Raw genomic sequence first — 57,671 nt, 5'->3', positions numbered from 1 at the left:
CAAGATCCAACACAACAAAGAGCTTATTAATCATTGCTTTTTTAACAAGTAACAAAGAAAGGTATTAAGAAATGAATAATTTTGAGAATAAAGTTGTACTTGTAACAGGTGCAAGTACGGGTGTTGGCGAAGGCATCGCTCAATTATTGTACCAGCGTGGTGCAATGGTATTTATTTCAGGGCGGAATTTAGCGCAGATAGAACATTGTGCTCGTGCTATTGATGCTACTTCTAATCGAGTTATTGCTATCAAAGCGGATATGTGTGATCCGTTACAAGTGGAAGAAATGTTTGATATTGTAATGCAACGGACAGGAGCATTGCATGGTTTAGTCAATAATGCAGGTATAACAGGGCCGCATAATACCTCTATTGTTGATTACCCAATAAATGATTGGAAAGCGGTGATGGACACCGATATTAATGGTGTTTTCTATGGATTGAAATACGGTATTCCAGCAATATTAAAAAGTGGAGGAGGGAGCATTGTGAATCTTTCATCTTCTAACGGTATTGTTGGTATTGCAGGAATATCAGCTTATACCGCTGCCAAACATGCTGTTTTAGGTATGACTCGCTCCGCTGCTTTAGAATTTGCCGATAAAGGAATTAGAATCAACGCGATTGGCCCAGGTTATGTTGATACACCGCGTATGCAGATGCTACCTAATGATGTACGAGAATGGATGGCAAGCACACATCCAATGAAAAGAATGGCAACCAGAGAAGAAGTTGCGAAAACAGCCGCATTTCTACTTTCAGATGAAAGCAGTTTTTCAACTGGGGCTTTTTACGCTATTGATGGTGGTTATACTGCACAATAATAAATCACAGAAGATAATGGAAAAGAAAAACCCCGAAGATTTCTCTTCAGGGTTTTTAAATTTTGGTGGAGCTAAACGGGATCGAACCGTTGACCTCTTGCATGCCATGCAAGCGCTCTCCCAACTGAGCTATAACCCCACATAAGTGGTATGTTCTGCAAGTATATTGGTGGAGCTAAACGGGATCGAACCGTTGACCTCTTGCATGCCATGCAAGCGCTCTCCCAACTGAGCTATAGCCCCAACATACTGGAACGGGCTTGATAATAGGCAACAAGCACAATACTGTCAATCAGTTAATCTCACATTATTTATTGATTGCTGAAAAAGAGTACAAAAAAAAGATACATCCCTAAAATAAGGAATGTATCTTCATTAATAAGTGAGATAAATGTAAAAATTACGCTTGGTTTTCTCGTTCAGAAATAAAGTCTAATGCTTTATTAATGCGCGCAATGCTTCGTGTTTTACCAATAGCGTGAACAGTGACATCTAAGCCAGGAGATTGACCCGCACCAGTTACAGCAACACGTAGTGGCATTCCGACTTTACCCATCCCGATTTCTAATTCATCAGCGGTATTTTGAATTGCTTGATGCACATTCTCGGCTGTCCAATCTGTGATTTTAGCTAACTTATCACGAACAACTTCTAATGGCTGACGGGCAACAGGACGTAAGTGTTTTTTAGCGGCCGCTTCCTCAAAAGCATCAAAATCTACATAAAAGTAGTGACAGCTTTCAGCCATCTCTTTTAATGTTTTACAGCGTTCGCCAAGTAATTTAATCAATTCAACTAATGATGGGCCATTACTCGTATCAATATTTTGCTGTTTGATATGCCAATCTAAATAAACAGCTACTTTTTCAGCAGGTAATGTATTGATATAGTGATGGTTTAGCCACAGCAATTTATCTGTATTAAAGGCACTTGCTGATTTACTGATAGCTTCTAAAGTGAAGTGCTCAACCATTTCATCAATAGTAAAGATCTCTTGGTCACCATGAGACCAACCTAAACGCACTAAGTAGTTTAATAATGCTTCTGGTAAGTAACCATCATCACGGTATTGCATAACACTAACTGCATTATAACGTTTAGATAGCTTTTTACCGTCATCACCAAGGATCATAGACACGTGAGCATATTCAGGTACAGGTGCACCTAATGCTTTTAATATATTGATTTGGCGAGGTGTATTATTGATATGGTCTTCGCCACGGATAACGTGGGTAATTTCCATATCCCAGTCATCAATAACAACACAGAAGTTATAAGTTGGTGCACCGTCGGTACGGCGAATAATCAGATCATCAAGTTCTTGGTTGCTAAATTCAATTGGGCCACGAATTTTATCATCAAAAATAACAGAGCCTTCTTGTGGATTTAAGAACCGGACAACATGAGGCTCACCTTCAGTGTGAACATGTTCACCATGACGGCAACGGCCGTCGTAGCGGGGTTTTTCACCTTTAGCCATTTGGTCTTCACGAAGTTGTTCTAAACGTTCTTTAGAACAATAACAACGATAAGCCGTACCCGCTTCTAACATCTGATCGATAACTTGATTGTAGCGATCAAAGCGTTTGGTTTGATAGTAAGGGCCTTCATCCCAATTTAGGTTCAACCAATTCATACCGTCCATGATTGCATCAATGGCTGGCTGAGTAGAACGCTCTAAATCGGTGTCTTCAATACGCAGTACAAACTCGCCCTTATTGTGACGGCTATATAACCAGGAATAAAGTGCGGTACGCGCACCACCAACGTGTAGATAGCCAGTAGGACTTGGTGCAAAACGGGTTTTTATTTTACTCATTGGGATTGCCTTAGTACGTCTTACTTATATAGATAAGTAATCGTGATTATCAAAAAAACGAAGTTGTTGGCTTATTTTATCACTGGATGCTAATTCCTCAATGACATTAAGCTTTTAACAAGAATAAAAATTTAATATTGTCGATTTTTTGTTTGACGAGAGCCGGTAAGCGGATTACTTTGGTCAATTGATGTGTAGGTAATGGTGCTAAAAAACACATCTTGACTAAAAATAAAACGAACGAACGTTTTTACGATAAAAATCCGATAAAAATCGTTGACTCATAGAGAAGTATCCCTATAATGCACCCCATCACGACGGGCGGTTAGCTCAGTTGGTAGAGCATCTCCCTTACAAGGAGGAGGTCGTTGGTTCGAGCCCAATACCGCCCACCATTCATTTCGGCGTGATAAAAAAGCAATAAAATTTAGTGTGATTGGGCGGTTAGCTCAGTTGGTAGAGCATCTCCCTTACAAGGAGGAGGTCGTTGGTTCGAGCCCAATACCGCCCACCAATTACATTAAAGCGTGGTAGTGAGAATTTAGTCATCATGAAGTGGGCGGTTAGCTCAGTTGGTAGAGCATCTCCCTTACAAGGAGGAGGTCGTTGGTTCGAGCCCAATACCGCCCACCACTTCATCCGGTTATTTCGAGCAATATCACACATAAGTAAAAATCAGAGATGGGTCGTTAGCTCAGTCGGTAGAGCAGTTGACTTTTAATCAATTGGTCGGGCGTTCGAATCGCCCACGACCCACCATTTCTGAAAATAAAGTAAAAACATTGTGACGGGTCGTTAGCTCAGTCGGTAGAGCAGTTGACTTTTAATCAATTGGTCGGGCGTTCGAATCGCCCACGACCCACCATTCACAAAGTTACTTAAAGATTTACGCAAAAATTATTAAATGGGTCGTTAGCTCAGTCGGTAGAGCAGTTGACTTTTAATCAATTGGTCGGGCGTTCGAATCGCCCACGACCCACCATTTAATAATCAAAGCGGGCGGTTAGCTCAGTTGGTAGAGCATCTCCCTTACAAGGAGGAGGTCGTTGGTTCGAGCCCAATACCGCCCACCATATATTTACTTATGCAGTTCATCTTACTTCCCCATCAAAATATCCACTTAATACTCTATTGTAATATTTTATTGTTTTGCAATTGACCAAATCTAAAGATTTATGATTTTAAAATCATCCTTTCACTATACCTTTATAACCTTCTTATTTTTGTATTAAAGCTATTATTAAGTATTGTCACCATTACTCACTAAATGGCGTGTATCGTCGGCTGTGCGAGTTAAATATTGGAGTAGGTTAATGCTGATTGTTTCGTTAGAACATCAAAGTATGGCGTGATAAAGGCATTGATTACGAGCTACATTATTGCCTATTTACTAGAAATAAATTTCTTTGCTGTAATCAAATATCATTACTACAGAACCCTACTAGTACGCTGTTTTTGTTCGTAATATCTGGTTACAGAAAAGGATTGATTTTTAGCTTTTTCTCTTTTCTATTATAATTTTATTAACGTAAAGTGAGTGATTTGCAGCATTTTACTCTGACGCGCTGATTAAAAAGCTCACTATCCATCACTCGAAAACCCCTAATAATAAAATGAAGAACTTATTGTGTGTTCTAATTGATATTATTCACTTTTTTACTGTTCAACTTTAATAAGATTAAATATAAATGGTTAAATTTAATTGTATCTTTTAATTTTTAGTTTAATCAAATTAGTATGCATTTTGTCGCTAATTTAAATGTAACTAATTGATTTTTATTTTATTTTCCTGGCGATTTGATATTTATCAATCTTAATATGATAATACTCTTCAAAATATGTGATATAAAGCAAAAACATCTTTTTCTATCTATTACTGATTTGTCTTAGAGTGGTAAATTTCATTTTTCACCATAATTAGAGAAATTTGTGCATGCAGCAGGAATATAAATTATATAAAAATATTAATGTTTATTGTGGGGTAAGAATAACTCCCATGCTAAATAGGTGTTATTACGTAGGAATAAGGTAAGTATTATTTCTGGTTTTTTAACAAAATTAGATCATGATAAATAACATAAATATTAGATTAATATTTCATCCATTTCCCTTTAGTTGTGATAAATGCGGACATAAGATTTTTCTTGCTGTTCGCTTATGCGTGAAAAGAAAAGAAGGGCGTTGGTAAGGATTATGATAGAAAGAAATATCAATTTAACTTATAAAAAACAACAATAACTATATGATTAAAGTGGTTATATTATTTTCAATAACAAAGTTTCAGTTTTATCTAATAAAGAGTTTTTTATTTTATACAATGAACAAGATATGAGTAAATTAATATGAATTTAAAATTTAATTAGTGTGATGCTAATTACTAATTATTCAGAAATGATAATTATTATTCATTTTAAAAAACTATTTACTCAAAGATCTAAGGGTTTATGCTTATATAAATTAATTAACAAATGTTTAAAGAGTGATGTTGGTCTTATTTAATTATGAAATCAATGTAATCATTTGTTTTTTATATATATTCATGTTTATTTTTCTATTTTTACTAAATGTATTGAGATTTCTTATATTCTTTTATAAAAGAGAATAAAAACACTCTATTTCTTAGGTTAATTTATTATTTTAAATAAATTCACCTAACATAACTTGACTTATTTTTATTCAAAGTGAATTTTTATTCTGTAAATTAACTATTTTTTAGCTGTTTAATCCAACTTATGAGTAAAGTTTAAGGAAAAAAAAGAGTGTTTTTATAAATTAATTATTTTAACTAATTGAAGTGTAAGATATTAATTGCTTATCCTAGGTGTTTTTAACTATACCGAGTGAATTGACAAGTTTGAATTATCTTTTTTTGACTAGTTGAAAGTGTTTAAATGCGTAGTATATTATTTACATATGATAAGTCATGTTATGAATTGTAATATTTCTTATCTACTAAAAATTATATTTTATTAAAACAAAAAGTGCATTCGATAATATATGATTTTATATTTTATTGTAAAAATGCACATCATTATAAATTTAGATATCAATCAAAGTGAAAAGCGAGAAATATTATGAGTAGCAAGTATCCAGTCGCTTATGCTGTTGGACAAAAAATAAAGTCATTAAGAAAATCTCAAGGTTATACTGTATTCCAGTTAGCAAAAGAGATTGATATTAGTGAACAACAATTATTTCGTTACGAGCGTGGTGTTAATCGTATAGATATTGATTGCCTAGTAAGAGTACTTGAAGTATTAGGCGTTAATATTGGCGGCTTCTTTGAAGAGGTTATGGGTGGCATGGTTCAAGAAACTGAACGTAATGAACAACATATTCCATCTCACTTCGATAGCAAAGCACTTTCTATTTTCTAAGATTATTCTTAACTTAGAAAGTTAAATCATTTAAAAATAGTTAGAGTGAGTAAGAAAACTCTTATATAGAAAGTTGAATCTAATTATTTATTAATGAGAATTATCTTATTAAATACAAATGATAGCCTCTAAATGAAATAAATGCCCTTATAGGGCATTTTACATTTTTATCGAGTCGTATTTTTAAATATTAATAAATTGCAATGTTGTTCTATTAAAATAAACCTGTGTTATTAAACTAAAAATAAATAACCTATCGGTATTAATAACTATGTATAAAAAACAGCTAACATACCTATCATTAGTTATTACTTCCTCTGCATAATTACCTATATTCTATTAGATTGCCTATTTATTGGTAACATTCCAAGCATCGCTACTGATATAAATAACGCGGATTATGGGAGTAATGACAAAAAATGTATTCAGCTTCATTTATTAATGAAAATTAATGCATGTTAGTCAAACTGATGCTAGATCAATTTTTGCCGTCTGATGTAATCTAAGCTGAAAATGAAATTTTGATTTATCACCTAATCTCAGTTGATTAGGTGATAAAAATACCCAAATACGTAGTGCTAATCGTCGATAGGTGTGAGAATAAAACGGAGCTGCTTATCATTCAGTTTTATATTAAAAAAAGTTTGATAAAACTGTTTTGTCTCGTTTTCGATATCAATCTGTCGAGTTTGTTCAGGATAAAGTAACGTTGCTAACCAAACAAATTGTAGTGCTTCCTCTGTTGTTTCACGACACCACCAAAATAATCCTTTAGGGTTTGTGTAAACACGTCCTTCTCGCACTGCGGTTATCGATTGCCAATACGGATCATTTTTTATTGTATCTGCATCTTTTGCATACATAGTGACAATGACATCAGGATCAGCGTGAATAATTTGTTCTAAAGTTACTTCTCCTGCTCGGCTAGGAACAGTATCAAACCAATGCTCTGCGATGTTAACGCCACCAGCAAGGGTTATCCAATCATGATTAAGAGAAGGTGAGCCAGAGGTTCTTAAAGGCGCGCCAAAAGCATGGTAAACTTTCATAGGCGCTTTTTTTGCAATATCACTAACAGCATTACTCACTAACACTTTGTTATGTTCAAAGTAAATAAGATAATCTTGTGCCAGCTGGTGACTTTCATTACCTAAAATGTCTCCTGTTATCAGTGTTCTTTTTAATAATGCGTCCATTGATCCTGATTTTAGAGTAACAACTGCAATACCCGCATTTTTTAAAGCAATAGATTGCGGATCCGAAAGCTTGCCTGTTGTAAAAAATATCTCAGGTTGGCTCATAATCAATGCTTCAATATTTAGCGTATCGTTATTGCCTTTACTTGAAATTGATGCGGTTTTAATTGCAGGCACGATTTCGGTAAAAAAAGGGATCGTTTTAACTAGGTCAGTGGTAGATACAATTTTATCTCCAGCCCCTAGCATGGCCAAAATAGCATTATGTGCATTCCAGCTAGTTGCGATTTTTTCTGGTTTGTCAGGAATAGTAGCTGATTGATTTTGATAGAAATTAATCGTTCTCTCAGCTTGTGCTATAAAGGAAATACTAAGAGCTGTGGCGCCGAATAAACATGAGCACAAGATTTTTAATAACCTGTTGTACATGCTAATCCCTCTTAAAGTTCGATACTAACAGACACTGAGATTTGGCGAGGTGTACCTAAAAATGCATTAGCGCCACCAATAGCACCATTTTGGTTACCAGAGAAGATAGATGCCCAATAATGTTCATTGGTAACATTATCTAAATTAAGACGGAATATGGTTCTTTTGTCCCAATATTGAGTTTGGTAACGAGCACCAAAATCAAGAGTGGTATACGCTTTTGCCCACATAGTATTTGTGGTATTAGCGGCGCGTTTGCCAGTGTAATGTAGGTTTGCGCTATAAATAACATTAGGTAATGTTGGATAATGATATTCCGTTAATAAATTTGCTTGGTATTTGGGCACACCAACCACATCTTTATTTTCGGTTTTTGCATTACCGGTATTTGTTAATGTAGGGTCTAACCATGTCATGCTAGTGAAAATAAACAACTCGTCGGTTACTTGGCCATTAGCAATTAACTCTAATCCACGGTTACGCTGTTTACCTTGTTCTTTAAATATTTTATCCTGCCCAACATAAGCAAATGGGCGTTCTAGTTGGAAAATAGCCGCATTTAAATTGAGTGCATCAACTTGTGATTTCACCCCCATTTCCCATTGTTCACTACGATAAGGCTTTAATACTTCATCTTTATTTTTAGCGGTATTCGGCGCTGAATCACCTTCTTCTAATGAGTCTGCATAAGAAACATAAGTCATGACTTCGGGAATAGGTTTAAACATTAAGGCAACCGTTGGGCTTAAGCCTTTTTCGGTATGATGTGATCCATTGTTGCGATAATACGTTTCTTTGATCCAGTTTTGGCTTAACGATCCCATTACTGACCATTGAGGATTAAAAGTAATCGTATCACCAAGGGTTACTGACTGAACTAGTGAGCGACTGCCTTTCGTACGAGCACTTCCAGTATAAAAACCTTCATTTGAAGGATCATCATAACGGTGTGGATTATTGATATCTTGGGTTGGTAACGTAACTTTACGGTCATCACCATTAGCACTATAGATATCCCAGCGATAGCCACTGGTTGCCATCACTAAATCATGCGATACAGCACCTGTTATCACTCGGCCATTTAAATTAATAGCATTACTTAACACAGTAAAACGACCATAAGTAGAAGGGACTGATAAAGTTGGGGTAAATTGTTTACCATCATTACTGAGTTGATTAGATATAGAGCGGAAACCACGATCTGCAGTTTGATAACCTACAGCAGCACTGATTTGCCAATCTTCATTAAAGTCATGTTTTAAACGACTACTAACAGTTCGGGTATGTAAATCAACACCAGCAAAAGCTTGACCATAGCCTGCTTTTGTTGGGTCGGGAGCATCCGGTAATGAGGTGACGTTAGGATCATAAGAAAATGCACCAGGGTAGCCCATTTTTTTAAACCAATAATCACTAAAATTCACTTCTAATACAGTATCAGATGAAATATTCCAATCGAAAGCGGTACTGATTAACTGACGGCGGGTTTTACTACCCGCAACGTAACCTTGACCTTCGTCATGCACTAAATTGATACGATAACCAAAGGTATTGTTATCATCGATAAATCCCCCAAGATCGAGATGCCCTTTAAATTGTCCATCATTAATATAAGCGGCATTAATAGAGGTAAGTGGTTTTAATGTGGGGCGTTTTTGAATAAAGTTAAATTGCCCACTAGGACTTGCAGGACCATAAAGTGAGCCTGTTAATCCACTAATGATATCAATGCGCTCAAGCATTTCGATAGGAAATGCAGTAGTTGAAATAATATTAACGCCATCTAAACGAGAGTTAGCAACGACATTACCTTGCATACCCCGATTTTGAGGGCGACCTACATCCATACCACCACGGGCTTGCATTTGTGATGAAGCATTATATTTTAAAATATCAGCAACACTTGTAATTTTCTGGTTTTCAATCATTGATTGAGTGAACGTATTTGTGGTGTAGGGGGTATCCAACCATTTTTTTTCGCCTAATGGGCCCATATCCACTTCACGCGTAACAAATCCTGCACCGGCTTCGCTATTGTTAATCGGATGTGCGACAACAACGATTTTTTCAGCGTTATCAGCAGCACTCCCTGAGATGGCTAATGCTTGTGAAACAGTACAAGCTATTGTCGAAATGATAAATTTATTCACGATAAACTCCAAATACTCATCTTTTAGTTATATAAACCTATCGATATTTAAAAATTTACATAACGATGCGCACTGCGAGTGCAAGGCAATGTATTTCATTGTATAAAAATATATATAACGAGGTGGGGGCAGACTATACACGCAATAACATGTAAATAAAATGATATATATGCGAATAATAAAATTATGAAATTATTTCTGAACTGAGATCAAAAAATGCCCGCAATAGGCGGGCATTTGGCTAAATCAGAATCAGATTTATAGCAAAGAATTATAAATTACTGCTTTGTTTTCTCACTAATAGCAGCATGATCATCATGCTTTTGGTGGCGGTGATGACCATCAACCATGCTATGGAATGTTTGAGTGAAAGTATCACCTAAAGTACATAGATAGAAGTGAGCACAAATAAACATCAATGCCACAATACCTAATACTAAGTGAGCTTTTAGCATCCAATAACCATAACCGAGTACTTCAGGATAAAGACATAATAATCCTGTGATCAGTAGTAAAGGTACTAACCCAAACATTACGCCTAAATAAGCCAGTTGTTGTAATGGATTAAATTTATCTGTAGTTGTTGCAGCAAAAGGATGTGGTTCTCCTTTCATAATGCCATACAGGTAAAAACGAGCTTGTTTAATACATCTGCCTATTAAGCCACTAAATCTAACTTTATAATGAATACCATTGTTAGTTGTTAGATTAATGATGATAAAGCCAATCCAAAATGCGATCAGAATAAAACCACATATTTTGTGTAGCAGCACCATTGATGTGACATTACCAATAGAGAAATGACCTAAAAATCCGCTGACCAGTAATAGGATAAACAGCAGGGCATTCCCCCAGTGCCAAAATCGAATTGCTTTAGAATAAAGATAAACACGCTCTTCTTCATAATGGCCCGTGTGTTTGGGGGCTAACGCATAACGAAGAAAACCATGAAGGACTAACACGGCTATCATTGCAACAACTAATAGGCCGGCAGCCATCAACCATACAGGCCAATAATCGGGCGTATAATGGAGTTCTGCTCCCCAGATACTTGTCATGCTTTATCTCCCTGATGAATTTCTTTACGACGGAATAAATGTGGTTTTCCGACATTATCTAATTGATATTGATAAACAGATTTTTGTTTGATCCAAGCTTGAATTTCAGGTGAGTCAGCACGACCAAAGGCAAGAGCGTCGGTTGGACATACTGAAACACAAGCGGGTAATTCACCTTCTGCTAATCGGGTATCAGAACAGAAATTACATTTATCAGCGATATGAGTCATTGGGTTGATATAACGAACATGGTAAGGACAAGCGCCAACACAATAATCACAACCAATACAAAGCTCTTTTTTGACTTGTACGATGCCATTCTCATCTATAAAAGAAGCGCCTGTAGGGCAAACAGACACACAAGGTGCATCTTCGCAATGTTGGCAAGAAACGCGGAAAAACTGATAGTGAGGATGTCCTGCCGCGTCATTATTGGGTCCTTGGATCTGAACCTGTAAACGACTAAATCCTTCAGGAATATCATTAATGACTTTACATGCGACAGTACAGGCTTGGCATCCAATACAACGTTTTTCATCATGTAACATAACATATTGTTTATTATTGCTATTCATAGGTATTTTTTTCCTTAAGCCCGACTAATTCTGACACCTGATGTATGAACATCAGTACCTGATACAGGACTAATTTCATGAGGTAATAAATTGCCGCAGTGAACGCCGGTTGTCGTCGCGGCTGTTTTCGCACCCGCTTTTGCGCCTGATCCCATATAAACAAATACAGTGTCAGGGCGTATGCCCTCAGTGATTAAGGCGTGAGCCTTTTCTTTACCTATGTTGTTTTCTAAAATGATTTCATCACCATGATTAATGCCATGATGTTTTGCTGTTTCAGGGTGTAACCACACTGGATTTTCCCACATTAATTCGGCTAATAGCGGAACATATTGTGTCGCGCCATTAGTATGAACAGCGACTTTTCCTTGAATAAAATAGAGTTCATCTTTTTCTTTTAATGGAAAGTTATGAAAACGAGGGATACCGTAATTTTCTAAACGGCTTTCTAGTTCTTCGGAATAGATTTCAATTAAGCCACTTGGTGATTTGAAAGAGAGCGATTTTTCCATCATGTTGTTATTATCAACATGTTTAATGGCATCGGGATAAGTTTCAACAAAGGTTTTTACATAAGAAGGTTCACGTAGTAATAAAGGAATACCGTAGGATAAATACCCTTTTTTATGAATTTCTTTATACAGATTTTCATCACCATTAACCTGATAAAGCTGACGAACGCCCATATTTTCCCAAGGAAAATATTGGGCTAGCCCTAATTTTTTACCTAATTCCATCCAAATTAACCAGCTTGGTTTAGTATCACCAATAGGCTCAACAACTTGCTGACGCAATGCATAAGCTGGGTTTAAACTAGAAACATCAGAAATTTCTTCGTCGCGTTCTAAATAAGTTGTTTCTGGTAATAAATAGTCTGCATAAGCTGCACTTTCACTTAAATAAACATCGCAACTAACAATTAAATCGAGTTTTTGAGCGGTTTTTTCTAATTCAGGGCGGCAACTCACGGTTTGGAATGGATTATGACGCGACATGATCCACGCTCTGGTTTGATATGGCACACCCTTTAAGGTTGAATCAATAATGGCCTGAACAATACCACCACCTTTATTAATATATTTAAATTGTGGTGCAGTGGCATCGATACGTTTTGCCGTAATTTCAGGCATTCCTTTAACGCTTGGTTTGGCTAATTCGGGTGCAACATTAATCCCTGCTAATTTATTATATTTTGCTGCAGCTTTTTTCTGATACATTCCACCTTCACGTTCAATATTGCCAAGTAAGGCATTGAAGGTGAAGATCATTCTGCGCATATTAATTTCTTCTTTATTAAAAGTTGCGCGGTGGCCTGGCATAATTAATGCGTGAGGTGCTTTTGCAGCTATTTCACGAGCAATACGAATAATATCTTGAGCTGGAACATCAGAATGCGCTTGTGCCCATTCTGGCGTGGTGTCTTGTAATACTTCTTCTAATTGAGGAAAACCAACGGTGAACTTTTCAATAAAATCTTTATCGTAGAGATTTTCTTTAACTAATACATGACACATAGCCATAAGAACAGGTAAATCCCCACCTGGGCGAATAGCAAACCATTCATCTGCTTTACTTGAAACCACAGATAAACGAGGATCAAAACTGACTAATTTTGCACCGCGTTCTTGTGCGGTCATTAATTCATGGGTTTCTGCAACTTCAATGCCTTCATAAAGGTTATGACCAAAAGAAAGAATATACTTTGAATTTGCTAAATCCATTGAAAGATCGCCGCCCATCATTACAGATGCGGCAATAGCCTTACCAGCAGGACAGGTTGTTGCATGTGTAAAGGTATTTGGTGAACCAAATGCCGCGGCAAGATGGAAAAGGTGAGAAGAGAGTGAACCTGATTTAGATGAAAAAGAAATAGTCTCTGCGCCATAAGTTTGTTTTATGGTATTCATTTTCTCAGCTATTTCTTGATAAGCTTGTTCCCAACTAATGACTTCCCATTCACCAGCCCCTCTTGGGCCTTTACGTTTCATTGGTTTGACAATACGATTTGGATCGTTGACAAGGCTGACACCACTGCCGCCTCTTGCACATACACGACTACTTTGATGTTCTGCGTTTCGGTTCCCTTGAATAAAGACAGTCTTGTTGTTAACAACTTGTGCTTCTATCGGGCAGCGATAAGAACACATTTCACACAGGCTTGGCGTCAATTTTGTTTGACCCTTAAGAGAATCTATAGGATTAAATGCAAGTGCACCGGGTGGTAAGCTACTAACGGTACAACCAACACATCCTATTCCCATCCCCTTAATGAAAGAACGACGACTAATACTCATATAACCTCCAGTTTCTTCTTATAGCTAAATATTATATACAAGCGGTTAAATAAATATTTGATGGCGTCTCCAATTTATTAATCGATAAGTGATAGGTTAGTTGTAAATAATAAATAGAAGAGAATAAGACGTTAATAAACGTAATGGAAATAATTAACAAAAATAGACAAAATTAAATGATAATTATTTTCTTCTACTGACCTTCTTAATAAGAATTTATTGTATGTATCAGTGAAAGCATCTTGTATAACAATAATTTTTTGTTCTTTATATTTCACTTGCTTATGTTATTAATCTATTTTTCTAAAGTGTATTTTAAATATACTATTTATTATTTTTAAATATTGATGAAAATAATATTCGATATATAATTAATTATATATCGATGTGAGGTGTGATTGTAATTGAGTTGTTATTTTAAATTAAACTTAATTATTTTTTTCTCTCTATTCTAAATTCGTTTCTTCCTTTATTTAATTTTATTAAAAATAGATAACTTGTTATTTTTCGTGTAAATACCGATATAATTTAAGCAATAGAAATACTTATTTTGGATGAAAAATGCTTATAAAAAGCAATAAAATTGATATTTTTAGTAAGACAATTTATAAATTATTATTCATTATGTTTAAATATTAATTAATGATGCTAATGGTTAACTTTGTGTATATTGGTTGTCAAATAAAGACGTTTTTTACTAGACCTTATTTAACAAGTAAGAAACTAATCGAGATTGTGAAGGAAAAGGAGAAAGTGAAATGTTAAAAAATAGGGCTACTTAATGATACTGGCAATATATAAAGTAGCCGTGATTTTGAAATAGAAAGAAAAGAACTAGAGTAACATGACGAGTAATACAAGAATTAATAGTAAAGGGTAGACTCTGGCATGCCAAAGATCAGGAATGCGAGATAAAAACCGTTCTGATATTTTTAAGCCAACCCAAGTACTACAAATCAGAATTAGTGCAGCTTTAAGCCAGATATATCCCACAAAGCCAGCTTCATTATTTAATGGTGCAGTAAAAGAGAGAGCGAGATAGGTTAATGTTGCAGTGAGTGCTAAAGGCAGTGTTAATGTGTTTGCCATGGCGGCTGATTGCGCCATAGGTGTACCCCTACGACGTAATAAAGGAACAGTCATAACACTTCCGCCGACACCTAAAAATGCCGCAACAATACCAATTAAAGTACCTGTAATTGTCTCTTGTGTATTATGTATATTTTTTATTATATAAGTTGGCGCTATAAAGCCAGGGCGTAAATAACAATCTAAAATAGTGATAAAAAGATAGCCGATAAAGATCCATCTGATCCATTCTCCTTCTACTATTAAAGCAAGATATGCACCTAAAATTCCACCAAGAGCAATGCCAATAAATAGAGTAGTAATAGATTTCCACTCTATTCTTTTTGCTTTATGGTGTTTAAGTGTCGTGATAGTTGCCGAGAACAACATAATAAGTGCAGAAGTCGCTACCGCGATTTGCATAGCATGTTCACCGGGCAGGCTATCAATTCCCCATAGAGTGAGAATAAGTGTATAAAGTAGTGGAACGGTGACAAACCCACCTCCAAAGCCAAATAACCAAGTTGTAATACCTGAAATTAAACCAAACGAAATTAGCCAGAGTGTCATTCTAATTCTCCTGTTGAGTCAGGAGATTAACAATATACGATAAATTAGTGGCTGACCCACGTAATAAAGCCAAGCTTATACGAATTTAGGACAATTTAAAGATATGCGTAATATTGATATTAATAGTGTGGATCATCTTCCCAGAGATATATTAGCATTAGGATCCGATTATCCTTACGATACATTACTTGAGGCTCATCATCATCGCAGAGCGCAATTTCTTTATGCGCCAAACGGTGTAATGAAGGTAAAAACAGAAGATGGGCAGTGGATTGTATTACCTTATAGTGGGGTATGGATCCCAGCAGAAAAAGGGCACCAAGTATTAATGTTAGGGAGTAGTACTTATAGTCTTTATATTGAACCGAATAAAGTACCTCGGAATTCAAAATGTTGTGAGGTGTTACAAGTATCGCCGTTATTTCATCAATTATTACTTTCTGCTAATCAACTACCGTTACTTTATGATTTAGAGGGGCGAGATAGTGCGTTATTAACATTGTTATGTCATGAATTAATGTTAGCAAAGCCGCTTCCTTATTTTACTCCATTACCACAGCATCGGTTATTAGATAAACTTTGCACGGCTTTTATGTCTCAACCTAATATTCATACCACGCCAGAAATGTGGGCTGAAAAACTGAATAAAAGCCCTCGTACTTTTACTCGTTTATTTCACAAAGAAACAGGGCTTTCTTTTCGCGTTTGGCGGCAAAAAGCATGTTTAGTGTATGCATTAACGGCGTTAAAAAAAGGGTATTCAGTGACAGAAGTTGCATTAGAACTAGGATATGAAAATCCAAGTGCCTTTAGTGCGATGTTTAATAAAGAGATGGGGTATTCACCAAAGCTATTCTTGAAGCAGTTAAAACAGTTTTAGCTGATGTATTTGAGCATATTTTAACTCAAACGACAGCGTATAAAAAATCGGCAAAGTAAATTTCCTCCAATATCAGTGCGTTAAAACTTGATTAAAATAAGGTGAGGGAGGTAAAATACCCCTCGTACATTATTAGTACTATACCTATCTAAGTAGGTTCCCTTAGTTAAATGGATATAACGAGCCCCTCCTAAGGGCTAGTTACAGGTTCGATTCCTGTAGGGAACGCCAATTACATTTCCTTTTTATTTGCTCACATGATTTACTTCTAATATTTATATCAAATCAAGCTAATCCATTGTTTAGTTTTGTATCTACCTGTTTATTAATAAATTTTCCAGTAAAAATAAACAGTTATGTTTTTATCCAATAGCCAAAAAAAACATAAGAATAATTAATGATAAGTCTGTTTTTATACTAATAGAAAGTAAGCTGAGGTGTTTGATGGTGAAGAAGTTTATTTAATCCATCAATCAACCTATTGAGAATATAAAAAATCACACTATGATTAAGAAGTTTTGCTGAAAATTAGGATGATAGCTGTAATAAAATAAGTAAAAATAACTATTGTATTTTGATAAATCAAATCAACTCAAAGGGTTAAGAATATATGGATATAAAACTAATCAATCATGCTCGGTATTTAAAATTCTTATTATTTACTTATTTCTTTTTATTAATAGGATGCAGTTCTCGTTCTAGCGATGTGCTTGTAGCACCTGAAAATTTTCATCAGGTTTCAGCTCAGGTTTATCGTTCTGGTCAACCAACTCATGGCGAAATGAAGTGGCTCGAATTGCAAGGAATTAAAACGATTATTAATTTACGACAATATCATAGCGATAATGACGATGTAGAAGGAACTCAACTCAAAATTTTTCAAGTAAGAATGAATGCAAATAACATTACAAACTCAGATGTTATTGAGGTGTTGCGTAAGATAAATAGCACATCTGAGCCGGTATTAGTGCATTGCTGGCATGGTAGTGATCGTACAGGAGCAATTATTGCTATGTATCGTCTTGTATTTGAAGATTGGACAAAAGAGCAAGCTATTGCTGAGTTAAGAAAAAAAGAATACGGATACCATGAAACATTTTTTCCTAACATTATTCAGTATATAGAGGAAGTTGATATTTCAGCAATAAAGCAACAAGTATTTAGCCACCATACTGATAAAAAATAGCGCTAAGTCGGTATTAATAATAATTAATTTATCATTTTAAAAAAGAAAATAGAGTTTGCTTATTGAGTTTATATCAAGCTCTATAAATTAAAATACAGTAACTTAAAATTATAAGTTTGATAGATATTATAGAGAGAACGCATCAGATAGAAAAATTATACTAATCTCAGAATGACGGTGCCAAAGTCTAATGATACTCATACAGGAAAATGTTGATAAATACTTATTCGTGATTTTATAAATATCCCCATTGTAATGCATAGTTAAACCATTAAAGGGAGATGGTGACGTTTTTATATCCTTATGCGACAGTTCCTTATCCTGCTGTTTAAAAAACAAAATTAATGGATTATTTATCTTTCTGTTGCCAATATAAATAATAACCTCATCTATAATAATAATGAAAAACAACTGTTTTTTTAAAAGGAAAATATGCTATTGAAATAATATCTAATTTAGAACGTTTTTATAAGAATAGTCTTTGTTTTTATGGCTTAAAAATTATTTATAATAAATTTCTTACTTGTGTGGAAATATTTTATTGCTAGGTTAACTTCAATCTATTTATCAGGTTATTTATCTTATGCCGTATATATCAACCTCTCTGGCTATTATTACCATCACTTAGTGGTAGGGATTGATTATATTTTTAATCTGCCAGATAAGCGGGTTTTTACGACGGTTTATCTGACATAAAATTATAGATAAGTAATAAAATATGTTTTCTAAACTTGAAGTAAATCTACATAGTCTATTATTAACTCAATTAATCACTGATATTGATCGTGCTATTACTGATAATAAATTTAATTTTTTTATTAATTTTTATACTGAGAATGGTACGTTAGTTATAACAGAAAACTTAAATATTTCAGGAAAACCAGAGCTAAAAAGTATTTATGTCAATTGCTGAGTTTTTTAATTACTCTCTTCATGTATATCAAGGTAGGTGAAAATTATTTTAGGTGAAGGTTGTGCGCTTGTTTTCGCTGAAACAGTTTTGAATACTAAAATGTCTAATGGTGCTGATTTTAATACAGTAAGAGAAGCAACTTATGTATTTAAATTAATTGATAATCGATGGCTTTGTGTTACCGATAATCCTTATGGCACTGATTTGTTAAAATCAACTTCAGATATCCGTTCGCATTTTTTGTATAAAAATAGTATCTGAGAAATCAACATTAGCGAACTATATAGAGAAAAGTGAGTTGATTAAAAATGCTTTAGCTGTACATATTGCAAATATTCTTAATGCGGGAAATAGCGTTATAATGGATTTTCCTACAAATACACCAAACCAACGTAGTTGGTTGAAATTATTAGCTGATAATACAAGAATGCCTTACTTATTTCATATACTGAAAATAGATAGTAATAAATGTAAGAAAAAATTATTACAGAGTAATCAACAAAATGGAAATCCATTTCAAGCAACAGAAGCTGAGTTTGATCTTATAACTCAGCATTTTTCTTATCCTGCGCCATCTGAAGGTTTAAACCAGAAAGAATATAGCGAATTTAAATAAACATAGTTTATTTTTCATATTAGCTCGTTAGGATAAACCCAAAAACCGAATTATCTTATAAGATCAACACCTAATAAAAGTACCACTTGTGGCACATTGACAGTATTATGTATAGAGTTAATGGATATGCAAAATAGATGCTATTCATAATAAAATAACGAGCGGAGAACATTATGAAGTATCGCCTGTGCGGTGTTGCTCTTTCAATTGCCTTACTTTCAGGATGTGCAAATACCCCTAATAATGGGGAAGGGCGTTCCGATCCATTGGAAGGATTTAACCGCCAGATGTTTGATTTTAACTATTATGTTTTAGATCCTTATATTTTGCGCCCAGTGGCTGTTGTTTGGCGTGATTATGTGCCGCCACCAGCACGTAATGGTTTATCTAATTTTTTAGGCAACCTTGAAGAACCTGCAAGTATGGTTAACAGCATATTACGTGGCGACTTTGAAAAAGGGGCTAAACACTTTGGCCGTTTCTGGATTAATACTGTTTTTGGCATTGGTGGTTTAATTGATGTCGCAGGTATGTCTAAAGAATCGATGGAAAAAGAAGTTCCAATGCGTTTTGGTAGCACTTTAGGCCATTATGGAATGGATTATGGCCCTTATGTTGTATTACCGGGCTATGGTAGTTTTACCGTTCGTGAAGAGGGGGGTGATTTAGCAGATGTTACTTACCCTATGCTTAGTTATCTTACATTTTGGATGTCTGCAGGAAAGTGGGCATTAGAAGGAATAGAAACTCGAGCCCAATTACTCGATTCAGATGCTATTTTGCAAAATTCATCAGATCCATATTTGATGATGCGCGAAGCTTATTTCCAACGAAATGACTTTATAGCAAATGGTGGAGAGTTAAAACCTAGTGATAATCCTAATGCGAAAGCTATTGAGGATGATCTGGATTCTATCGACTAAAATATTGTGTTTATGTTGATAAATAAAAAAATGGTCTTTTTCAAGACCATTTTTTTCGGGTAAAAATAAAAGAATAATTAGAAGCGATAGTTAAAGTTCATACCGTATAACCATGCTTTACCTGATGATTCAAATTCGTAAGCAGGTAATGGTAAGTCTTCAGATAATTTCTCTTTAATAGTGACTTTTTTGCCGTGCATGTAAGCTAAGCCTACATCAACAGACATATCTTTGTTAAATGCATAAGTTGTACCAGCACTTAGCCAGAAACGATCTTGGTCTGGAATAGAGATAGAACGTTTGTTCGCGGGGACTGGGCTATCATCAAAAGCAATACCAGTACGGAATGTCCAGTTGTCATCGTGATAATAGGTTGTACCTAAAGCCACACGCCATGCATCACGGAAACCTTCTTCTTTCTTAAACAGTTGTTGCCCATCACTTTTACGAGTTGCTTTTAATTCTTCAAAAGCACTCCAACTGGTATAAGCAAAGTTGTAGTGAACAGCCCATTTAGGTGCTACGCGGTGATAAGCGGCAAACTCCCAAACTTCAGGTAAATTAAGGTCTAGTTTACCTGCAACGGTTTGACCATCAGTACCTACAACGCCCATACCTTCAAGTTCAGGAATTGCACGTATATCACTTTGATATTCACCATCTTTAAATTTTACTTTTACTTTTGAACGATAAGTAAAGCTGATGCGGTTGCCTTCATCAAATTCATATAACAAACCCGCGTTCCAACCAAAGCCCCATGCATCGCCTTTTAATTGGGCGAAACGATCACTTGGAGACAAGCCAGATAAATAGCCACCTAGTTGTTCCATTCCTGGTCTTTGAGAAAGAGCACCGCCTAAAACTTTACCTGCTTCACCAACATGGCGAGTGATTTCAGCATCAGCATAAAGAGCGTTTAAGCCTAAACCAACACTGAATTGATTATTTACACGGTAACCAGCACTTAAGTTTAAGTTCATGGTTTTCAGATCTGTTTTACCGCCGATAAGACCTGCTGGATAGTCATTTTTAAAATCAGTCGCTAAACCAAAGTTGGTTGTGCCAGATGCACCAATTGCCCATTTATCATTGATAGGGGCAACAAAGTGAATGTTAGGAACTAGTGCACTTGGTGCAATATCGTCAGCACTTGTGTTTGTGCCAGTGAGGGGTGATTTACCTTTTATATCGACGCTTGGGTTAATATGAATAGCACCCACTGAAAATTCAGGGCGATCAAACATAGTGAGTGCCGCAGGGTTGCGGCTGCCTACACTGGCGTCATCGGCAATAACACCTTCCCCAGAAAACGCACGACCTAGTGCTGATGTAGAATATTCATTTAACTGAAAACCGGCAGCGCCTGCCTGAGAGGAGATTGTTCCTACAATGGCGGCTAGTGCTGTGCGAGTAAACAGGTTTTTACGGTTCATGACCTAAACCCTCATAATTTTTTTAAGTTAGTAACTTCTGATTAGAAGCGCTGGATTTTAGGTGCGGTTGTCGTTATGACAAATCAGACCAGTTGCTTAAGTATAAAGTTGAACACCACAAATGTTGCAAGTATATTTTATTAATATTGCGGTTTTGATTTCAAAATTGAGAAGTGATTAACACATTTTTCACAAGTTATGCCGATAAAGATGTTTTTGATTGTTAAATAAACAAAAGAATCAATTTTTTTTGTAAAAGTGTAAAATAATTTGAGCTAAAGCAGTTTATTTTATTTTTTTACGATTATGATAGATAATTAACACTTCTTTTGTTGGGAGAGTAAAATGGCAAACGCAATTAATCGTTGTAGTGCAGAAGAAACAGCTGCTTGCTGCTGTGTCGATGTGGGTACCATTATCGATAATAAAAACTGTACTGCTTCATACGAGCATATCTTTTCTGATAAAGCACAAGCTGAAGCAATGTTAGAGCAATTGAGTGCAAAAGCACGATCAATCGCTTCAGAACCTTGCCAAATAACGCATAAAATTTCTGAAGTTGATGGTGGCATTCAATTAGTTGCTGACTTCACTTTCTCTTGTGAAGCTGAAAACTTAATTTTCCAGTTGGGATTACGTTAATCCACTGAAAATAAATAAAACTAAGGCTGTTGATAATCAACAGCCTTTTTTATCCCTCGCTTATTACTCCTTATATAGTTCATCGTTATTTATTACTTCCTTTTACTATTACTTGTGGCTTTCAGGCATTTGAAAGAAATAATGCGTGCTAACTCCCAGTTCTCATAAATTGATGTTTCTGATAAGTGAAATTTTTGTTAACACTATTGTCAGGTCAGACCTCTTTGGTGTTGTGGGATCAATTTTTCAGGAGTCATTATGAAGTCATCAAATAACAGTGCTGTAAAAGATCGCATTGCTATTGTAAGTGGTTTACGTTTACCTTTTGCAAAACAAGCGACGGCATACAGAGGGATCCCTGCTGTTGAATTAGGGCGCACCGTTGTACAAGAGCTCGTTATTCGTAATGAAGTTCCACCCGAAATTATTGATCAACTGGTTTTTGGACAAGTTGTACAAATGCCAGAAGCCCCCAATATTGCCAGAGAAATTGTTCTTGGTGCGGGGTTAAGCGTTAAGACGGATGCTTATAGTGTCACCCGAGCCTGTGCTACAAGTTTTCAAGCAATTGCTAATGTTGCTGAAAGTATGTACGCAGGCCACGTTTCTGTTGGAATTGCTGGGGGAGCTGATTCATCTTCTGTTTTACCTATCGGTGTTAGTAAAAAGCTTGCTGATGTCTTGCTCAGTTTAAATAAAGCAAAAACATTAGGCCAAAAACTCAGTTATTTAAGCCAATTAAGGCCTCGTGATTTATTGCCCGTTGCTCCTGGTGTTGCTGAATATTCTACAGGGTTACGTATGGGAGATACTGCAGAGCAAATGGCGAAGACCTATCATATTTCTCGCGTAGCACAAGATGAATTAGCTCATCGTTCTCATCAACTTGCGGCTAAAGCATGGGAAATGGGAAAACTGAATGATGAAGTAATGACGGCATTTTTCCCTCCTTATAAAGAAGGTTTTCATCAAGATAACAATATCCGTAAAAATTCTGTATTAGACTCTTACGCCAAATTAAACCCTGCTTTTGATAGGCGTCATGGCAGTGTGACCGCAGCAAATAGCACACCACTTACTGATGGCGCAGCCGCAGTGTTGATGATGAAAGAATCTGTTGCTAAAAGTTTAGGTTATCAACCTTTAGGTTATCTTCGCAGTTATGCTTTCACGGCAATTGATGTGTGGAAAGATATGCTATTAGGGCCTTCTTATGCCACACCTTTAGCGCTTTCTAGAGCTGGACTTGCACTGAGTGATTTAACCTTAATTGATATGCATGAAGCCTTTGCTGCTCAAACTTTGAGTAACTTAACGCTATTTGGTAGTGAACGATTTGCCAAAGAACAGTTGGGACTATCTAAAGCAATTGGGGAAGTGGATATGGATAAATTCAACGTATTAGGTGGATCCATAGCTTATGGACATCCTTTTGCTGCAACAGGCGCAAGAATGGTTACACAGACACTACACGAGCTTAAACGCCGTGGCGGTGGATTTGGGTTAACGACGGCTTGTGCTGCTGGTGGATTGGGTGCTGCGATGATTTTGGAGGTGGAATAATGGACTTACAACAAACAAAACCAACCACACCAGAAAAACTGCCTGTTTTTCAATTTTCTGTACGCGCTGATAAAGTTGGTGTTATTAGTATTGATGTGGTTGGTGAAAAGGTTAATACCTTAAAAGCGGAATTTGTTGAACAGTTTCAAAACGTTTTAAAACAAGCGCAACAGCATTCAGGAGTAAAAGGATTAATTATTACATCTGGTAAGCCAGACTGTTTTATCGCAGGTGCTGATATATCAATGATTGCTGGGTGTAAAACAAAAGAAGAGGCAAGTGCTTTAGCTAAAGCAGGGCAAGATCTTTTTACTCAACTTGAAAACTATCCATTGCCTGTTGTCGCCGCCATTAATGGGGCATGTCTTGGTGGAGGACTTGAATTAGCCTTAGCATGTCATGGACGTATTTGTTCTGATAACAGTAAAACACGTTTAGGTTTGCCAGAAGTTCAACTTGGCTTATTGCCAGGTTCTGGTGGAACACAGCGATTGCCTCGTCTTATTGGCGTAACTGCTGCATTAGATTTAATTTTAACCGGTAAGCAAATCGATGCTAAACGTGCATTAAAACTAGGTATTGTGGATGATGTGGTATCTCAAGATATTCTATTAGATGTTGCCGCAAAATGGATTTTATCAGGCAAAAAAACACAGAAAAAACATTCAATACTTGAACAATTCTGGGCTAATACGACGTTAGGGCGAAATATTTTATTTGGACAAGCTAAAAAACGTATTTTAGCCAAAACTAAAGGACATTATCCAGCCGCTGAACGTATTTTGAATGTAATAGAGCGAGGGCTTGAAAAAGATATTCAAACAGGTTTTAAAGAAGAGTCAAATGCGTTTGGTGAATTAGCTATGACTCCTGTTTCATCCGCATTACGTCACCTTTTTTTTGCATCTACAGCATTAAAAAATGAAACGGGTTCTAATGAAAAAGCTGATATTTTACAGCATATCGGTATTCTAGGTGGTGGATTAATGGGCGGCGGTATTGCTTTTGTCACCGCGACAAAAGCACATTTACCTGTACGAATTAAAGATATAAGTGATAAAGGTATTGCTCAGGCTCTTAATTATAGTTGGAAAGCCCTTTCTTCAAAAGTGAAGAAAAGAAGATTACAACCTCGTGAACGTCAGCGTCAAATGGGGTTATTATCAGGCACATTAGATTACAGTGGTTTTCATCAATCTAATCTTGTCGTTGAGGCCGTGTTTGAAGATCTTACCTTAAAGCAAAGCATGGTGGCTGAAATTGAAAAAATAGGTGATGGGAAAATTATTTTTGCTTCTAACACATCATCTATACCTATCAGCAAGATTGCAGAAACAGCAAAATATCCAGAAAAAGTGATCGGGCTTCATTACTTTAGCCCTGTTGAAAAAATGCCCTTAGTTGAAGTGATCCCCCATGATCAAACAGATGAAAAGACTATTGCAACGACAGTTGCCTTTGCAAAAAAACAAGGAAAAGTCGCTATTGTTGTAGGCGATAAACCGGGTTTTTACGTTAATCGAATCCTTGCTCCTTATATTAGCGAAGCATTAACTTGTTTAGTTCAAGGTGAACCAATAGAAAATATTGATAAAGCATTAGTTCAGTTTGGTTTTCCTGTGGGGCCAATTCAATTGCTTGATGAAGTGGGCATTGATATAGCAACAAAAATCACTCCCATTTTAATTAATGCATTTGGTGAGCGATTTGCTTCACCATCAGCTGTAGACGCTATCATTGCTGATGATAGAAAAGGGCGTAAGAACGGTCGTGGTTTTTATCTTTATGCGCGTCATGGGTTACCATCGTTATTAAGCAAAACAAAAAAACGTTCTGATCCCACGATTTATCGATTATTGAATATTAAGCCAAAGAGCCAATTATCTGCATCCGAAATTACAGAACGTTGCTTATTACTTATGCTTAATGAATCAGTACGTTGTTTAGAAGAAAACATTATTAAACAACCGAGAGATGGTGATATTGGCGCTGTCTTTGGTATTGGATTTCCTCCTTTCTTTGGTGGCCCTTTCCGTTATATGGATAGTATGGGAACCACTAAAATTGTAGAAAAACTTAATCAGCTAGCAGAAAAACAGGGTGAAAAATATCGCCCTTGTGAACGATTAACTGAAATGGCTAAACGAAATGAGCGTTTTTATGATTAATTTATTTTCTATTTTTTCTCATTTTCTATAATAGTTAGAAAAAAGGCGCTAATGCGCCTTTTTTCTTTTCTCTTTTGAGTCAGATTAAGAATTGATGAATCTTTAATGGAAAAAAAAGCCAAAACTGTTAATTATAGTGAGATATGACAAAATAATTTTAAAAAAATGTATTAAAAACGATATTATTCAAAATAATATCCTGAAAAATAAATTCAATTTTTTAGATTAATGAGTGTCATTCAGCAAATTAAATAGCATGATTTCAAATTATGATATTCAATATCTTTTGCAGAAATATGTTAATTTACGTTGATTGAAAAACATTGTTGGGGCTAATTAAAGCCGTAATTACAAAAATAAAATAGGTTTAATAATTTACTATGCAAATTTTTATTATGCGCCACGGAGAAGCTGCAATTGATGCTGCAAGTGATGCTGTTCGTCCACTAACAGAGCGTGGGCAGCAAGAATCAATAAAAATGTCACAATGGATGACCCAGCAAAATAATCGAATTGATTATGTTCTCGTTAGCCCTTATTTACGTGCTCAACAAACATTTAATGCAGTAAAAAAAGGATTAGCATTACCTGATAAAGTTGAAACTGATGATGGGCTTATCCCTGGCGGTAATCCAGATCATGTTGCTCATTATCTACGTGCATTAGGTGATGCGGGCTATCAAAATATTTTGGTGATTTCACACTTACCTTTGGTGGGATATGTTGTTGCAGAGCTTTGTCCTTCAGTATGTGCGCCTATGTTTTCTACATCGACCATTGCTTGTGTAGATTTCGATCTTACTAAAGGCACTGGTTCACTATTGTGGCAAGTTTCTCCATCAACATTAAATCAGTAAGTTAGCTGTATAAAAGCGAGTATTTAAATCATCATACCTTGGTGTTTTATTGAAGATTAACGGCGTGCGATATCGTCATTTTCAACTAACAATAATAAGGCTGCATCGCCTCCCCATTCTTTAGGGGCTTGATGAAAAGCAATAACATCTGGGTGTTGAGCCAGCCAAAGAGGTGTTTGTTGTTTTAAAATATGTTTACCATGACCATGCATTATGCAAGCACAGTAAACATGTTCTCGTCTACATGCGGCAATTAATGCACCAATTTCTTGCTTAGCGATAAGTTGGGTAAGCCCATGTAAGTCTAAAAAGAACTCTGGTGCATAATCTCCTCTACGTAACTTTTTAAGTTCATAAGCATTTGCACCTTCTCGTAAATAGCGAGTTGGGCCATCAGTTGCTAAATTGGGCTGAAATTCATCAGAAAAATAATATGATGCATCAACTTGCTCTTGTTGTAGTCGTTCTACGGCATAATGCATAACTTTTTTACGTTTAGGTGAATGTATTATTTTATCTTGTTGTAATTTTTTGGTGCCTTTCACCATTTCTTTAAATAGCGCTAAATCAGAGGGTTGTAGTGTCAATTTTTTGTTCATTTTTTTTCGGTTCTTCATAGTGTTATCTATTTTATAAAACAATAGTACATGAAATAGAAGAAGATATAAAAAAGTTATACGCTAAAATTTTGCACAAAAAAAGGCAGGGAATTTACCCTGCCGAAATAGTCACATAGCTAGCAAATATGAGATGTCTGATAAATATATACTAGGTTTATTGAGTTATCTGTACATAAAGCAAATCGATTATTTGATTCTGTTGATTCAAATTATGGCGAAAACACGCTTTTTTGATACTGTAAATCGCATTGATTTTCTTATATTAGTGCTAAATGACAGAATATAAGTGAAACAAAAATAAAAAAGTGTTATTGGCGTATCTTGTTACTATGTAAATAAACGCTATTTAAAGTATGGTTGATATTTTTATATTTTCTAATAAAAGTGGGATTTTTAGCCTATTCATCCAGATTTAATCAAAATTATTTGTTTATTGGTTGCACATCGTCTTTATCTTAACATTTAAATCTATTGGGCTTTTTTAAGTGAGTGATCTGATGAAATGAATGCGATCAAGATGTATTTTTTTCTCATTCACCGCTGATTTATCATCATCTTCATGGCAAACTACATACTTTCCATTTATTCAGAGGACAACGGTTTTGGATATCACAACAAAAGAAGAAGCGATAGCTGATTTAAGCACGATCCTAGATATGTTACGCTGGGCTATGAGTCAATTTAACTCATCTGATATTTATTATGGTCACGGCACAGACAACGCTTGGGATGAAGCATTACAGCTAGTATTGCCTACGCTTTCACTTCCTTTGGATGTACCAGACTCCTTACTATCAACACGCCTAACAACCTCTGAAAAAACAGCGATTATTGAGCTGATTGAAAATCGAATTGAGCAAAAGATCCCTGTTCCTTATTTAACGAATAGTGCATGGTTCTGCGGGCATGAATTTTATGTTGATGAACGCGTACTTATTCCTCGTTCACCTATTGGTGAACTTATCAATAATCATTTTGATGGATTAATTCAAAATGAACCGACACGTATTTTAGATTTATGTACAGGTAGTGGATGTATTGCCATTGCTTGCGCTTATGAATTTGAAGAAGCTGAAGTCGATGCGGTTGATATATCTGAAGATGCTTTAGAAGTAGCTCAATTTAATATCGAAAATCATGGATTAATTCATCGTGTCTATCCAATGCAGTCTGATTTATTTAGTGAAATAGTACCGACACCTTACGATATTATTGTCACTAATCCGCCGTATGTTGATGCTGAAGATATGGGTGATTTACCAGATGAATATCATATCGAGCCAGAATTAGCATTAGCTTCAGGTCTTGATGGTCTTGATATTACGCGTCAAATCTTATTAAACGCACCGAACTATCTTAGTGAAAAAGGTATTTTAGTGTGTGAAGTTGGAAATAGTATGGTGCATCTTATCGAGCAATTCCCAGAAGTTCCTTTTACGTGGCTTGAGTTTGAAAATGGTGGTTTAGGTGTCTTTATGCTGACACGTGAACAGCTAGTAGAATATTCAGACAGTTTTTCAACGGATAAACGTTGATGTAATAGTTTCTAAGCGTTAGATTGTTATTCTTACAATAACATAATGATAACATCACACAGCTCAAGACAGGAATAACGGGATGGCAGGAAACAGTATCGGACAATTGTTTAGAGTGACTACCTTTGGTGAGTCACATGGTATAGCACTCGGATGTATTGTTGATGGTGTACCACCAGGATTACCATTAACAGAAGCTGATTTACAAGGTGATCTGGATAGACGACGTCCGGGCACTTCTCGCTATACGACGCAGCGCCGTGAGCCTGATCAGGTTCGTATTTTATCAGGTGTTTTTAATGGTGTAACAACGGGTACCAGCATTGGTTTATTGATTGAAAACACTGACCAACGCTCCCAAGATTACAGTGAAATTAAAGATGTTTTTCGCCCAGGACATGCCGATTATACTTATGAACAAAAGTATGGTTTACGTGATTACCGAGGTGGTGGACGCTCTTCAGCTCGTGAAACTGCGATGCGTGTTGCCGCAGGTGCGATAGCAAAAAAATATCTTAAAGATAAATTTGGTATTGAAATTCGTGGTTGCTTAACACAATTAGGTCCTATTGAATGCGATATTGTTGATTGGTCTATTGTTGAAACCAATCCCTTCTTCTGTCCTGATCCTGCTCGTTTAGATGCACTTGATGAATATATGAGGGCATTAAAAAAAGAAGGGAATTCTATAGGTGCAAAAGTTACCGTTATTGCTGATGGTGTGCCAGCTGGATTTGGTGAACCGGTGTTTGATCGCTTAGATGCCGATCTCGCTCATGCTTTAATGAGTATTAATGCAGTTAAAGGTATTGAGATTGGTGATGGCTTTGGTGTAGTTACCCTTAAAGGTACCGAAAACCGTGATGAAATTACTAAAGAAGGCTTTAGCAGCAATCATGCTGGAGGTATTTTAGGCGGAATTAGTAGTGGTCAGCCAATTGTTGCACATATCGCATTAAAACCAACATCAAGCATTACCATTGCAGGTAAAACAATTAATCGCGATGGTGAAGAAGTTGAAATGATAACTAAAGGTCGTCACGATCCTTGTGTTGGTATCCGAGCTATTCCGATAGCTGAGGCCATGATGGCTATCGTATTGCTGGATCATGCATTACGTCAGCGTGGTCAATGTGGCGATGTAACGTCACCATTAATGCAGTGGTAATTATAAATAGCTTAATCCACATAGTTATTGGTTGTGTGGATTAACTTTTTAACTAGCAAGTTTATATTTTTATAGGTGTGGGCGCCTAAATTTATTATGCCCAGATCGTGTTGCTATCCTTTTTTCTCATAATGTATGTTGTAGCAACACGTACCCTTCATCTCTGATTAATTCGGATAGATAAATGGATTGGCTATTTTCAGAGGGCATCTACCTTCTTCTGTTTTTTGTTGCTGTTATTGCAGGATTTATTGATTCTATTGCTGGTGGTGGCGGGCTTATTACTATTCCTGCATTACTTTCAGTAGGAATATCGCCAGTACAAGCGCTAGCGACGAATAAATTGCAATCTGTTGGTGGCTCTTTTTCGGCAACACTTTATTTTATACGCCGACGAGTTATTGATTTAAAAGCACAGCGATTTGCCATTTTAATGACCTTTTTAGGTGCTGTTTCGGGTGCAATGCTGGTGCAGTTTATTAACCCTCAGCTTCTCAAACAGTTTCTTCCTATTTTAATCATTGCGATAGGTCTTTATTTTTTATTCACGCCCTCTATTGGTGCTCAAGATAGTAAACAGCGCTTAGGTTATTATGCTTTTGGCGCATTATTAGGCGGTGGAGTTGGTTTTTATGATGGTATTTTTGGCCCCGGTGCAGGCTCTTTTTTCGCATTAGGCTATGTCACATTGCTGGGGTATAACCTGTCAAAAGCCACAGCACATGCGAAACTGCTCAACTTTACTTCTAATTTTGGCTCTTTACTCTTTTTTATTATTGGTGGACAAGTTTTGTGGACGATAGGGCTTGTTATGCTCTGTGGTCAATTTATTGGCGCGCGTATTGGTGCTGGTTTGGTTCTAACAAAAGGACAAAAATTAATAAGACCCATGTTGGTCATTATCTCCTTTTTGATGAGTATCAAACTTATTCATGATAATCATGGCGATACTATTGCACTTTGGTTCTCTGCGCTTTTTAAATAGGAATAAATGGTTTTTAAATGTCAGAACATCATTATCAACAGTTAATTGATATATTTAATCAATGCTTTAGCGATAGCTATCAAACCCGTTTAGTTATAGGGGATGATGAACCTATATATTTGCCAATAAGCGAAGAGTGCCCTTATCATCAAGTTGTTTTTGCTCATGGTTTTTACGCTAGCGCATTACATGAAATATCACATTGGTGTATTGCAGGAGAAAAGCGTCGTCAGCAAGTTGACTATGGTTATTGGTATTGTCCTGATGGGCGAGATGCGAAAACTCAAGGACAATTTGAAGTTGTTGAAATAAAACCACAAGCATTAGATTGGTTATTTTGCCAAGCCGCTGGTTATCCTTTTAATGTCAGTTGTGACAATTTAGAAGGCGATTTTGAGCCTGATCGCTATGAGTTTAGAAACAAAGTAAGAGAGCAGGTTCTTAGTTATTTACGCGAGAAAAACATACCGCCTCGTGCGCAGCTATTTATTAATGCGTTACATTTGTTTTACAATACGCCGGAATTAACTGAAGCGCAGTTCCCTTATCAGGAAAATCCTTTAGTTATTTAAGGGTGTTGAGCCTAATTATTAGCCAATATCCGTTGCGAAGGTTTTGCCCAAATAGGGCGGAGTCTGAAGTAATAAGGTTGCTATGTCATTCTTATAGGCATGAAAAATAGATAAGAAAACGAATATAGCAACATTATATATTGAGGATAAATAATGCTTTCTGAGTATGAAACGTACTTATTAGACCAAATAGATAGTCGTGTTGAACATGCTACTGATGATGAATTATTTGCAGGTGGATACCTACAAGGCCACATTACATTAGCCGTGGCTGAGTTAGAGCAAGAAAACAACATGCAATTAGAAGCGCTGAGAGTGCGTGTAGAAGAGAGTATTGAAAAGGCAATTAAGGCTGGTGAACTTTCTCCTCCTGATCAGGTTTTAGTTATATCAACATGGCGTGATTTAGTTAACTCAATTAATTAATTTAAGCTATCTTTTAAAAGAGCAACCGACATTGTTCGGTTGTTTTTCTTTCTTAAGTACATATTAAAAATATGAGTAATTAAGTCATATTTAGGACATTTGATGTTGAAATGGATGAATTTTTAGACAAAAATTGATCCTAACTATTTATCAATTGTTTTTATTTGATTTTTCAAAGTCTATGTATCTCTAAATGATTGAGCATAATAATGCTATCTTTTGTAACGCCTTGCCATTTCTGTAAAATTACTTTTAAATGTTTTTAGGAATGTTTCTCGGGATGCAAATGATTTGCATAGAATATTTATGATAAGGATAACGATACGATGAAAAATTTCTTTAAAGTAGGCTTACTTACAGGCGCGGTATTTATTTTATCAGCTTGCGACCAACTCGATTTAGATAATAAAAAAAATAAATTTTATTACAGTAATCCTAGCGAAAGCCTGATTAGTTTTAATGTTGATGGTAAAGACTACCAAATAGAACCGGGTAAAAATGGTTATTTAACATTATTACCAGGCGAACACAGTTTGCAAGATAGTGCCGGCAATAAATCCACTTTTATGGTTTATGATAATAATAACGGTGGCATATTAAACCCTGACAACTTTATGTATTATCGTTTATCTGAAGTTTATGCGGTAAAAGGGCAATCAGATAAATTTAAACCTACTGATTATAAAGTCATTATTAATGGCTTCCAGCTAGAAATGCCGTTGCAAAGTACCAATGCGACATTAATCGATGGTAATGTGTTTAAATGTACTTATGCTTTAGGTGAAGCATTTCCAGCTGAAATTCGAAGCAGTAACAAAAATAATGATGGTAATATAAAAAATAAATGTTTTGATAAGCCTGAAATTGTTAATTATTTTCTTACTGATTACGCTGAAAATTTGCAGCCTCTGTCTAAAGAAGATGAATACAGCGATTCAGTAAATATTAATATAGATTATACCTTACCATTACCTGAATTTACTGATCCTGATATTCAGGCCGAGGCTGAAAAATTAACGGCCTTATTAAATCAAATAAACGAAAGTAGCGATCCTAAAATTCATGACAAATTAAAAGAAAAACTCCATGAAAGTATGGTTAATTTATCTAAAGCTTATGGTGAAAGAGTTGTCACATCATCGGTTGAAGATAATAAATACTACAATCGATTTATAGAAGAAAGTGGTGTTTTTCAATCTTATGGTATTTTACCTAGAGAATAATTATTCTCTTAATAAGTTCACTTTCAAAGCCATCCTATTGGGTGGCTTTTTACATGCGCTGAAATATATATTACTGGAAAATAATAATGAAAAATAAACACATCAGATTACGACAAACACAACCTAGCGACGCAATTATATTACCTGAAATTGAGAAATCAGCAGGGCAGCTTTTTGCTACATTAGAAGACTTAAGTTGGATCAGTGAACATGGTGTACAGAATGTTGAAAGCCATTTGAAATTTATTGAAAAACAGTCACATTGGGTTGCTGTTAATGAAAGTAATAAACTGGTTGGTTTTATTATGACGCAAGCATTACCCGAAAGTTTGTTTATTCATGAGCTATCTGTCAGTAAAGAATGGCAAAACCAAGGGATTGGTAAATTATTAATTCAACACGTTATTGATAAAGCTAAAGAAAAACAATTTTCTGCAGTAACTCTGACTACATTTCGTCATGTGCTCTGGAATGCGCCTTTTTATCAGCGATTCGGTTTTGTTATTTTGCCAAATAACGAAATCCCAGCATCATTACAAGAGATTTTAATGCATGAAGTGACTGAGGGTGGTTTTGCACCAGAAACACGCTGTGCGATGAAGTTTGATATTTCAAGGTAAAGATAGCTAAGATTAAACTAGGTTATTTAATCGACTTATTACTCAATCAGCAAAGGTAACGACAATATAGTTACCTTAATTAGGTAATGCGAATAAACAGACTGATGATCCCCAATTTCCATGTTCACAGTTAATCTGTTTTCTCCCATAATTATTCATAAAATTAAGTAAACTATCACCTGAGTTAAAATAAATAATATTAGTATTCGGCTGATCACTTATCGATATATGCGGAATAAACATATCGGCCATAGTGCGTTTTACAAAGCTAACACTTAGGGATGAAGAGACATAACTTTGAGAGGTCAACCAATCAATACCAGTTGAAAGTGAGGTTACTTGTGACGAAACGGCTGCACCTAACACCATTAATATCCATCCATTAGAGTTTTGCATTTCAATTGAAAATGGATAGGCAATCATATTGTAGTGAGCTTGATGTAAATCTTGACGTTTTTGTCGATTAGTTAGTGTTGTGAGTAGCCTTTCTTGTAAATCAAAAGAGAAGTGCAGTGTTGCTACAGTATTTTCTGATAAATCATCATCAAGAAATTGATATAGTCCTTGAATATATAAATTCGACCGATCTGTGCCACATTCATTAAGATTATGGTAAACACGCCAATGGCCAGTTAATGTTTTTACCGCATAAGCGCCATGAGAAAATGTTAAGCCATAATCAGATAAAGATTGCCCTTGGCGAAAAAGGGCTATAACGCGATCACCACTGTTATCAAGCAATTGTCGTAAAACTTTAGCTTGTTCAGTTCGTAATGCGATATCTTGAGGTGTTGATAATGTTCTATCAGCACAATTATGGCTACTAGCATAGGAAAAAGTAGTTATGTTCAAGCTAATAAGCAAAACAATTATTCTGATTTGATTTGATCTCATATCAATTAAGTTTTTCTTGATGAGAAAGTGAGCTATCATCTTGTGTCACAATATGAGAAATAATGGTATCGCCTTTCTTTAAATATGCACCAGCGCCTTTTTCAACGGGTTCAAGTGTCAGTTTATCATCAGGTTTAATTGGATTTTTTTCTAACACATCAGCAGGAACAATTATTTCGACATCTTCCCCTTTTTCTGTTTTTGCTTTAATCATTTTTTCATCAGGTTTATTACTTTTCTCAACAGAAATTTGTACCAATATAACAGGCAACGCAATTGGCGATAACAGGATCCCACTGACAAGGGCTGAACTTCCTACACTACTTGCTACACTCATTACAGAATAAATTTCACCTTCTGAATGATTACCGGCTAAGGCGGGTAATGAGATAAGTGCTATTGATCCAATAAGTAATGATGAAAGTGTGTTTTTCATTGTATATCCCTATTAAGTAGTAAATATGAATGAAATGTATTTTTTAGCACTAGCAATAATAAATATATAACTTAATCAATTGGTTATGGTTTTCACTGGGCGCCATTAATAAAATATTAATCAATAATTCTACTGTTTTGTTTCAATTGGTTTTCCTCGTAATAAAGGTCTTACCCAAAAACGATTAGGGTGTAATGCATGTAAGATTTTATCTTCAACAGGAAAAGGTTCATCAAAAATTTGGCTTGCTAAAATTTCAGCGGATAAAGGCGCTGAACATAAACCTCGTGAACCTAATGCGCTAAAAATATACAGTTGATGAAAAGCAGGGGCGAGTGATGGTGTTATTTTTCGACGTTTAAATCGGTCTAAGTGTTTATATTCTATAACTAACCGCTCAAAGTCAGGCACTTCACCTAAAAGTGGAAGATGATCTCGAATAGTACAACGAATACCTACACGTGCTTGATTTTGGCTAAAATCAACGTCTTGAGTCCATTTGGCTTTTGATAAACAGTGAGTAAGATGCCATTTGTTATCTTCTTGCTCTTGATGAGAAACATCTAAATCTAATTTATCTCGACGAAAACTCGCACCCACACAATGTAAATTATCTTGAGTATCAACAGGTGTAAAGTAGCCGTCATAACATAATACTGTTTTGAGTTTTGATAGATTTTTTGTGGTTGGGATATGACTTACTTGACCACGTACTGCACTAATGGGAAATTTAGCACTTTGGCTAAAATCAGTGATATGTTGCCCATTGGCTAAGATAATGCAGTCATGTTGAGCTATACATTGAGAACAGCCATCACTATTTTGCTGATTAATGATCAAATTCCAACCTGTATCATCTTTTTCTATTTGTGTTACTTGATGCTTGAATAAACAGGTGGCGCCTAATCGTTTAGCAAAAAGCAACGCATTAGTGGTTAATTCAGTCGGTGAAAGCCAACCTGCTTGTGGATAAAATAGTCCATCACTATTAATATCAAGCCCGCATAATGCATTTATTTCTTCTTTTGAAAGATAGCGAGCAAGATGAGTAAAAGGCTGAGAGTAATTAATTATACGTTCCGCTTTTTTACGTACTTTATCGCTATAAATAATTTGAGCAACGCCAGATGATTGATAAGTAAATGCTACGCCAGCTTGGTTTAATTGCTTGTAATAGCGATGAGAAAATAGAAAGGCCTGAGTGAAAAATTGTTCTAACTCATCTGATTTACCATTAAGTAATGGATATAAAACGCCTTGTCTATTACCTGATGCATTGGCTGCTGGTTGTGGATCTTTACAATAAATAGTCACCTTAGCTCCTCTTCTTAAACAACAAAGAGCCATTAAAGCACTAGCAACTCCACCACCAATAATGGCGATATCTTTATGTTCTGTTGCACTTGGCCGCGCATAGTAGGGAATAAATTCAGTAGCGGGAGGATGAGGAAATATGCCGGTAAGCATCTCTCTTTTTTCACCAAATCCTTTTACTTTTTTGATTTCAAAACCGACATTTTGTAATCCGCGTCTTACAAAACCAGCAACAGTAAAGGTGGCGAAAGTTCCGTTTTCTCGCATTGAATCAGCCATCGCTTGAAATAGAGTATCACTCCACATTTGTGGGTTTTTAGAAGGCGCAAAGCCATCAAGAAACCATGCATCAATTTTGTTGTGAAGTGCTTGGCGAGTTTGTGGTAAAAGTGTGTTGATATCACCAAACCATAAATCAAGAGTAATCGTACCTTCAGCAAGAATAATACGATGACAACCCGCAACAGGCTCTGGCCATTGAGAACATAGCTCCTGTGAGTATTTTTCAAGTTCATGCCAGTGATTATGAGCAGAGTTCAAATCGTGTTTAGTTAGCGGAAATTGCTCAAAACTAACATAATGTAAACGTTGTAGTTTTGCGTTGGGTGTTGCTTGACGAAATTGCTCAAATGCTTGCCAAAGAGTAAGAAAGTTTAGCCCAGTACCAAAACCCGTTTCTGCAATAACGCACTCAGAGCGTACATGTGTACCAAAACGTGCTGGAAAATGATTTCCTTGTAAGAACACATGTCGAGCTTCTTCTAAGCCATCTTGATTTGAAAAATAAATATCTCCAAATTGTTCTGAGATGGGGGTTCCTAGCTCATTCCAACTTAGGGATGCGGTATTGATAGGGGTATTTTTCACGGAACTGCCTGTATTTCTCGAAAAAATTATTAGGTATCTTAGCGCTGTTCTATAGGTTGTTCCAGCCGTTAACGGCACCACTATTTTTCTCGTTATCTTTATTTTTGTAAAAAAGCCCCTGATCGGACTTGTTCAGCGTACAAGTGTACGCTAAAGTGCTACTTAGAAATCCCGCAGCTACAACTATTATTGTAAAGAGGTATAAATGAAGCGCGCAGTGATCACGGGTCTGGGTATTGTTTCGAGCATTGGTAATAACCAGAAAGAAGTGCTGGATTCTTTAAAAGAAGGTCGTTCCGGGATAACTTTCTCCGAAGAATTTAAAGAGATGGGGCTTCGTAGCCACATTTGGGGCAACGTTAAGCTTGATACTGAAGGTCTTATTGACCGTAAAATCCGCCGTTTTATGAGCGACGCATCAGTTTATGCCTATTTATCTATGCAAGAAGCGATAGCAGACTCTGGCTTAAGTGAAGACCAAGTTTCTAATATTCGCTCTGGCTTAGTTGTAGGTTCAGGCGGTGGCTCTCCTCGTAACCAAGTTTTAGGTTCAGATGGTATGAGAGCTAAAGGTCTACGTGGTGTAGGTCCTTATATGGTAACTCGTGCTATGGCATCAGGTGTTTCTGCTTGTTTAGCAACTCCTTTTAAAATTAAAGGTGTTAACTATTCAATTAGCTCAGCATGTTCAACATCAGCACACTGTATTGGTCATGCGGTTGAACTTATCCAGTTAGGCAAACAAGATGTTGTTTTTGCTGGTGGTGGCGAAGAGTTAAGTTGGGAAATGACCTGTGAATTTGACGCAATGGGTGCTCTTTCAACAAAATATAACGACACACCCGCTAAAGCTTCACGTACATACGATAAAAACCGTGATGGTTTTGTTATTGCTGGCGGTGGCGGTATCGTTGTGGTTGAAGAATTAGAACATGCATTGGCGCGTGGCGCACATATTTATGCTGAGGTTGTCGGCTATGGCGCGACTTCAGATGGTGCGGATATGGTTGCACCTTCTGGTGAAGGCGCAGTGCGTTGTATGCAAATGGCAATGCAAGATATTGACCATGTTGATTATATTAATACTCATGGTACATCAACACCCGTTGGTGACTTAAAAGAGCTGGAAGCAATTACTGAAGTGTTTGGTTCTAAAACCCCAGCAATTTCTGCCACAAAAGCAATGACAGGTCACTCATTAGGTGCAGCTGGTGTTCATGAAGCTATTTATAGCTTACTGATGTTAGAGCATAGCTTTATTGCACCAAGCATTAATATTGAAGATCTAGATGATAAAGCTAAGGGTATGAATATTATCACTAAACCTACAGAACAGAAACTTGAAACAGTGATGTCAAACAGCTTCGGTTTTGGTGGTACTAATGCTTCGTTAGTAATGAGTAAATATAAGAACTAGTTAATAATACTTATATTAAATATTAAAAAAGCAGACTTTATTTTATAAAATCTGCTTTTTTTATGCAAAAATAATAAAATAATTTAATTCGATAGTCTGAATAAAGATATTTTCAAATAAAAACTATTATAAAACGACCCTTTAACGGAATGATAAAAATAACAAAACAAATAATTGCTTAGTTTATTATTCTAAATTAATAGACTAAATGAACGACATATGTTTATAAAAAAATAAAGAATTTATTTCTATTCAATCGTTTAATTTAATTTTAATGATAATAATTAAATGTATTGTTTTATATGTATTTAGGTTAACAAAGTTATCAATAACTAAAGAATTGAACATGAAAAATTGATCTGGGTTATTTAATATTAATAAAGTAGAAGCTATTTAATATGAAAGTTGATAGTGTCTGTCCCTGGATACTTGTATTACTTTTATATTTTACACTTTGATTCTAATGTTAGTTTAGCACTATCTAAACTAACATTATGAAGTGACCGGCTAATTATTTAGCCGGCATTTTTTTATTATTGTCTTTTTGACATTGACTCACATCTCCTGATGACAATCTGCTTTTTTATTTGCAGACTGACGTCGGAAATTCAGAGGTGTTCGCAGTTGCTGAACTAAAATTACACCAAGTAAAACTATTCCACCCCCGACTAAATGATAGCTATGCATCTCTTCTCCCAAAAAGCTAATTGCGATCATTGCAGTAAATAGTGGCATTAAATTCATAAAGATTGAGGTAGTGTTAGCACCTAATTTCATTACACCTAAAATCCACAAATAAGGTGCAAGAATGGATGCGCCAATACCGGCAAATGCAACTAACCCGATATTATCTTTTGTTAAAGCAACACTCTCGGCCATAAAAAAGTTAGGTAATAATAACAAAACACCAAAGGCAATTTGAACATAAAGCGATTGCCAACTTGGTAATGGAATAGACCAACGTTTTGTTAATACGCCATATAACGCATAAGAGGCAGAAGCAATAAACATCATTAATTCGCCATAACCTAATCCTTGAGAAAGCAAGTGAGAAGGTTCTCCTCGGCTAATTAACCAAACTAAACCACCAATAGAAAGTAATGTACCTAATAAAATTCCGACAGTTGGAATAATACGTAATAAAAAAATACTAATTACAACAGTTAGCAAAGGAATAAGTGAATTTAATATTCCCATAAAAGTTGCACTAACATAATGAGCAGCATAATAAGCAAGGCTTTGGTACATCACCATACCTAATGCGCCCAATATAAATAATTTCCACCAATACTGTTTTACGGCTTTACGATGATGCCAAACAGGCATAATAAGAAAAGGCGTCATTATTAAAAAGGCAAGGAACCAGCGATAAAAAGAAATAGCCGCAGGATCAATCACAGAAGCTGCTGCTTTATTAACAACGGCATTAATAGACCAAATCAGTACCGCTAGAAGCGGAAAAATCGCATTTTTCATTATTCTCACATCTATTTTTAAACCAGATGGCTATTGTATGCTTGTCTGATTAGATATATATAATGAAAACCAGACAACCTATAAGCCAATAAAGACAACATGACAGGAGAACAATATAAAGATGACAATAGAACAACAAATGCAATGGTTGCTCTCTGATCCTGACACAGTTCGATTTCGTGATGAGCAATTATTGGCAGAAACAGAGTTTCATTACCATCAGCATGATTTCGGACAATTATTATATGTTGTTTCTGGTGTGATGGATCTCGAAGCAGGGGGCCAGCGTTTTTTAGCCCCTCCTGAATTTAGTGTTTGGATCCCAGAAAAAGTAGGACATGCAAGTTATAATAAAAAAACTTTGTCGTTTAAAGTGTTAGATGTTTCTCCTGCGTGGTCTAAAGGATTATTGGACAAGCCTTGTCTTATTCAATTAAGCCCCATTTTCTCAACGATCTTTTCTGATTTTTTTCATCGAGGTGTGTGTAAACCTCATACGGAAGAAGATTTTCGCTTAGCTCAGGTACTTATTGATCAATTAAAAGCGGCTCCTATTCATCACACGTATTTACCTTCCTCAAAAGATAAATTATTAGCACCAATATTAGCCGCATTAGAGCAAGAACCGGCTAATAATACCTCATTAGAACAGTGGGCAAAAAAACGCTATACCTCAGAAAGGACGCTTTCACGGCGTTGTCAGCAAGAATTAGGTATGTCATTTAGCGAGTGGCGTAAGCGTTTAAGATTTTTACATGCGATTTCTTTATTAGAGCAGGGAAAAAGTGTCAATGAGGTTGCTTTTGATGTGGGTTATAGTTCGTCTTCTTCATTTATTGCAATGTTTCAACAATTTGCAGGAACAACGCCAGAGCGTTTTCGTCGATTACCAAATTGTTAAGACTTCTTTTCATATATTTACTTAAAATATGGGCAGATCTCATCAGCAATAATAGGCTTTGCTTTCAATAAGTGGCAAAATAGGCCGCTTAAATTTATTTTTTGTATGTGTTGTTTCATATGTATTGTTTAATTCATATTGTTTAATTCATATTGTTTAACACATATCTATTTTCCACAAATTGTTTACACAAATAAATATCAAATCAGTGAGATAAAACCGTGAAAATTCTGGTTGATGAAAACATGCCTTATGCGGAACAACTCTTTCGCCAATTAGGTGAAGTAAAAGCGGTTCCCGGTCGTCCTTTACCAGCCGATGAACTGAATGACACCGATGCGTTAATGGTGAGATCGATTACTAAAGTCAATGAATCTCTATTATCAGGCAAGCCAGTTAAATTTGTTGGAACGGCAACTGCAGGTTTTGATCATGTTGATTTAGCATGGTTAAAGCAACAACAAATCGGTTTTTCATCCGCTCCCGGTTGTAACGCAATTGCTGTTGTTGAATATGTTTTTTCTGCATTAATGGTACTTGCAGAGCAAGACGGTTTTCAATTAACCGATAAAACGGTGGGCATTGTTGGTGTTGGTAATGTAGGGGGGCGATTAGCAAAACGACTGCGCTCACTTGGTGTAAATGTACTGCTTTGTGATCCACCCAGAGCAGATAATGGTGATGATGAAACTTTCTATCCATTAGAAACGTTACTTAATGAGGCGGATATCCTAACTTTCCACACGCCTCTCAATAAATCAGGCCCTTATACTAGTTATCATTTAATTAATGAGAGCAATCTCGAAAAATTACCAGAAGGCTGCATTTTAGTTAATGCAAGTCGTGGTGAAGTTGTTGATAATCAAGCTCTACTTTCTGTACTTGAGCGTGGTAAAGCATTACGTGTGGTGTTAGATGTCTGGGAGCCAGAGCCAGATCTCTCTTTAGCGTTGCTTGATAAAATTGCTATAGCAACCCCTCATATTGCAGGTTACACCTTAGAGGGCAAGGCACGAGGAACGACACAAGTTTATGAAGCTTATTGTGATTTTATTGGTCAACCACAACATGTTGAGTTATCAACATTATTACCGGTACCCATAATTTCAACAATTTCTGTACAAGGTGAGTTAACGCAATCATTACTCAAACAACTTATTCACCTTGTTTATGATGTGCGTCGTGATGATGCACCATTACGTCAAGTTGCAGGTATAAAAGGCGAGTTTGATAAATTGCGTAAGTTTTATCCTGTACGTCGCGAGTGGTCTTCATTACAGGTTATTTGCGATAATGAAACAACGGCTAACACACTTAACGCCATTGGTTTTAATGCAAAATACCAGTAAGCGACATCATTTTTAACATTTTATTGTATTGGAGGAGATCTCATGGGAGACGGTTGGAATATTGCGCTTGTTGGTGCAACTGGCTCGGTTGGTGAAGCTATTATCGAACTTTTACAAGAACGCGAATTTCCGATAGGAGAGTTTACGGCTATTGCGAGTGAAGACAGCATCGGAAAGGTTTTGCGAGTAAATGGTAAAAGTGTTTCTGTGCAAGGGATCCATAATATTGAGTGGGCTGATGTGCAATTGGCATTTTTTGCAGCGCCAGTTGAGATTAGTGCGCAGTATGCACAACAAGCTGCTGACTCAGGTTGTATCGTTATTGATTGTAGTGGCGTATTTGCAATGGATTGGGATGTGCCTCTTGTTGTTCCTGGTGTTAATAACTCGATGCTAGGGGAATATCGCACTCGTAATATTGTCGCTGTCGCCGATAGCATGGTTTGTCAATTATTACGTGCCATTAACCCATTAACTGAATCTGCTGGTTTGACTCGCCTAAATGTCACTAATTTAATGTCTGTTTCTCGTTTTGGAAAACAAGCTGTTGATGAGTTAGCAGGACAAAGTGCTCGTTTATTAAATGGTATTCCAGCTGAATTAAGTCACTTTAGTAAACAGCTAGCATTTAATATTTTACCATTAATGGTTGATAACGAAGGCTCTATCAAAGAAGAGCGTCTAATGGTCGATCAGATACGTAAGGTATTACAAGATGAAGGTTTACCTATATCTGTGACTTCATTACAAGCACCTGTTTTTTACGGTAATGCACAAGCTGTGCAACTAGAAACTACACGCCCTATGGGAAGTGATGAAGCACGTGAAACACTACAAGAAAGTGATGATTTAAACATCAGTGATGAAAATGATTTTCCAACACAAGTGACGGATGCTTCTGGTAATACAAGCTTAAATTTAGGCTGTTTCCGCAATGATTATGGTGTGCCTGAAGCACTACAATTTTGGTCAGTTGCTGATAACGTACGCTTTGGTGGTGCATTAATGGCAGTAGAAATTGCAGAAAAATTAATGCAGGAGCAGTTTTACTAATGAACGCTGAAGTAACAGCACAGCCTGTTATCAATACGCAAGTAACCCCCTTAAAGCTGGCTTTAGGGGTTGAGTATGATGGTAGTCATTATTATGGCTGGCAACGACAAAACGAAGTACGTAGTGTGCAAGAGCGGTTAGAAAAGGCGCTTTCTCAAGTAGCAAACGAGCCTATATCGGTTTTTTGTGCTGGCAGAACAGATGCGGGAGTTCATGCAACAGGGCAAGTTGTTCATTTTGAAACAACCGCTCATCGTAAAGATGCAGCATGGACAATGGGCGTTAATACTCATTTACCTAGCGATATTGCTGTGCGTTGGGTAAAAAATGTTGCTGATGATTTTCATGCTCGTTTTAGTGCAACGGCAAGGCGTTATCGATATGTGATTTTTAATCATCGTTATCGTCCTGCAATATTGTCAGCAGGGGTTACACATTTTCATTATCCATTAGATGAAAAGCGTATGCATCAAGCAGCACAGTGCTTATTAGGCGAAAATGATTTTACTTCATTTAGAGCTGTGCAATGCCAATCGCGTACACCGTGGCGTAATGTTATGCATGTTAATGTCTCTCGTTTTGGTGATTATGTGGTGGTAGACATTAAAGCTAATGCCTTTGTGCATCATATGGTAAGAAATATTGTTGGCAGCTTACTCGAAATTGGTTGCGGTAATCAAAGCATCAATTGGATGGCTGAATTATTAGCATTAAAAGATCGAACTAAAGCCGCAGCAACAGCAAAAGCAAATGGACTGTATTTAGTCGCTGTAGATTACCCTGATAGCTTTGAATTACCAAAACCTGCAATGGGCCCGCTATTTTTAGCTGATAACCCGTTTTAAATGTCTTAATAAAGCTGCCCCGATTTCTGAGGATTTATGGAATTATTAACGCAATTTGTTGATCTAATAAAATTTTTAATCGATTTTATTTTACATATCGATGCGCATTTAGCTGAGTTAGTTGCACAATATGGTACATGGGTTTATGCCATTTTATTTTTAATTGTGTTTTGTGAAACAGGATTAGTGGTTACACCTTTCTTACCTGGTGACTCATTACTGTTTGTTGCAGGAGCGCTTGCATCACTAGATACAAATGATGTGAATGTGCATATTATTGTATTGTTATTGCTTTGTGCTGCAATTTTAGGTGACGCGGTTAACTATTCAATTGGGCGGCTGTTTGGTGAAAAACTTTTTAGTAAGCCTAATTCGCGTATTTTCCGCCGTGAATATTTAGATAAAACACATGCTTTTTATGAAAAACATGGTGGTAAAGCAATAATTTTGGCAAGATTTGTGCCGATTATCCGAACCTTTGCGCCATTCGTTGCAGGAATGGGTAAAATGTCTTATCGTCATTTTGCCTTTTATAATGTAACTGGGGCAATTGTATGGGTACTGCTATTTACTTATGCAGGATATTTTTTTGGTGACTTAGATATAGTTCAAAAGAACTTAAAATTGCTAATTGTTGCCATTATTGTTATTTCTATTTTACCGGGCGTCATTGAAATCATGCGCCATCGTAGAGCGAGCGCAAAAGCCAAGAAAGAAAATGATAACAAAGAGGTTTGAGCAGTTATCATTAGCTTTTGCCGTAGAATAGCAATAATAAAGAGATGCGCTGAAAATCAGTAAGCGGTATCATCGTAAACTTTGCTAACCACACAGCCAGTGCATTGTGGTTTGACATGCTCACAATAACTAAACTGGCGAAGGTCAGATTCAGACGAAAAGGTCCATTAATGAGCTGGATTGAAAAAATTCTTAATAAAAGCACCATCACAAGTTCACGTAAAGCCAATATTCCTGAAGGGGTTTGGACTAAGTGTGATAGCTGTGGGCAGGTACTCTATCGCGCAGAGTTAGAGCGCAATTTAGAGGTTTGCCCTAAATGTGATCACCATATGCGTATTTCAGCGCGCCGTCGCCTTGAAACCTTTCTGGATGCAGGAAGTACCACAGAATTAGGTAGCGAATTAGAGCCTAAAGATATTCTGAAATTCCGCGACTCTAAAAAATACAAAGACAGAATCAGTGCTGCTCAAAAGCAAACACAAGAAAAAGACGCATTAATCGTCATGAAAGGAACGTTAAAAACGATGCCTGTTGTTGCAGCATCTTTTGAGTTTGCATTTATGGGCGGTTCTATGGCTTCTGTCGTGGGTGCTCGTTTTGTTCGTGCAGTTGAACAAGCATTAGAAGATAACTGCCCGCTGGTCTGTTTCTCAGCAAGTGGTGGTGCGCGTATGCAAGAAGCATTGATGTCATTAATGCAAATGGCTAAAACCAGCGCAGCATTAGCTAAAATGCAAGAGCGTGGATTACCATATATTTCTGTTATGACAGATCCAACAATGGGTGGTGTTTCTGCAAGTTTAGCTATGTTAGGTGATATTAACGTTGCGGAGCCTAAAGCGCTGATTGGCTTTGCCGGCCCTCGTGTTATTGAACAAACAGTGCGAGAAAAGCTGCCAGCAGGATTTCAGCGTAGTGAATTTCTGTTAGAAAAAGGGGCGATAGATATGATTGTTCGTCGTCCACAAATGCGTGATGAACTGGCTGAATTACTGTCTAAATTGACTCAATACGATTTAGTAAAAGATGAAGATGAAATCATTGGTGAAGAGTTTATCGCTGATGAAATTGAATCTGCAGACAATGAGCCAGAAATTAACATCGAAACGAATAAAAAAGAAGATGTCTAATATCATAACTGCTCCTAAAGCCACATCGCCCTTGTCGGTGTGGCTTTCTTATCTTGAACATCTACATTCAAGCGCTATTGATATGGGCTTAGAACGTGTTGGCAAGGTAGGAAAGATATTGGATGTGTTACGTCCTGCACCAAAAGTGATTACTGTTTCAGGCACTAATGGTAAAGGCACAACATGCCATATGTTAGAGTCAATCCTGATTGCTTCGGGATTGAAGGTTGGCGTTTATAGCTCACCTCATTTAGTGCGTTACACTGAACGCGTTCGAATTCAGGGTAAAGAGCTGTCAGAATCTGCCTTTTGTGAAGTGTTTGCTCAAATAGAGCAAACAAGAGGGGATATATCCTTAACCTTTTTTGAGTATGGCACATTAGCGGCTTTGAAATTATTTCAGCAAGCTCAACTTGATGTGGTTATTCTTGAAGTGGGTTTAGGTGGTCGATTAGATGCCACAAATATTGTTGATGCAGATATTGCTGCTATCACCAGTATTGCTCTTGATCATACAGACTGGTTAGGCGCAGATAGAGAACATATTGGCAGAGAAAAAGCAGGTATCTTCCGTGCTGGACACTTCGGTGTTGTTGGTGAGCCAGATATGCCTCAATCAATTGCTGATGTGGCACATGGAAAGCAAACTCAGCTTTTCCGCCGTGGTACTGATTGGTCGTTCTCTGTTGATGGTGTTCATTGGCACTGGCGCTGTGCTGATAGACAATTTGAACAACTCCCCATTCCCAATATCCCATTAGCGAATGCGGCAACGGCAATGGCTGTTGTGCGTTGCCTGTTACAATCAGATGATAAAGTCAGTCAAGCGATTACTTATCACAGTATTGTAGAGGGAATGTCGCAAGCACAATTACCCGGTCGTTTCCAAATTATTTCTCATCAGCCATTAGTTATTTTGGATGTTGCACATAATCCACATGCTGCTGGATATTTAACTGAGAAATTAGCACAATTACCTCGCCAATCTGATACTAAGGTTCGTCTTGTTGTTGGTATGCTAGGTGATAAAGATATCGCGGGTACTTTAGCATGTTTAAAAAAGCAAGCAGACCTGTGGTATGTCGCGCCGCTTAATGAGTTTCGTGGTGCAAAAGCTGAAGTGTTGGCGCAGCATCTTGATGCTCCCGCCGTATTTGACAGTGTAGAGCAAGCATGGCAACAAGCTATTTTAGATGCAAAAGAAAATGATATTGTTGTTGTTTGTGGTTCATTCCATACCGTTGCTCATGTAATGGAACTTTTGGAAAAGGAGAGTATGGGTGGCTAGTAAATTTCAAAATCGCTTAGTCGGTGCCGTTGTGCTGGTGGCTGTAGGTGTCATTGTTCTACCTGCATTGCTTGACGGCGATAAGAAATATAACGAAGACCAGTTCGCCTCTATTCCTTTAGTACCTAAGCCCGGTGATGAGCAAGAAATTGAATCAATAGCACCGATACAACAAACGACAACACCTTCTACACCATCAGAAGGTGCTTCAGAAGCAATGCTTTCTGAAGCGGTAACCGGTGTTGAGCAGCCCGCAGTGTCAACACCCGAGCTACCTGTTGTCCAGCCAGTTACTCCTCAGCCACAGCCTATACCAGAAACACCTGTTGTGGTTAATCCACCTGTACAACCAACTCCACCACCGATTGAGGAAATTAAGCCGCCAAAAGGTGAGGCATGGGTTGTTCAACTTGGCGCATTAAAAAATGCCGCTAAAGTTGAAGAGATTATTGCAAAAATGCATTTTTCAGGTTATCCAGTTTATACCGTGCCCGCGCGTCCTGTATCAGGGCAAGTGACACGTATTTATATTGGACCTAATGCCTCTAAATCAGAATTGCAAGCAATGTTGCCTCGTTTAAAAGAGTTAACAGGATTGCAAGGTGAGGTAAGAGCGTATAAGCCTTAATGTATTTTGGAGAAACTCATCAGATGAGTGATGTAACAAGGTGTTAACTTATTGCGGCGATTATGATTTTTCATGTCGCCGTAAATTATTTTAAATTATCGAAAATTAGCGTTACGCAAACGTTTTCGTTTTCTGTTAGAATGCTTCCGTATTAATGCGGGGCATCGTTATTGGATAGAGAATTTATGGTCTGGATAGATTACGCCATTATTGCCATTATCGGGTTTTCCGCATTAGTTAGCCTGATCCGTGGCTTTGTTCGTGAAGCATTGTCACTTATCACCTGGGGTTGTGGTTTTTTTGTTGCTAGTCAGTTTTATCCTTATCTTGCCGTCTATTTTACCCGGTTTGAAGATGAACTGGTTCGTAACGGGATAGCGATAGTTTCATTGTTTATTGCGACATTAATTGTTGGTGCTGTTGTAAATTATGTTATTAGCTCTCTTGTTCAACGCACAGGGTTATCAGGTACAGATCGTGTATTGGGGGTCTGTTTCGGGGCATTAAGAGGCGTGCTTATTGTATCAGCACTGCTTTTTGTATTGGGTGCATTTACCCCTATGGCAGAGAGTGCTGATTGGCAACGTTCTGAACTTATTCCTCAATTCAACCATATCATTAGGTGGTTCTTTGACTACCTGCAAAATGCGTCAAGTTTCGTGTCGGAGAATGTAACCTCTCCGTCTGGCTGATGAGGATCTTTTCATGTGCGGTATTGTCGGTATCGCTGGAGTTAATCCAGTAAACCAATCAATTTATGATGCGTTAACGGTGTTACAACACCGTGGTCAGGATGCAGCAGGCATTGCAACGATAGACGGTAACAATGGTTTCCGTCTTCGCAAAGCCAACGGACTGGTGAAAGATGTTTTTGAAACTCGCCATATGCTGCGTTTAAAAGGAACTATCGGGATAGGTCATGTGCGTTATCCAACAGCAGGTAGTTCGAGTGCATCAGAAGCTCAGCCTTTTTATGTGAACTCTCCTTTTGGTATTACGTTGGCGCATAATGGTAATTTAACCAATGCGCATTTATTACGTCGCCAACTGTTTGAGACAGCACGTAGGCATATCAATACCACCTCTGATTCTGAAATTTTACTCAATGTACTTGCCTATGAATTAGACCGTTTCGATCATTTTCCACTCGAACCAGATAATATTTTTACGGCTGTTGCTGCAATGCATAAAAAACTATGTGGTGCTTATGCTTGCGTTGCTCTTATTATCAGTCACGGTCTTTTGGCTTTTCGTGATCCCTTTGGTATTCGTCCCCTTGTTTTAGGCAAGCGCACACTGGAGGATGGACGCCATGAATATATGGTGGCATCAGAAAGTGTTGCTTTAGATACTTTGGGCTTTGAGTTCTTACGTGATGTCGCGCCAGGCGAGGCGGTTTATATTACAGAACAAGGGCAATTATTTACCCGCCAATGTGCGGAAAATCCGCAATTAATGCCTTGTTTATTTGAGTATGTTTATTTTGCGCGTCCTGATTCTTTTATCGATAAAATCTCTGTTTATAATGCGCGTTTGCGTATGGGCCAAAAATTAGGAGCTAAGATCGCAAAAGAGTGGGATGAATTACAAATAGATGTGGTTATTCCTATTCCCGAAACCTCTTGTGATATTGCGTTAGAAATTGCTCATATACTGAATAAACCGTATCGCCAAGGCTTTGTAAAAAATCGCTATGTAGGCCGTACTTTTATTATGCCGGGTCAACAAGAGCGTCGTAAGTCAGTTAGACGCAAACTTAACGCTAATCGCGCCGAGTTTCGTGATAAAAACGTGTTACTTATCGATGATTCAATTGTTCGGGGTACGACATCAGAGCAAATTGTTGAATTAGCAAGAGAGGCGGGTGCTAAAAAAGTTTATTTTGCTTCAGCAGCGCCAGAAGTTCGCTTCCCTAATGTGTATGGTATTGATATGCCAAACGCTAATGAATTGATCGCTCATGGACGCGAAGTTGATGAAATTCGTAAATTGATTGGCGCAGATGGCTTAATTTTCCAAGAACTGGGCGACCTTATTGCAGCAGTTCAAGAAGAAAATCCAGATATTAGCCAATTCGAATGTTCAGTATTTGATGGTGTATATATCACAAAAGATATTGACCAAGACTATTTAGATTATTTAGAAAATCTACGTCGTGATGATGAACATAAAATTCGTGATCAAAATGAAATAGAGAACTTAGAAATCTATAACGAAGGCTAAATTTGCGTTAATATAGCCATCCTTATACAGCGCCGATGCTAGAGTATTTCTACATCGGCGCTTGTCTTTTGAGGGTTAATCATCATAATGATTTACGTTGATATATATTCTGAGGATTATAATGAAAAAGCTGATAGTAGGGCTAACTGGCGCTAGTGGTGCAATTTATGGCATACGTTTGTTAGAGATATTAAAATGTGTGCCATCAGTAGAAACGCATTTGGTCATTAGCCAAGCTGCTCGTCGTACTATTTCCTTAGAAACAACGTATTCATTAAAAGACATTTATGAGTTAGCTGATGTCATTTACGATGATCGTGATATTGGTGCAACTATCTCTTCTGGTTCATTTCGTGTTAATGGCATGGTTATTTTGCCATGTTCAATCAAAAGCTTGTCAGGTATCGTTCATAGTTATACTGACACACTAGTTACTCGTGCTGCTGATGTAGTGTTAAAAGAAGGACGTAAATTAGTGCTATGTGTACGGGAAACCCCATTACATTTAGGGCACTTACGTTTAATGACACAAGCCGCAGAATTGGGTGCTATTATTATGCCTCCCGTACCTGCTTTTTATTTTCAGCCTAAAACAATAGATGACATTGTTAATCAAACAATTAATCGTGTACTAGATCAATTTGATGTTAATTTACCTGATGATTTATTTCAAAGGTGGCAAGGGGATAAACCTGCTCGATAAATACTCGTCATACTTCAAGTTGCAGTGTTGTTGACTGTGAGTTTATTCGCACTAGTCACATACTTATGTATGCTCCTAGCGACTCATTTACTTGTCGCCTTGCTGCACCTTGAATTATTTAAAGTATAAAAAGAAGTTATTTTCCCGTATTAATAATATCTGTTAATGCTTCTTCCAATTGTGGGTAGCGAAATTCAAAGCCGGCATTAAGTAATTTTTCAGGAATAGCTTGCTGTCCGCCTAAAACTAATGCCGCACTTTCCCCCATAATTAAACGTAATGCAGTGGCTGGAACGGTCATTAACGCGGGGCGTTTAAATACCTTGCCTAAAATGTAGGTAAATTCTTTATTTTGCACCGGATTTGGTGCTGTTAAGTTAAATGCACCTTTAGCTTGTTCTTCATTAAGTAAGAATACAATTGCGCTGACCATATCATCGATATGGATCCACGGCATATATTGTGTTCCACTACCTAATTTCCCTCCAAGACCTAATTTAAAGGGTTTACTCATTTTGGGTAATGCGCCGCCTAATGTTGATAATACAATACCTGTACGTAGCAAACAGACTCGAGTTAGCGGGGTTTGTGCTTCAAGTGCGATACTTTCCCATTTTGCACAGAGATCATGAGTAAATTCTGGATTTGCTGGTGTTTTTTCAGTCACCAACGTGTTTTTTTGATCACCATAAAAACCGACAGCAGAACCAGAGATAAAAACAGAAGGCGGTGAGCTACCTGCTTTAAGTAAATCAACGAGTTTTTGGGTTAATTCACAGCGGCTATCAACTAATTTTTGTTTATGCAATGGTGTCCAGCGTTGATCGGCTATGGGTTCTCCAGCAAGATTAATGACAGCATCGAACTCATCAAGGCTATTTTTATCGCTTAATTGAGTCCAACAGGTTATTTCATTACAAAAATGTGAATAAACCTTTTGTGGCGAACGAGAAAGAACCGTAATATCATGGTTATCAAGCGCAAGCTGACAAACTAGAGCTTTACCTATTAATCCTGTTCCGCCAGTGATAAGTATTTTCATCACAAATCCTCCTGATTTTATTTCCTATATTGAAGATTAATATCATCCTGATGTGTTAGCCGATTTTGTATTAGCCAAATAATTTTTTCGCTGCTGGGCGTTGACTGATAGCATTAAACCATTTTTCTACTGCTGGGTAATTAGTGAGACTAATATTATGACGTTTGTGAGCACGCACCCAGGTATAAGTGGCGATATCTGCAATACTGTAATGTTGGCCACCAAGGTAAGTTGATTGGCTTAGTCTTTTATTTAATACGTTATATAAGCGTTGTGTCTCTTCAGTATAGCGTTTAATTGCATAAGGTACGGTTTCAGAGGCATAACGAGTAAAATGATGATTTTGTCCTAACATTGGGCCGAATCCACCAACTTGCCAAAATAGCCACTGTAGTTGGTGTGTTTTTTCTCTTAACTCTTGGCTAAATAATTTGCCGCTTTTCTCTGCTAAATAAATCAAAATAGCGCCAGATTCAAAAATAGCGATAGGTTCACCGCCATCAATTGGCTTGTGATCAACAATGGCAGGAATTTTATTGTTGGGTGAAATGGCTAAGAATTCTGGTTTAAATTGATCACCTTTGCTGATATCAATGGGATGTAATTGATAAGGGATCTCGGCTTCTTCAAGAAAAAGTGTGATTTTCTGTCCATTAGGGGTATCTGCATAATAAAGATCAATCATAGAAATCTCCTGAGTGAAACGAGCACGTTATGGTAAATATTTTCACAGTCTGCCTTTTAACACCACAAAAAGCAAAAAAGAGCAAGATAGATAAAACAACTAACATATGATTATTATAGTGGTGAAATATAGCGGTTTTGATATATTCAGGATAAAAATTACGATAGTTTAATATCGGTTAAAAAAGGTTTGTTGAGGATGGAACAAGAAAATACGGCAGTGGTCGAGTGGGTTGATATTGTTGATGATAAAAATGAGGTAGTTGCCCAAGCAACTCGTCAACAAATGCGAGCAGAAAACCTACGACACAGAGCAACTTATATTGTTATACATGACGGTATGGGGAAAATTCTGGCACAACGCCGCACAGAAACAAAAGATTTTTATCCTGGTTGGTTAGATGCCACCGCTGGTGGTGTTGTGCAGCAAGGTGAAAACTTACTTGAAAGTGCGCGTCGTGAAGCAGAAGAGGAACTAGGCATTGCGGGCGTTCCTTTTGCTGAGCATGGGCAGTTTTATTACGATGATAAAAGTTGTCGTGTATGGGGCAGCTTATTTAGTTGTGTTTCTCACGGCCCTTTCGCCTTACAAGCAGAAGAAATTGAGGAAGTTCGTTGGCTAACCCCCTCTGAAATAACAGAGCGTTGTGATGAATTTACACCGGATTCACTAAAAGCACTTTCACTTTGGTTAACACGCAATAACAGCACACGTTTAGAGGCAAGAGAGACTGTCGATTAAGGCGTACTTTGCCCTGTTTCAAAGCGATAAGCATAGTTGATAACGGTATCTTCAAATATAGCGTTATCATCTTCGTCACGTAGTCGCTGTAAAAGTGTTATTAGATGTTTTCCTGCATCTTTTCCCATTTTATGGTAATCAAAATGAATAGAGGTAAGTGAAGGAAATATCTGAGCACTATTATCTGATCCTTCCAAACAAGCAATTGCGAGATCTTGAGGGATCTTAATTAAGCGGCGCTGACATTCAAATATCATTCCTAACGCAATGCTTTCATGACTACATATCACTGCATCTAATTCAGGTTGACGTAATAAAATTTCAGTCAATGCTTGTCGTCCATAAGCCATTGATGCGGGATCCGGCGTAGTAACGCTTTGCTCTGCATTTAAATAATTTTTGAGTAAAGCACGTGACCAACCTGTTATTTGCTGATGATGAAAGCGCTGTCCTTGCAATGCACCAATATAGCCAATACAACGTTTACCTTGAGAGACTAAATAGTGCGTTAATTCAAAAGCTGCTTGTTCGTAGGGACATTCAATACTAATTGCAGCCTGGTCGTTAGATTGGCTAGCAACGCTCACCACAGGTACATTGGCATTACTAATATGTAAAAAATGAGGTGTACTTAATTGAGAACCAAATGTCACTAATGCTGCTGGATTACTTTGTAATAGCATATTGATGACATCAGTTGCTTTATGTGGTTGATATTCATAACAACCCACTAAGATCTGATATTGATGACGATTAAGCACTTGTTGTAATGACTGCATAAAATCAGCACTAGCTTTATCGGTAAAAGAAGGCAAAAGAACGGAGACAATATGGCTTTGTGCGGAAGCCAAAGCACCCGCTGACGCATTGGGAATATAGCCTAGCTCTTCAACCGATTGATTAACTTTTTCTCTTAATTTATCAGAAACCAGTTCAGGAGTTCGCAATGCGCGAGAAACGGTCATGGAACCGACACCTGCGTGTTTTGCGACATCTTGTAAAGTGACGCGACCTGTATTTCGGCGCTTACGTGTTTTTATCATTCTTTTTATACTTGTTTATCTCAATTTTCTTGAAAGTAGATCCTACCTGAAATCTTCTCATTATGCTGAAACAATACAGTCGCAATTGTTGGCATTTTCTGCAATTAACATTTCATTAAAATGATAGCGCTATCACAATTGTGAGTCTTCTATCTAGATAGCGCTACCATAAATGATTACTATCATTAACAACAAAGCGCAGAGAATATTTCACTAAGGTTATAAACATGCTTAAAACATTATTAACACCTGATGTTGTGCAAGTAGTTCCGCATGTCAGTGATTGGCGAGAAGCGATTAAAGTTGCGTGCCAGCCATTAATTGATAAAGGTTATATCGAGCCTCGTTATGTTGATGCGATTTATAAATCACATGAACAAATTGGGCCATATTATGTATTAGGCCCTGGTATTGCGATGCCGCATGCTCGTCCTGAAGAAGGCGTTAATAAATTATCATTGGCTTTAACGATAGTGGAGCAAGGTGTCGAATTTGGTGCTGATGAAAATGATCCTGTGAAATTACTGATAGTTTTGGCGGCAACAGATAACGATAGTCATATTAATGCTATCGTAAAATTAGCCGAATTATTTGATAACGATGATGATATTCAATCGTTATTAAATGCTAAAAGCAAAGCTGAAGTATTCGCAGTTATCAACAACTATTAATTAACAATTATTAAAATTACCAAGGGGAATATTATGAAAATTACCGTCGTTTGTGGAAATGGTTTAGGCAGTAGCTTAATGATGGAGATGAGCATCAAAAGCATACTAAAAGATATCGCCGTAAATGCAGAAGTTGATCATGTAGATTTAGGTTCAGCAAAAGGCACTCCAAGCGATATTTATGTTGGAACCCGTGATATTGCAGAACAACTTATTGCTCAAGCTGTAAATGGCAAAATCGTCTCATTGGATAACATGATTGATAAAGTGGCAATGAAAGAAAAACTTTCTACTGCATTACGTGAATTAGGCGCGCTATAAGGAGCCTACTATGGACTTTTTCCGCTTTCTAATGAGTGATGTGCTTTCAGAGCCCTCTATTTTAGTGGGTTTAATCGCACTGATAGGTTTAATTGCCCAGAAAAAACCTGTAACAGAGTGTATTAAAGGCACAGTAAAAACCATCATAGGTTTTGTTATCTTAGGCGCTGGTGCGGGTCTGGTGATTAACTCTCTTGGTGATTTTTCGACTATTTTCCAACACGCTTTTGGTATTCAAGGTGTGGTGCCAAATAACGAAGCCATTGTGTCTATTGCACAAAAAAGCTTTGGTAAAGAAATGGCATTGATTATGTTCTTTGCCATGTTAATTAATATATTAATTGCACGCCTAACGCCGTGGAAATTTATTTTCTTAACGGGGCATCACACATTATTTATGTCGATGATGGTCGCGGTTATTCTGGCAACAGCAGGCTTAGAAGGTACAGTACTCGTTGCGGTAGGTTCATTAGTTGTTGGGGTTTCGATGGTATTTTTCCCTGCCATTGCACACCCTTATATGAAAAAAATTACCGGTTCTGATGATGTTGCACTAGGTCATTTTTCAACAATTTCATATGTATTAGCAGGTTTTATTGGTAGTAAATTTGGTAATAAAGAGCATTCAACGGAAGAGATGAATGTACCAAAAAGCTTGCTATTTTTACGAGACACTCCTGTTGCTATAGCCTTTACTATGGGTATTATTTTTATCATTACTTGTTTATTTGCGGGCGATACATTTGTTCGTGAAGTGAGTGGTGGTAAAAACTGGTTTATGTTCTCGTTAATGCAATCTATCACTTTTGCAGCGGGTGTTTACATTATTCTGCAAGGTGTACGTATGGTTATTGCTGAAATTGTACCTGCATTTAAAGGGATTTCAGATAAATTAGTTCCTAATGCCAAACCAGCCTTAGATTGCCCAGTTGTTTTCCCTTATGCACCAAACGCCGTATTAGTTGGTTTTTTAAGTAGTTTTGCGGCAGGTGTAATTGGCATGTTTGTGCTTTATCTGTTGGATTGGACTGTTATTATTCCGGGTGTTGTTCCGCATTTCTTTGTGGGTGCAACAGCAGGGGTATTTGGTAATGCAACGGGTGGACGTCGTGGTGCAATATTAGGTGCTTTTGCTCAAGGTTTATTAATTACTTTCTTACCTGTATTCCTATTGCCAGTACTTGGTGATATAGGGATCGCGAATACAACATTTAGTGATGCTGACTTTGGTGTTATTGGCATTCTATTAGGTATTATTGTTCGTTAATTTTTTCCAGCTTTAAACTAAACTAAACGCCTTACTTGGTTTAATTAAGTAAGGCGTTTTTATCTATTTTTTTGGTAAAAAAGAGAAGGTTAAATTTCTTTTTTATATTCAATCTATTATGATTAGAGTGTTCCCCGTATGCACGGGGATAAACCGAAATTGGCTGTAAATGGTCGCCAAAAAAATTAGTGTTCCCCGTATGCACGGGGATAAACCGGTGAGCCGAAAATCAGAAATATTGGGCAATCTGTGTTCCCCGTATGCACGGGGATAAACCGGTCTACGTTGGCGAGACACTCCGCCCCCCTGTGTGTTCCCCGTATGCACGGGGATAAACCGATAATTTATTTTGTAAAAATAAACATGGGATAGTGTTCCCCGTATGCACGGGGATAAACCGTGAATATAGATTTCATTCGCTTGAGATATTCGGTGTTCCCCGTATGCACGGGGATAAACCGAAGAAATGAAGCGACAAGCTGCGGAACAGGCAGTGTTCCCCGTATGCACGGGGATAAACCGTCACTGCCCCGTTTTTTCAGCCACAATTCCACGTGTTCCCCGTATGCACGGGGATAAACCGGTGGTAAATGCACACTTTCTGATGTGCTTTTAGTGTTCCCCGTATGCACGGGGATAAACCGGGAATTGGCAGGATTTACTCAGTCATGAATCGGTGTTCCCCGTATGCACGGGGATAAACCGAAATTTCATACTTTACGTGGGTTTGATGATCTGTGTTCCCCGTATGCACGGGGATAAACCGTAATGTTGCGATATAACCCGCCCACGAATGCAGTGTTCCCCGTATGCACGGGGATAAACCGCCAAAATAGATGGTCCTGTTGCACTATTTACAGTGTTCCCCGTATGCACGGGGATAAACCGAATATAGGTGTTGATGATCTTAATTTCCCAATGTGTTCCCCGTATGCACGGGGATAAA

General features: G+C 37.0%; 50 protein-coding genes, 10 tRNA genes and 1 CRISPR repeat array. Of the genes, 42 read left to right on the top strand and 18 right to left on the bottom strand.

Features of this window, described 5'->3' with window-relative positions:
• Positions 1-71 precede the first annotated feature (71 nt).
• Positions 72-824: an SDR family NAD(P)-dependent oxidoreductase gene (locus M997_RS13025; RefSeq protein WP_064720535.1), complete on the top strand. Its 753-nt coding sequence runs from the start codon at positions 72-74 to the stop codon at positions 822-824.
• A gap of 63 nt (positions 825-887) precedes the next feature.
• Here the strand turns inward: M997_RS13025 and M997_RS13020 are convergent.
• The 3 genes from M997_RS13020 to gltX form a co-directional block, all read right to left on the bottom strand.
• Positions 888-963: transfer RNA gene (locus M997_RS13020), tRNA-Ala, on the bottom strand.
• 28 nt (positions 964-991) lie between these two features.
• A tRNA-Ala gene (locus tag M997_RS13015) sits at positions 992-1,067 on the bottom strand.
• Positions 1,068-1,224: 157 nt separating this feature from the next.
• Positions 1,225-2,643 (bottom strand): glutamate--tRNA ligase, encoded by a 1,419-nt coding sequence (gene gltX / locus M997_RS13010; RefSeq protein ID WP_064720534.1) that lies wholly within the window; start codon positions 2,641-2,643, stop codon positions 1,225-1,227.
• A gap of 319 nt (positions 2,644-2,962) precedes the next feature.
• On the opposite strand from gltX, the gene M997_RS13005 reads away from it, so the two are divergent.
• The 8 genes from M997_RS13005 (at position 2,963) to M997_RS12970 (ending at position 6,020) form a co-directional block, all read left to right on the top strand.
• Positions 2,963-3,038, top strand: a tRNA-Val gene (locus M997_RS13005).
• 43 nt (positions 3,039-3,081) lie between these two features.
• Positions 3,082-3,157, top strand: a tRNA-Val gene (locus M997_RS13000).
• A 43-nt stretch (positions 3,158-3,200) separates the two neighbouring features.
• Positions 3,201-3,276: transfer RNA gene (locus M997_RS12995), tRNA-Val, on the top strand.
• Between the two features lie 50 nt (positions 3,277-3,326).
• Positions 3,327-3,402, top strand: a tRNA-Lys gene (locus M997_RS12990).
• Positions 3,403-3,432: 30 nt separating this feature from the next.
• Positions 3,433-3,508: transfer RNA gene (locus tag M997_RS12985), tRNA-Lys, on the top strand.
• Between the two features lie 41 nt (positions 3,509-3,549).
• Positions 3,550-3,625 (top strand) — tRNA-Lys (locus tag M997_RS12980).
• A gap of 15 nt (positions 3,626-3,640) precedes the next feature.
• A tRNA-Val gene (locus M997_RS12975) sits at positions 3,641-3,716 on the top strand.
• A 2,001-nt stretch (positions 3,717-5,717) separates the two neighbouring features.
• A complete protein-coding gene (locus M997_RS12970) occupies positions 5,718-6,020 on the top strand; it encodes a helix-turn-helix domain-containing protein (RefSeq protein WP_064720533.1) in 303 nt (100 codons plus the stop codon).
• A gap of 578 nt (positions 6,021-6,598) precedes the next feature.
• Here the strand turns inward: M997_RS12970 and M997_RS12965 are convergent.
• The 6 genes from M997_RS12965 to M997_RS12940 all read right to left on the bottom strand — a co-directional run bounded on the left by M997_RS12965 (position 6,599) and on the right by M997_RS12940 (position 15,360).
• Entirely contained in the window at positions 6,599-7,645 is a 1,047-nt protein-coding gene (locus M997_RS12965) for an ABC transporter substrate-binding protein (RefSeq protein ID WP_064720532.1), read from the bottom strand.
• A gap of 11 nt (positions 7,646-7,656) precedes the next feature.
• The gene (locus M997_RS12960) at positions 7,657-9,795 is read right to left on the bottom strand and encodes a TonB-dependent receptor (protein ID WP_082918444.1); all 2,139 of its coding nucleotides are present in this window, start codon (positions 9,793-9,795) and stop codon (positions 7,657-7,659) included.
• 278 nt (positions 9,796-10,073) lie between these two features.
• Entirely contained in the window at positions 10,074-10,853 is a 780-nt protein-coding gene (gene phsC, locus M997_RS12955; protein ID WP_064720531.1) for a thiosulfate reductase cytochrome B subunit, read from the bottom strand.
• Positions 10,850-11,428, bottom strand: coding sequence for a 4Fe-4S dicluster domain-containing protein (locus tag M997_RS12950; RefSeq protein ID WP_064720530.1), 579 nt, complete (start codon positions 11,426-11,428; stop codon positions 10,850-10,852). Before M997_RS12950 ends, phsC begins: the two co-directional genes overlap by 4 nt.
• Positions 11,429-11,442: 14 nt before the next feature.
• Positions 11,443-13,722 carry a thiosulfate reductase PhsA gene (phsA, locus tag M997_RS12945; protein ID WP_064720529.1) on the bottom strand — a complete coding sequence of 760 codons (2,280 nt, stop codon included), beginning with the start codon at positions 13,720-13,722 and terminating at the stop codon, positions 11,443-11,445.
• An 834-nt stretch (positions 13,723-14,556) separates the two neighbouring features.
• Complete coding sequence (locus tag M997_RS12940) at positions 14,557-15,360, bottom strand: sulfite exporter TauE/SafE family protein (protein WP_064720528.1); 804 nt, start codon at positions 15,358-15,360, stop codon at positions 14,557-14,559.
• A 103-nt stretch (positions 15,361-15,463) separates the two neighbouring features.
• Here M997_RS12940 and M997_RS12935 point away from each other — a divergent pair, with 103 nt between their 5' ends.
• The 6 genes from M997_RS12935 to mlaA all read left to right on the top strand — a co-directional run bounded on the left by M997_RS12935 (position 15,464) and on the right by mlaA (position 19,878).
• Complete coding sequence (locus M997_RS12935) at positions 15,464-16,240, top strand: AraC family transcriptional regulator (protein ID WP_064720527.1); 777 nt, start codon at positions 15,464-15,466, stop codon at positions 16,238-16,240.
• Positions 16,241-16,396: 156 nt separating this feature from the next.
• Positions 16,397-16,471 (top strand) — tRNA-Arg (locus M997_RS12930).
• Between the two features lie 379 nt (positions 16,472-16,850).
• Positions 16,851-17,426 carry a fused DSP-PTPase phosphatase/NAD kinase-like protein gene (locus M997_RS12925; RefSeq protein WP_064720526.1) on the top strand — a complete coding sequence of 192 codons (576 nt, stop codon included), beginning with the start codon at positions 16,851-16,853 and terminating at the stop codon, positions 17,424-17,426.
• A 949-nt stretch (positions 17,427-18,375) separates the two neighbouring features.
• On the top strand, positions 18,376-18,600 hold the full coding sequence (locus tag M997_RS17630) for a hypothetical protein (RefSeq protein WP_109406155.1): 225 nt from the start codon (positions 18,376-18,378) through the stop codon (positions 18,598-18,600).
• 37 nt (positions 18,601-18,637) lie between these two features.
• On the top strand, positions 18,638-18,955 hold the full coding sequence (locus M997_RS12915; RefSeq protein ID WP_064720525.1) for a P-loop nucleotide/nucleoside kinase family protein: 318 nt from the start codon (positions 18,638-18,640) through the stop codon (positions 18,953-18,955).
• 173 nt (positions 18,956-19,128) lie between these two features.
• Complete coding sequence (gene mlaA, locus M997_RS12910) at positions 19,129-19,878, top strand: phospholipid-binding lipoprotein MlaA (RefSeq protein ID WP_064720524.1); 750 nt, start codon at positions 19,129-19,131, stop codon at positions 19,876-19,878.
• Between the two features lie 77 nt (positions 19,879-19,955).
• On the opposite strand, the gene fadL is transcribed toward mlaA, so the two are convergent.
• Positions 19,956-21,311 carry a long-chain fatty acid transporter FadL gene (fadL, locus tag M997_RS12905; RefSeq protein ID WP_064720523.1) on the bottom strand — a complete coding sequence of 452 codons (1,356 nt, stop codon included), beginning with the start codon at positions 21,309-21,311 and terminating at the stop codon, positions 19,956-19,958.
• A 345-nt stretch (positions 21,312-21,656) separates the two neighbouring features.
• Between fadL and M997_RS12900 the strand changes: the two genes are divergently transcribed.
• The 4 genes from M997_RS12900 (at position 21,657) to sixA (ending at position 26,541) form a co-directional block, all read left to right on the top strand.
• Positions 21,657-21,953 carry a YfcZ/YiiS family protein gene (locus M997_RS12900; protein ID WP_074379363.1) on the top strand — a complete coding sequence of 99 codons (297 nt, stop codon included), beginning with the start codon at positions 21,657-21,659 and terminating at the stop codon, positions 21,951-21,953.
• A gap of 258 nt (positions 21,954-22,211) precedes the next feature.
• The gene (gene fadI, locus M997_RS12895) at positions 22,212-23,516 is read left to right on the top strand and encodes an acetyl-CoA C-acyltransferase FadI (protein ID WP_064720522.1); all 1,305 of its coding nucleotides are present in this window, start codon (positions 22,212-22,214) and stop codon (positions 23,514-23,516) included.
• Complete coding sequence (gene fadJ, locus M997_RS12890) at positions 23,516-25,684, top strand: fatty acid oxidation complex subunit alpha FadJ (RefSeq protein WP_064720521.1); 2,169 nt, start codon at positions 23,516-23,518, stop codon at positions 25,682-25,684. The genes fadI and fadJ overlap by 1 nt, the downstream gene beginning before the upstream one ends.
• A gap of 380 nt (positions 25,685-26,064) precedes the next feature.
• Positions 26,065-26,541 carry a phosphohistidine phosphatase SixA gene (gene sixA, locus M997_RS12885; RefSeq protein WP_064720520.1) on the top strand — a complete coding sequence of 159 codons (477 nt, stop codon included), beginning with the start codon at positions 26,065-26,067 and terminating at the stop codon, positions 26,539-26,541.
• A 56-nt stretch (positions 26,542-26,597) separates the two neighbouring features.
• On the opposite strand, the gene smrB is transcribed toward sixA, so the two are convergent.
• Complete coding sequence (gene smrB, locus M997_RS12880) at positions 26,598-27,140, bottom strand: endonuclease SmrB (RefSeq protein ID WP_064720519.1); 543 nt, start codon at positions 27,138-27,140, stop codon at positions 26,598-26,600.
• A 623-nt stretch (positions 27,141-27,763) separates the two neighbouring features.
• On the opposite strand from smrB, the gene prmB reads away from it, so the two are divergent.
• The 7 genes from prmB (at position 27,764) to M997_RS12845 (ending at position 33,690) form a co-directional block, all read left to right on the top strand.
• Positions 27,764-28,696, top strand: a complete 933-nt coding sequence (prmB, locus tag M997_RS12875) for a 50S ribosomal protein L3 N(5)-glutamine methyltransferase (protein ID WP_074379362.1) — start codon at positions 27,764-27,766, stop codon at positions 28,694-28,696.
• Positions 28,697-28,778: 82 nt separating this feature from the next.
• Positions 28,779-29,864 carry a chorismate synthase gene (gene aroC / locus M997_RS12870; RefSeq protein WP_064720518.1) on the top strand — a complete coding sequence of 362 codons (1,086 nt, stop codon included), beginning with the start codon at positions 28,779-28,781 and terminating at the stop codon, positions 29,862-29,864.
• Between the two features lie 184 nt (positions 29,865-30,048).
• Positions 30,049-30,849, top strand: a complete 801-nt coding sequence (locus M997_RS12865) for a sulfite exporter TauE/SafE family protein (RefSeq protein WP_064720517.1) — start codon at positions 30,049-30,051, stop codon at positions 30,847-30,849.
• Between the two features lie 17 nt (positions 30,850-30,866).
• A complete protein-coding gene (locus M997_RS12860; protein ID WP_064720516.1) occupies positions 30,867-31,421 on the top strand; it encodes an elongation factor P hydroxylase in 555 nt (184 codons plus the stop codon).
• A 153-nt stretch (positions 31,422-31,574) separates the two neighbouring features.
• Complete coding sequence (locus M997_RS12855) at positions 31,575-31,847, top strand: YfcL family protein (protein ID WP_064720515.1); 273 nt, start codon at positions 31,575-31,577, stop codon at positions 31,845-31,847.
• A gap of 326 nt (positions 31,848-32,173) precedes the next feature.
• Positions 32,174-33,070 (top strand): hypothetical protein, encoded by an 897-nt coding sequence (locus M997_RS12850; protein ID WP_064720514.1) that lies wholly within the window; start codon positions 32,174-32,176, stop codon positions 33,068-33,070.
• Positions 33,071-33,156: 86 nt separating this feature from the next.
• Positions 33,157-33,690, top strand: a complete 534-nt coding sequence (locus M997_RS12845; protein WP_064720513.1) for a GNAT family N-acetyltransferase — start codon at positions 33,157-33,159, stop codon at positions 33,688-33,690.
• 75 nt (positions 33,691-33,765) lie between these two features.
• On the opposite strand, the gene M997_RS12840 is transcribed toward M997_RS12845, so the two are convergent.
• The 3 genes from M997_RS12840 to mnmC all read right to left on the bottom strand — a co-directional run bounded on the left by M997_RS12840 (position 33,766) and on the right by mnmC (position 37,201).
• Positions 33,766-34,542 carry a DUF2145 domain-containing protein gene (locus M997_RS12840; protein WP_239994712.1) on the bottom strand — a complete coding sequence of 259 codons (777 nt, stop codon included), beginning with the start codon at positions 34,540-34,542 and terminating at the stop codon, positions 33,766-33,768.
• A 43-nt stretch (positions 34,543-34,585) separates the two neighbouring features.
• Positions 34,586-35,020: an STM0539 family protein gene (locus M997_RS12835; protein WP_064720511.1), complete on the bottom strand. Its 435-nt coding sequence runs from the start codon at positions 35,018-35,020 to the stop codon at positions 34,586-34,588.
• A 129-nt stretch (positions 35,021-35,149) separates the two neighbouring features.
• Complete coding sequence (gene mnmC / locus M997_RS12830; RefSeq protein ID WP_064720510.1) at positions 35,150-37,201, bottom strand: bifunctional tRNA (5-methylaminomethyl-2-thiouridine)(34)-methyltransferase MnmC2/FAD-dependent 5-carboxymethylaminomethyl-2-thiouridine(34) oxidoreductase MnmC1; 2,052 nt, start codon at positions 37,199-37,201, stop codon at positions 35,150-35,152.
• 205 nt (positions 37,202-37,406) lie between these two features.
• Between mnmC and fabB the strand changes: the two genes are divergently transcribed.
• On the top strand, positions 37,407-38,618 hold the full coding sequence (gene fabB, locus M997_RS12825; protein WP_064720509.1) for a beta-ketoacyl-ACP synthase I: 1,212 nt from the start codon (positions 37,407-37,409) through the stop codon (positions 38,616-38,618).
• 555 nt (positions 38,619-39,173) lie between these two features.
• Here fabB and M997_RS12820 read toward each other — a convergent pair.
• The gene (locus M997_RS12820) at positions 39,174-40,094 is read right to left on the bottom strand and encodes a DMT family transporter (protein ID WP_064720508.1); all 921 of its coding nucleotides are present in this window, start codon (positions 40,092-40,094) and stop codon (positions 39,174-39,176) included.
• Positions 40,095-40,215: 121 nt separating this feature from the next.
• Here M997_RS12820 and M997_RS12815 point away from each other — a divergent pair, with 121 nt between their 5' ends.
• From M997_RS12815 to M997_RS12765, 11 genes are all read left to right on the top strand, one after another.
• Complete coding sequence (locus tag M997_RS12815) at positions 40,216-40,995, top strand: AraC family transcriptional regulator (protein ID WP_064720507.1); 780 nt, start codon at positions 40,216-40,218, stop codon at positions 40,993-40,995.
• Positions 40,996-41,216: 221 nt separating this feature from the next.
• Positions 41,217-42,344, top strand: coding sequence for a 4-phosphoerythronate dehydrogenase PdxB (gene pdxB, locus M997_RS12810; RefSeq protein ID WP_064720506.1), 1,128 nt, complete (start codon positions 41,217-41,219; stop codon positions 42,342-42,344).
• 42 nt (positions 42,345-42,386) lie between these two features.
• A complete protein-coding gene (locus tag M997_RS12805) occupies positions 42,387-43,397 on the top strand; it encodes an aspartate-semialdehyde dehydrogenase (RefSeq protein WP_064720505.1) in 1,011 nt (336 codons plus the stop codon).
• Entirely contained in the window at positions 43,397-44,242 is an 846-nt protein-coding gene (gene truA / locus M997_RS12800) for a tRNA pseudouridine(38-40) synthase TruA (protein ID WP_064720504.1), read from the top strand. Before M997_RS12805 ends, truA begins: the two co-directional genes overlap by 1 nt.
• Before the next feature lie 36 nt (positions 44,243-44,278).
• Complete coding sequence (locus tag M997_RS12795; RefSeq protein WP_064720503.1) at positions 44,279-44,980, top strand: DedA family protein; 702 nt, start codon at positions 44,279-44,281, stop codon at positions 44,978-44,980.
• Positions 44,981-45,150: 170 nt separating this feature from the next.
• A complete protein-coding gene (gene accD / locus M997_RS12790; RefSeq protein WP_064720502.1) occupies positions 45,151-46,113 on the top strand; it encodes an acetyl-CoA carboxylase, carboxyltransferase subunit beta in 963 nt (320 codons plus the stop codon).
• Positions 46,106-47,401 (top strand): bifunctional tetrahydrofolate synthase/dihydrofolate synthase, encoded by a 1,296-nt coding sequence (folC, locus tag M997_RS12785; protein ID WP_064720501.1) that lies wholly within the window; start codon positions 46,106-46,108, stop codon positions 47,399-47,401. Before accD ends, folC begins: the two co-directional genes overlap by 8 nt.
• On the top strand, positions 47,394-48,029 hold the full coding sequence (gene dedD, locus M997_RS12780) for a cell division protein DedD (protein ID WP_064720500.1): 636 nt from the start codon (positions 47,394-47,396) through the stop codon (positions 48,027-48,029). The genes folC and dedD overlap by 8 nt, the downstream gene beginning before the upstream one ends.
• Positions 48,030-48,214: 185 nt before the next feature.
• Positions 48,215-48,721, top strand: coding sequence for a colicin V production protein (gene cvpA / locus M997_RS12775; protein WP_064720499.1), 507 nt, complete (start codon positions 48,215-48,217; stop codon positions 48,719-48,721).
• A 13-nt stretch (positions 48,722-48,734) separates the two neighbouring features.
• A complete protein-coding gene (purF, locus tag M997_RS12770; protein WP_064720498.1) occupies positions 48,735-50,252 on the top strand; it encodes an amidophosphoribosyltransferase in 1,518 nt (505 codons plus the stop codon).
• Positions 50,253-50,373: 121 nt separating this feature from the next.
• Positions 50,374-50,955 (top strand): UbiX family flavin prenyltransferase, encoded by a 582-nt coding sequence (locus M997_RS12765; protein WP_064720497.1) that lies wholly within the window; start codon positions 50,374-50,376, stop codon positions 50,953-50,955.
• A 136-nt stretch (positions 50,956-51,091) separates the two neighbouring features.
• Here the strand turns inward: M997_RS12765 and M997_RS12760 are convergent, their stop codons facing one another.
• A complete protein-coding gene (locus M997_RS12760) occupies positions 51,092-51,997 on the bottom strand; it encodes a TIGR01777 family oxidoreductase (RefSeq protein ID WP_064720496.1) in 906 nt (301 codons plus the stop codon).
• A gap of 70 nt (positions 51,998-52,067) precedes the next feature.
• A complete protein-coding gene (locus M997_RS12755) occupies positions 52,068-52,682 on the bottom strand; it encodes a glutathione binding-like protein (protein ID WP_064720495.1) in 615 nt (204 codons plus the stop codon).
• Between the two features lie 198 nt (positions 52,683-52,880).
• Here M997_RS12755 and yfcD point away from each other — a divergent pair, with 198 nt between their 5' ends.
• The gene (gene yfcD, locus M997_RS12750; RefSeq protein WP_064720494.1) at positions 52,881-53,423 is read left to right on the top strand and encodes an NUDIX hydrolase YfcD; all 543 of its coding nucleotides are present in this window, start codon (positions 52,881-52,883) and stop codon (positions 53,421-53,423) included.
• Here the strand turns inward: yfcD and M997_RS12745 are convergent.
• Positions 53,420-54,466, bottom strand: coding sequence for a LacI family DNA-binding transcriptional regulator (locus M997_RS12745; RefSeq protein WP_064720493.1), 1,047 nt, complete (start codon positions 54,464-54,466; stop codon positions 53,420-53,422). The genes yfcD and M997_RS12745 overlap by 4 nt on opposite strands.
• A 227-nt stretch (positions 54,467-54,693) precedes the next feature.
• Here M997_RS12745 and M997_RS12740 point away from each other — a divergent pair, with 227 nt between their 5' ends.
• Genes M997_RS12740 through ulaA form a run of 3 tightly spaced genes read left to right on the top strand, consistent with a single transcriptional unit; the run spans position 54,694 to position 56,725 of the window.
• Positions 54,694-55,137 (top strand): PTS sugar transporter subunit IIA, encoded by a 444-nt coding sequence (locus M997_RS12740; protein WP_064720492.1) that lies wholly within the window; start codon positions 54,694-54,696, stop codon positions 55,135-55,137.
• A gap of 33 nt (positions 55,138-55,170) precedes the next feature.
• Complete coding sequence (locus M997_RS12735) at positions 55,171-55,458, top strand: PTS sugar transporter subunit IIB (RefSeq protein ID WP_064720491.1); 288 nt, start codon at positions 55,171-55,173, stop codon at positions 55,456-55,458.
• Positions 55,459-55,468: 10 nt separating this feature from the next.
• The gene (gene ulaA, locus M997_RS12730; protein WP_064720490.1) at positions 55,469-56,725 is read left to right on the top strand and encodes a PTS ascorbate transporter subunit IIC; all 1,257 of its coding nucleotides are present in this window, start codon (positions 55,469-55,471) and stop codon (positions 56,723-56,725) included.
• 127 nt (positions 56,726-56,852) lie between these two features.
• A CRISPR array of direct repeats spans positions 56,853-57,613; the repeat unit is 29 nt; unit sequence GTGTTCCCCGTATGCACGGGGATAAACCG.
• Between the last annotated feature and the right edge of the window lie 58 nt (positions 57,614-57,671).

Origin of the sequence: Proteus hauseri ATCC 700826, from assembly GCF_001654965.1 — a bacterium.
GTDB classification, from domain to species: domain Bacteria; phylum Pseudomonadota; class Gammaproteobacteria; order Enterobacterales; family Enterobacteriaceae; genus Proteus; species Proteus hauseri.
This window is presented reverse-complemented; position numbering and strand designations above follow the sequence as displayed.

What these genes read in the sequence shown, in the direction of transcription:
- M997_RS12845 (WP_064720513.1), top strand. Translation starts at nt 33,157, where the DNA reads ATGAAAAATAAACACATCAGATTACGACAAACACAACCTAGCGACGCA.
- M997_RS12795 (WP_064720503.1), top strand. Translation starts at nt 44,279, where the DNA reads ATGGAATTATTAACGCAATTTGTTGATCTAATAAAATTTTTAATCGAT.
- M997_RS12745 (WP_064720493.1), bottom strand. Translation starts at nt 54,466, where the DNA reads ATGATAAAAACACGTAAGCGCCGAAATACAGGTCGCGTCACTTTACAA.
- M997_RS12970 (WP_064720533.1), top strand. Translation starts at nt 5,718, where the DNA reads ATGAGTAGCAAGTATCCAGTCGCTTATGCTGTTGGACAAAAAATAAAG.
- M997_RS13025 (WP_064720535.1), top strand. Translation starts at nt 72, where the DNA reads ATGAATAATTTTGAGAATAAAGTTGTACTTGTAACAGGTGCAAGTACG.
- M997_RS12865 (WP_064720517.1), top strand. Translation starts at nt 30,049, where the DNA reads ATGGATTGGCTATTTTCAGAGGGCATCTACCTTCTTCTGTTTTTTGTT.
- M997_RS12850 (WP_064720514.1), top strand. Translation starts at nt 32,174, where the DNA reads ATGAAAAATTTCTTTAAAGTAGGCTTACTTACAGGCGCGGTATTTATT.
- cvpA (WP_064720499.1), top strand. Translation starts at nt 48,215, where the DNA reads ATGGTCTGGATAGATTACGCCATTATTGCCATTATCGGGTTTTCCGCA.
- gltX (WP_064720534.1), bottom strand. Translation starts at nt 2,643, where the DNA reads ATGAGTAAAATAAAAACCCGTTTTGCACCAAGTCCTACTGGCTATCTA.
- fadI (WP_064720522.1), top strand. Translation starts at nt 22,212, where the DNA reads ATGAAGTCATCAAATAACAGTGCTGTAAAAGATCGCATTGCTATTGTA.
- M997_RS12925 (WP_064720526.1), top strand. Translation starts at nt 16,851, where the DNA reads ATGGATATAAAACTAATCAATCATGCTCGGTATTTAAAATTCTTATTA.
- accD (WP_064720502.1), top strand. Translation starts at nt 45,151, where the DNA reads ATGAGCTGGATTGAAAAAATTCTTAATAAAAGCACCATCACAAGTTCA.
- M997_RS12820 (WP_064720508.1), bottom strand. Translation starts at nt 40,094, where the DNA reads ATGAAAAATGCGATTTTTCCGCTTCTAGCGGTACTGATTTGGTCTATT.
- phsA (WP_064720529.1), bottom strand. Translation starts at nt 13,722, where the DNA reads ATGAGTATTAGTCGTCGTTCTTTCATTAAGGGGATGGGAATAGGATGT.
- purF (WP_064720498.1), top strand. Translation starts at nt 48,735, where the DNA reads ATGTGCGGTATTGTCGGTATCGCTGGAGTTAATCCAGTAAACCAATCA.
- M997_RS12740 (WP_064720492.1), top strand. Translation starts at nt 54,694, where the DNA reads ATGCTTAAAACATTATTAACACCTGATGTTGTGCAAGTAGTTCCGCAT.
- ulaA (WP_064720490.1), top strand. Translation starts at nt 55,469, where the DNA reads ATGGACTTTTTCCGCTTTCTAATGAGTGATGTGCTTTCAGAGCCCTCT.
- mlaA (WP_064720524.1), top strand. Translation starts at nt 19,129, where the DNA reads ATGAAGTATCGCCTGTGCGGTGTTGCTCTTTCAATTGCCTTACTTTCA.
- M997_RS12950 (WP_064720530.1), bottom strand. Translation starts at nt 11,428, where the DNA reads ATGAATAGCAATAATAAACAATATGTTATGTTACATGATGAAAAACGT.
- M997_RS12855 (WP_064720515.1), top strand. Translation starts at nt 31,575, where the DNA reads ATGCTTTCTGAGTATGAAACGTACTTATTAGACCAAATAGATAGTCGT.
- fadJ (WP_064720521.1), top strand. Translation starts at nt 23,516, where the DNA reads ATGGACTTACAACAAACAAAACCAACCACACCAGAAAAACTGCCTGTT.
- M997_RS12765 (WP_064720497.1), top strand. Translation starts at nt 50,374, where the DNA reads ATGAAAAAGCTGATAGTAGGGCTAACTGGCGCTAGTGGTGCAATTTAT.
- folC (WP_064720501.1), top strand. Translation starts at nt 46,106, where the DNA reads ATGTCTAATATCATAACTGCTCCTAAAGCCACATCGCCCTTGTCGGTG.
- fabB (WP_064720509.1), top strand. Translation starts at nt 37,407, where the DNA reads ATGAAGCGCGCAGTGATCACGGGTCTGGGTATTGTTTCGAGCATTGGT.
- M997_RS12760 (WP_064720496.1), bottom strand. Translation starts at nt 51,997, where the DNA reads ATGAAAATACTTATCACTGGCGGAACAGGATTAATAGGTAAAGCTCTA.
- smrB (WP_064720519.1), bottom strand. Translation starts at nt 27,140, where the DNA reads ATGAACAAAAAATTGACACTACAACCCTCTGATTTAGCGCTATTTAAA.
- M997_RS12900 (WP_074379363.1), top strand. Translation starts at nt 21,657, where the DNA reads ATGGCAAACGCAATTAATCGTTGTAGTGCAGAAGAAACAGCTGCTTGC.
- M997_RS12835 (WP_064720511.1), bottom strand. Translation starts at nt 35,020, where the DNA reads ATGAAAAACACACTTTCATCATTACTTATTGGATCAATAGCACTTATC.
- phsC (WP_064720531.1), bottom strand. Translation starts at nt 10,853, where the DNA reads ATGACAAGTATCTGGGGAGCAGAACTCCATTATACGCCCGATTATTGG.
- M997_RS12935 (WP_064720527.1), top strand. Translation starts at nt 15,464, where the DNA reads ATGCGTAATATTGATATTAATAGTGTGGATCATCTTCCCAGAGATATA.
- truA (WP_064720504.1), top strand. Translation starts at nt 43,397, where the DNA reads ATGAACGCTGAAGTAACAGCACAGCCTGTTATCAATACGCAAGTAACC.
- M997_RS12860 (WP_064720516.1), top strand. Translation starts at nt 30,867, where the DNA reads ATGTCAGAACATCATTATCAACAGTTAATTGATATATTTAATCAATGC.
- M997_RS12735 (WP_064720491.1), top strand. Translation starts at nt 55,171, where the DNA reads ATGAAAATTACCGTCGTTTGTGGAAATGGTTTAGGCAGTAGCTTAATG.
- M997_RS12815 (WP_064720507.1), top strand. Translation starts at nt 40,216, where the DNA reads ATGACAATAGAACAACAAATGCAATGGTTGCTCTCTGATCCTGACACA.
- yfcD (WP_064720494.1), top strand. Translation starts at nt 52,881, where the DNA reads ATGGAACAAGAAAATACGGCAGTGGTCGAGTGGGTTGATATTGTTGAT.
- fadL (WP_064720523.1), bottom strand. Translation starts at nt 21,311, where the DNA reads ATGAACCGTAAAAACCTGTTTACTCGCACAGCACTAGCCGCCATTGTA.
- M997_RS12805 (WP_064720505.1), top strand. Translation starts at nt 42,387, where the DNA reads ATGGGAGACGGTTGGAATATTGCGCTTGTTGGTGCAACTGGCTCGGTT.
- aroC (WP_064720518.1), top strand. Translation starts at nt 28,779, where the DNA reads ATGGCAGGAAACAGTATCGGACAATTGTTTAGAGTGACTACCTTTGGT.
- sixA (WP_064720520.1), top strand. Translation starts at nt 26,065, where the DNA reads ATGCAAATTTTTATTATGCGCCACGGAGAAGCTGCAATTGATGCTGCA.
- M997_RS12755 (WP_064720495.1), bottom strand. Translation starts at nt 52,682, where the DNA reads ATGATTGATCTTTATTATGCAGATACCCCTAATGGACAGAAAATCACA.
- M997_RS12965 (WP_064720532.1), bottom strand. Translation starts at nt 7,645, where the DNA reads ATGTACAACAGGTTATTAAAAATCTTGTGCTCATGTTTATTCGGCGCC.
- M997_RS12940 (WP_064720528.1), bottom strand. Translation starts at nt 15,360, where the DNA reads ATGACACTCTGGCTAATTTCGTTTGGTTTAATTTCAGGTATTACAACT.